Annotated in this window: 32 protein-coding genes (2 of these 32 cut by a window edge); 10 read left to right on the top strand and 22 right to left on the bottom strand. The window is 72.2% G+C overall.

What is annotated here, in order from left to right:
* Both tsf and rpsB read right to left on the bottom strand, forming a co-directional pair.
* Nucleotides 1-490, bottom strand: partial view of a translation elongation factor Ts gene (gene tsf, locus WME95_RS17545; RefSeq protein WP_437909515.1) — the 5' portion only. 461 nt of this gene lie to the left of the window's left edge; only the first 490 of its 951 coding nucleotides appear in the window; its start codon is at nt 488-490; its stop codon lies beyond the left edge, outside the window.
* Between the two features lie 269 nt (nt 491-759).
* Nucleotides 760-1,596, bottom strand: a complete 837-nt coding sequence (gene rpsB, locus WME95_RS17540) for a 30S ribosomal protein S2 (RefSeq protein ID WP_437555413.1) — start codon at nt 1,594-1,596, stop codon at nt 760-762.
* A 519-nt stretch (nt 1,597-2,115) separates the two neighbouring features.
* On the opposite strand from rpsB, the gene WME95_RS17535 reads away from it, so the two are divergent.
* Together WME95_RS17535 and WME95_RS17530 are read left to right on the top strand one after the other, a co-directional pair.
* Complete coding sequence (locus tag WME95_RS17535; RefSeq protein WP_437909514.1) at nt 2,116-4,218, top strand: IPT/TIG domain-containing protein; 2,103 nt, start codon at nt 2,116-2,118, stop codon at nt 4,216-4,218.
* Nucleotides 4,218-6,269: an IgGFc-binding protein gene (locus WME95_RS17530; RefSeq protein ID WP_437909513.1), complete on the top strand. Its 2,052-nt coding sequence runs from the start codon at nt 4,218-4,220 to the stop codon at nt 6,267-6,269. Before WME95_RS17535 ends, WME95_RS17530 begins: the two co-directional genes overlap by 1 nt.
* Nucleotides 6,270-6,279: 10 nt before the next feature.
* Here the strand turns inward: WME95_RS17530 and mutS are convergent, their stop codons facing one another.
* The 3 genes from mutS to WME95_RS17515 all read right to left on the bottom strand — a co-directional run bounded on the left by mutS (nt 6,280) and on the right by WME95_RS17515 (nt 13,844).
* The gene (gene mutS / locus WME95_RS17525; RefSeq protein ID WP_437909512.1) at nt 6,280-9,057 is read right to left on the bottom strand and encodes a DNA mismatch repair protein MutS; all 2,778 of its coding nucleotides are present in this window, start codon (nt 9,055-9,057) and stop codon (nt 6,280-6,282) included.
* A 117-nt stretch (nt 9,058-9,174) separates the two neighbouring features.
* Nucleotides 9,175-12,105, bottom strand: coding sequence for a hypothetical protein (locus WME95_RS17520; protein ID WP_437909511.1), 2,931 nt, complete (start codon nt 12,103-12,105; stop codon nt 9,175-9,177).
* A complete protein-coding gene (locus WME95_RS17515) occupies nt 12,102-13,844 on the bottom strand; it encodes a hypothetical protein (protein WP_437909510.1) in 1,743 nt (580 codons plus the stop codon). Before WME95_RS17515 ends, WME95_RS17520 begins: the two co-directional genes overlap by 4 nt.
* A gap of 464 nt (nt 13,845-14,308) precedes the next feature.
* On the opposite strand from WME95_RS17515, the gene WME95_RS17510 reads away from it, so the two are divergent.
* From WME95_RS17510 to WME95_RS17490, 5 genes are all read left to right on the top strand, one after another.
* Nucleotides 14,309-15,640 (top strand): PP2C family protein-serine/threonine phosphatase, encoded by a 1,332-nt coding sequence (locus tag WME95_RS17510; RefSeq protein ID WP_437909509.1) that lies wholly within the window; start codon nt 14,309-14,311, stop codon nt 15,638-15,640.
* 397 nt (nt 15,641-16,037) lie between these two features.
* Nucleotides 16,038-17,045: a hypothetical protein gene (locus WME95_RS17505; RefSeq protein ID WP_437909508.1), complete on the top strand. Its 1,008-nt coding sequence runs from the start codon at nt 16,038-16,040 to the stop codon at nt 17,043-17,045.
* A 242-nt stretch (nt 17,046-17,287) separates the two neighbouring features.
* Nucleotides 17,288-21,415, top strand: coding sequence for a serine/threonine-protein kinase (locus WME95_RS17500; RefSeq protein WP_437909507.1), 4,128 nt, complete (start codon nt 17,288-17,290; stop codon nt 21,413-21,415).
* Nucleotides 21,416-21,448: 33 nt separating this feature from the next.
* Nucleotides 21,449-22,186, top strand: a complete 738-nt coding sequence (locus tag WME95_RS17495; RefSeq protein ID WP_437909506.1) for an OmpH family outer membrane protein — start codon at nt 21,449-21,451, stop codon at nt 22,184-22,186.
* 121 nt (nt 22,187-22,307) lie between these two features.
* Nucleotides 22,308-23,489 carry a hypothetical protein gene (locus tag WME95_RS17490; protein WP_437909505.1) on the top strand — a complete coding sequence of 394 codons (1,182 nt, stop codon included), beginning with the start codon at nt 22,308-22,310 and terminating at the stop codon, nt 23,487-23,489.
* 30 nt (nt 23,490-23,519) lie between these two features.
* Here WME95_RS17490 and WME95_RS17485 read toward each other — a convergent pair whose 3' ends face one another.
* Both WME95_RS17485 and WME95_RS17480 read right to left on the bottom strand, forming a co-directional pair.
* Nucleotides 23,520-24,614, bottom strand: coding sequence for a hypothetical protein (locus tag WME95_RS17485; protein ID WP_437909504.1), 1,095 nt, complete (start codon nt 24,612-24,614; stop codon nt 23,520-23,522).
* Between the two features lie 69 nt (nt 24,615-24,683).
* Entirely contained in the window at nt 24,684-26,786 is a 2,103-nt protein-coding gene (locus tag WME95_RS17480; protein ID WP_437909503.1) for a hypothetical protein, read from the bottom strand.
* Between the two features lie 64 nt (nt 26,787-26,850).
* Here WME95_RS17480 and WME95_RS17475 point away from each other — a divergent pair, with 64 nt between their 5' ends.
* From WME95_RS17475 to WME95_RS17465, 3 genes are all read left to right on the top strand, one after another.
* On the top strand, nt 26,851-27,303 hold the full coding sequence (locus tag WME95_RS17475) for a hypothetical protein (protein WP_437553003.1): 453 nt from the start codon (nt 26,851-26,853) through the stop codon (nt 27,301-27,303).
* A 67-nt stretch (nt 27,304-27,370) separates the two neighbouring features.
* Nucleotides 27,371-29,068, top strand: a complete 1,698-nt coding sequence (locus WME95_RS17470) for a hypothetical protein (protein ID WP_437909502.1) — start codon at nt 27,371-27,373, stop codon at nt 29,066-29,068.
* Between the two features lie 459 nt (nt 29,069-29,527).
* On the top strand, nt 29,528-31,246 hold the full coding sequence (locus WME95_RS17465; protein ID WP_437909501.1) for a glycoside hydrolase family 43 protein: 1,719 nt from the start codon (nt 29,528-29,530) through the stop codon (nt 31,244-31,246).
* Nucleotides 31,247-31,293: 47 nt separating this feature from the next.
* Here WME95_RS17465 and WME95_RS17460 read toward each other — a convergent pair whose 3' ends face one another.
* The 15 genes from WME95_RS17460 to WME95_RS17390 form a co-directional block, all read right to left on the bottom strand.
* On the bottom strand, nt 31,294-34,272 hold the full coding sequence (locus WME95_RS17460) for a hypothetical protein (RefSeq protein ID WP_437909500.1): 2,979 nt from the start codon (nt 34,270-34,272) through the stop codon (nt 31,294-31,296).
* Between the two features lie 2 nt (nt 34,273-34,274).
* Nucleotides 34,275-38,561, bottom strand: coding sequence for an RHS repeat-associated core domain-containing protein (locus WME95_RS17455; protein ID WP_437909499.1), 4,287 nt, complete (start codon nt 38,559-38,561; stop codon nt 34,275-34,277).
* A 70-nt stretch (nt 38,562-38,631) separates the two neighbouring features.
* Nucleotides 38,632-39,204 (bottom strand): hypothetical protein, encoded by a 573-nt coding sequence (locus WME95_RS17450; RefSeq protein ID WP_437909498.1) that lies wholly within the window; start codon nt 39,202-39,204, stop codon nt 38,632-38,634.
* Nucleotides 39,204-41,975, bottom strand: coding sequence for a type VI secretion system Vgr family protein (locus WME95_RS17445; RefSeq protein ID WP_437909497.1), 2,772 nt, complete (start codon nt 41,973-41,975; stop codon nt 39,204-39,206). Before WME95_RS17445 ends, WME95_RS17450 begins: the two co-directional genes overlap by 1 nt.
* A gap of 13 nt (nt 41,976-41,988) precedes the next feature.
* The gene (locus WME95_RS17440) at nt 41,989-44,262 is read right to left on the bottom strand and encodes a type VI secretion system Vgr family protein (protein WP_437909496.1); all 2,274 of its coding nucleotides are present in this window, start codon (nt 44,260-44,262) and stop codon (nt 41,989-41,991) included.
* Between the two features lie 40 nt (nt 44,263-44,302).
* Complete coding sequence (locus WME95_RS17435; RefSeq protein ID WP_437909495.1) at nt 44,303-46,528, bottom strand: type VI secretion system Vgr family protein; 2,226 nt, start codon at nt 46,526-46,528, stop codon at nt 44,303-44,305.
* A gap of 417 nt (nt 46,529-46,945) precedes the next feature.
* On the bottom strand, nt 46,946-51,823 hold the full coding sequence (locus WME95_RS17430; RefSeq protein ID WP_437909494.1) for an alpha-2-macroglobulin family protein: 4,878 nt from the start codon (nt 51,821-51,823) through the stop codon (nt 46,946-46,948).
* Nucleotides 51,820-52,317 carry a hypothetical protein gene (locus WME95_RS17425; RefSeq protein WP_437909493.1) on the bottom strand — a complete coding sequence of 166 codons (498 nt, stop codon included), beginning with the start codon at nt 52,315-52,317 and terminating at the stop codon, nt 51,820-51,822. Before WME95_RS17425 ends, WME95_RS17430 begins: the two co-directional genes overlap by 4 nt.
* On the bottom strand, nt 52,292-52,987 hold the full coding sequence (locus tag WME95_RS17420; RefSeq protein WP_437909492.1) for a hypothetical protein: 696 nt from the start codon (nt 52,985-52,987) through the stop codon (nt 52,292-52,294). Before WME95_RS17420 ends, WME95_RS17425 begins: the two co-directional genes overlap by 26 nt.
* Nucleotides 52,988-52,990: 3 nt before the next feature.
* Complete coding sequence (locus WME95_RS17415) at nt 52,991-53,848, bottom strand: VOC family protein (protein ID WP_437909491.1); 858 nt, start codon at nt 53,846-53,848, stop codon at nt 52,991-52,993.
* A gap of 5 nt (nt 53,849-53,853) precedes the next feature.
* On the bottom strand, nt 53,854-54,969 hold the full coding sequence (arsB, locus tag WME95_RS17410) for an ACR3 family arsenite efflux transporter (protein WP_437909490.1): 1,116 nt from the start codon (nt 54,967-54,969) through the stop codon (nt 53,854-53,856).
* 6 nt (nt 54,970-54,975) lie between these two features.
* Entirely contained in the window at nt 54,976-55,446 is a 471-nt protein-coding gene (locus tag WME95_RS17405; RefSeq protein WP_437909489.1) for an arsenate reductase ArsC, read from the bottom strand.
* Nucleotides 55,443-57,203: an arsenical pump-driving ATPase gene (gene arsA / locus WME95_RS17400; RefSeq protein ID WP_437909488.1), complete on the bottom strand. Its 1,761-nt coding sequence runs from the start codon at nt 57,201-57,203 to the stop codon at nt 55,443-55,445. Before arsA ends, WME95_RS17405 begins: the two co-directional genes overlap by 4 nt.
* Nucleotides 57,204-57,214: 11 nt before the next feature.
* On the bottom strand, nt 57,215-57,604 hold the full coding sequence (arsD, locus tag WME95_RS17395; RefSeq protein WP_437909487.1) for an arsenite efflux transporter metallochaperone ArsD: 390 nt from the start codon (nt 57,602-57,604) through the stop codon (nt 57,215-57,217).
* A 55-nt stretch (nt 57,605-57,659) separates the two neighbouring features.
* Nucleotides 57,660-57,671 carry the 3' portion of an ArsR/SmtB family transcription factor gene (locus WME95_RS17390; RefSeq protein ID WP_437909486.1) on the bottom strand. The gene runs 336 nt beyond the window's last position, so the window shows 12 of its 348 coding nt (coding positions 337-348); its start codon lies off the right edge, out of view; its stop codon occupies nt 57,660-57,662.

Genomic DNA, 57,671 nt, shown 5'->3' with positions numbered 1-57,671 from the left:
TCTTGCCGCCGAGGTGCACGTACTCGTGCGCCACGCCGTGCTTGCCCGCCGGGATCGACACGCGATCCCAGCGGCGCACCGCGATCTTCTCGCCGATGCGCGCGGTCAGCTCGGTGGCCGTGTCGGCGATCGACTTGCCGCCGATCGAGAGCTGAGCCGCGTCCGCGCCGTCGGGCGCCTTCTCGACCGCCGCGAGCACGTCGCCGACGAACTGGCGGAACGCGTCGTTGCGAGCGGCGAAGTCGGTCTGGATGTTGACCTCGACCATCGTCGCGCTGCGCCGGTCGGCCGCGACCACCGCGCGGACCTCGCCCTCGGTGGCGGACGCGCCGGCCCGCTTGGCGCTCTTCGCGAGACCCTTCTTCAGGATGATCTCGACCGCCTTCTCCATGTCGCCCTCGGCCTCCGTGAGGGCGCTCTTGCAGTCGCTCATCCCCGCCTGGGTACGCTCACGAAGCTCCTTGATCGCCTGCGCATTGATGCCGGCCATGGCTCTTTCTCCTTCAACCTGAACCTAGATAGGAAGAGGCCGCGCCGAGCGGCCCCCGTTCACCACACGTCCGACTGCTGTTGCACGAACGGCCCAGCGAGGGCGGGTCGAACCGCAGAGGCACAGAAGGCGCAGAGGCGTGAAATTTTCATTTCTGTCCCTGCGCCCTCTCTGCTCTCTCGCGGCTGCCACACCGCCCAGACGAGCAGCGACGTCGTCGTCACCGCGCCGCCCGAGCGCTGGGCCGCTCCGTCGCGGCTCGCGCCGCGCTACGACGCCTGCTGCTGGCGCGGACCGCCGCCGCGGCCGCCGCGGCCGCCCTGGTAGACGTTGATCTCGTCGCGCTGGCCGCGACCGCCGCCCGCCGCCTGCTGCCCGCCCTCGCCGTGATCCTTGCGGCGCTGCGCGCCCTCGACGCACGCGTCCGCAACGCGGGCCGTGATCAGCCGGATCGAGCGGATGGCGTCGTCGTTGCCAGGGATCACGAAGTCGACGAGATCCGGGTCGCAGTTCGTGTCCGTGATGGCCACGACCGGGACGTTCAGCTTGCGCGCCTCGCTGATCGCGATGGACTCCTGGTGCGGATCGATCACGAAGATCGCCGCCGGGAGGCCACCCATCCCCTTGAGGCCGCCCAGGTACTTCTCGAGCCGCTCGCGCTCCTTCTCGAGGCGGACGACCTCCTTCTTGAGCAGCTGCTCGTAGGTGCCGTCCTCCTTCATGCGCTCGAGCGTGCGCAGGCGATCGAGGCCCTGCTTGATCGTCCGGAAGTTCGTCAGGGTGCCGCCGAGCCAGCGGTTCGTGACGAAGTACATGCCCGCCCGGCGGGCCTCCTCCTGCACGATGTCCTGCGCCTGGCGCTTCGTGCCGACGAACAGCACGTGGCCGCCGCGGCCGACGGCGTCGGTCAGGAAGTCGTACGCGCGCTTGAAGAGACGCGTCGTCTGGTCGAGGTCGATGATGTGGATGCCGTTGCGCGCGCCGTAGATGAACGGCCGCATCTTCGGGTTCCAGCGCTTCGTCTGGTGGCCGAAGTGCACGCCCGCGTCGAGCAGCGAGCGGAGCGGAAGCGGGAAATCCCCCGGCTGGGGGGCGGCGGCCTGCATGGTGTCGGCCGCGGGGACGGATGCGGAGAAGCTGGTATCAGTCACGGCAGTGCCCTTTCGGTTGGTCCGCCGCTCCCCCTCCCGCGACCAACCCCATGCGCGGACAGGAGCGTCCGTGCTGATGGGGCACCGGGCCGCGGAATGCCGTGGGTGCCAGGAGAGCGTGTGGATTCGGTTCTGCGGCAGCGAAGGCGAGGATTCAGCCTCCGCTGTCCCCCTCGTCACGAGACCGCAAGAAGGGGGCGGTTTGCTACCCCGAGGCGCCTCGCTTGTCAAGCGATGAAGCCGCCACCCCGGCGTGCACGATTTCCGTGTGTTTGCGTGTGTCTCCGCGCGGTTGTCCTCGCAGCCACCCACGCAGTTGTCTTCGTGCAGTTGCCTTCGTGCAGTTACCTTCGTGCAGTTGCCTTCGTTGCGCCAGCTGCGCCGGTGGGACCACGCGGCGCGGAGCACGGGAACGCCGGGCCACGCCCCCTGGCGCGCCGTGGCCCGGCATCCGCGATGGCGTACACTCGCCTCGTGCGAACCGCATCACGAGGCTTTCTTACCGCACGCTTCGCTTCAGTCTGCGCAGGGCTCGCGATCGTCTCTGCGTGCATCGCCTCGGCGCCGGAGGGCATCCGCCGGCAGACCGACGGCGATGGCGGCGATTTCGGCGTGGACCCGCAGACCACGTCGACGTCATCGTCCGCCGGCGCAGGGCTGCCCGGCGGCGATCCGCACGCGCTGCTCGGCGCGGACCCGACGCACGGGCCGTTCAACGGAGGCCAGCGCGTCCTGCTCCACGGCAACGGCTTCAGCTCCCAGGTCCGCGTCTGGTTCGGCGACGTCGAGGTCGATCCGTCCGCGATCGTGCCCATCGATCCCAGCCGGGTCCAGGTGGCGGCGCCGCCGGGCGCGGCGGGCCCGGTGGAGCTCGCCGTGCAGAACGGCGACGACACGTCGACCCGGCGAACGCTGCCGGGCGGCTACGTGTACGACGCGCTCTATGCGTCCCCGTCGAGCGGGCCGATCTCCGGCGGGACGACCATCGAGCTCGTCGGCCAGGGCACGCGCTGGAACGAGAGGACGGTCGCGAAGATCGATCAGAAGCCGTGCACGTCGCTCGCCGTCCAGGAGCCGACGCGGCTCCTGTGCACGGTGCCCCAGGGCACGCCCGGCGCGAAGACGATCTCGGTGACGACCGGCGGCGAGACGATCCTCGTGCTGGACGGCTACACCTACGAGGACAGCGAGAACGGCTACAAGGGCGGGCTCAGCGGCGCGCCGCTCGCCGGACGGCTGAAGGTGCTCGTCTACAACAACTTCACGGGTGATCCGATCCCCGGAGCGAGCGTCGTCGTCGGCACCGACACGACCTCCCCGATCGAGGTCGACGCGTCCGGCGTCGCGGTGATCGAGGACGCGTCGCTCGATTCGCCGCGCACCGTCACCGTGGCCGCGACGTGCCATAGCCCGATCTCGTTCGTCGACGTGGCGGTCGACACGGTGACCGTCTACCTGGATCCGGTGCTCACCCCCGCGTGCGGCGCGTCCGGCGATCCGCCCCCGCCGGTCGGCGGCAAGGTCGGCAGCGCGGGGGCGATCGAGGGCGAGCTCGTCTGGGACACGTCGCTGGACCCCGGGAGCGTTGCGTGGGGCAACATCCCGAGCCCGCGCCGCGAGACCGAGCGAAAGGCGGCGTACCTGTTCACGACGGGCGCCGATCCTCTCGCGACCTTCAAGCTGCCGTCCGAGTTCCAGGCCATCACGCCGGAGACGTCGGGCGAGCTCGGGCACGGGTTCACGATGTACGTCGCGCCCGGCAACCGCACGATCTACGCGCTGGCAGGCCTCGAGGATCGCTCGACGACCCCGCCGCGGTTCACCGCGTACGCCATGGGCGTGGTCCGCGGGATCCCCGTGCTCCCGAACGAGTGGACGAGGGAGGTGTTCGTGCGGATCAATCAGCCGCTCGACCACGCCCTCTCGATGGACGTCAAGGCGCCGGCGAAGGGGCCGAAGGGGCCGGATCGGATCCAGGCGAACGTGTCGCTGATGATCGGCAACGACGGGTTCGCGACGCTCCCGATCGGCGCACAGAGCCCGCTGATCCCGTTCGACGGGGGGCTGACGTTCGTCGGCGTGCCGCCGCTCGCCCGCGACCTGCTCGGCGCGAGCTACCACTCGTCCGCGCGCGCGGTGACCGGCCAGGCCGGGCTCGCGCCGCTGTCCGTCGTCGGGCGGGTCCTCTCGACCAGCACGAGCGAGCCCGTGCGCATCGGCGACTTCGTGGGGGTGCCGACGCTCGAGGCGCCCGCGCAGAACACCGCCTGGGATGGGTCCCACCTCGCGACCTCGTTCGGCGCGGGCGCGCCCGTCGACCTCAGCGTCTACGACATCGCGAGCGGAAACGGCCTCATCCGGTGGACCGTGGCCGTGCCGGCAGGGTCTCACGCCGTCGAGGTGCCGGACCTCCGGCAGCTCGGGCTCGAGCACGGCGCGCTGCCGCCGGGGCCGCTCACGATCGGGGTGTACGGGGCGCGGATCGACGGCTTCGATTACGGCAAGCTCGTCTACCGGCAGCTCAAGCCGGCAGGGATGACGGCCTACTCCCTCGACAGCTTCAACGCACACCTGTGATGAACGCCCCGCCCCACCCGACGCGAGCGCGCAGGCCGACGCGCGCACGGAAGCCAGGACGCCGCGCCCGATCGCGGCACGCTGCAGCCGCCCTCGTCGCCGTCGCCGCGGGGCTCGGGCTCGCGCCGAGCTGCTTCGACAGCGGCACGCGGTGGGGTGAGCGGCCGGAGGAGCCGCCGCTCTGCACGGCCGGCGACGTGCGCTGCGGGGCGGAGCTCGCGCGCTGCGAGGAGACCGGCGCAGGGCTGGCCTGGGTGACGCTCGACGACTGCGCCGCTCGAGGGCTCGTCTGCGCGTCGCTCGAGCTCGGCTGCCGGCCCTGCGTTCCCGCTGCGCGCTCGTGCCGCGAGCAGGACGTCGTCGTCTGCGACGCGGACGGCCGCTTCGGCCGCGTGATCGACACGTGCGACACGGAGGCCGGCGAAGCGTGCCGGAGCGGGAGCTGCCAGCAGCTCTGCGCCGTCGCGGAGCTCGAGCGGAGCAACGTGGGGTGCGAGTACTGGGCGGTCGATCTGGACAACGCGCGGATCGACGCGACAGGAAACGCGGCGGCGCAGCAGTTCGCGGTGGTGGTCTCGAACCCGCAGCCGGACGTGCCGAACGAGATCCACATCTTCCAGGACGACGGCGCGCCCGGCGACGAGCCGGCCCCGGTGGAGATCGCGAGCGCGCTCATCGCGCCGCTCTATCTGCAGGTGTTCAAGCTCGGGCCGCGCGAGGTCGATGGCAGCCCGGAGGGCGAGTACAACACGGGCACGCACACGGCGCTCACGCGGCACGCGTACAAGATCACGTCGAAGTTCCCCATCGTCGCCTACCAGTTCAACCCGCTGGAGAACGCCAACGTGTTCTCCAACGACGCCTCGCTGCTGAAGCCGCGCGAGGCGCTGACGTACAGCCCGGGCGCGATGGCGACGGCGTACGTCGTCACAGGGTGGCCGCAGACCATCGCGGTCACGGACGATCCGGACACGAACTTCGATCCGCAGAACCCGATCGACCTCCGGGCGTTCCTGACCATCGTCGGGACGCGCGAAGGGACGACCGTGCAGGTGACGACGAAGGCGAAGGTCGTCGGGGGCGGGCCCGTCCCGGAGACGCCGGAGGGCGGGTCGATCGAGGTCAAGCTCGGCGCGTTCGACGTGCTCAACCTGGAGAGCGGCGGGTTCAACGCGGACTTCACCGGATCGATCGTGAAGGCCGATCAGCCGATCGCGGTCTTCACCGGGAGCGAGGCCTCGGACGCGCCGCACTTCGAGGTGCTCGCGGATCGCCGCTGCTGCGCCGACCACCTGGAGGATCAGCTCGATCCGACCCGGACCGCCGGCAAGCGGTTCGCGGTGCCGCACACGCCGAGCCGGTCGCTGACCGTCAAGGAGGCCGGCGCGCGGATCGAGGCCGTGCCCGAGCCGGAGTACGTCAGGATCGTGGCGGCCAGCGGCAAGGGCGCCGTGATCGAGACGACCCTGCCGCCGCCGGACGATCGGATCACGCTGTCGGCGCTGGGCGAGTTCCGCGAAGTGACGGCGTGGGGCGACTTCATGATCGAGAGCTCCGAGCCGGTCATCGTGTCGCAGATCATGGCCAGCCAGAACGCGACGGGGGTCAAGCAGGGGCTGCCAGGCGGAGACCCGAGCCTCATCATCCTGCCGCCCATCGAGCAGTTCCGGCCGGACTACGTGTTCCTGACCCCGGACAAGTACGCGTTCGACTTCATCTCGGTGGTCGCTCCGAGGTCGGCCGTCGTGCGGCTCGACGACGCGACGCTCGGGCCGGACGAGTGCGAGATCGCGCCCGCGGACGGGCTCACGGAGGAGCAGCGCGGGGGCGGCGCGCCGTCGTTCGTCGTCTACCGCTGCCAGCTGAGCTTCGCGGCGATCGATCCGGCGCGGCAGGCGCCGGACAACGTGCTGCCCGGGATGCAGCGCGACGGGGTGCACTGGCTCACGGCCTCCGCGCCCGTGGGGCTGCTCGTGACGGGGTTCGACTCGTTCGTGAGCTACGGGTACGCGGGCGGCACCGAGCTCCGCGAGATCGCGCCGCCGGACTGAGCCGCCGCGGTCAGCCGCCGCCGCCGCCGAGGAGCCCCTTCAGCTTGGCCACGAGCCGCAGCGCGTCGAGCGGCGCGAGCCGATCGATGTCCACGGCGCGCAGCGTCTCGATGACGGCCGACTGCTCCGGCGGCACCGCGGCCTGCGCGGGGACGAACAGGTCGAGCTGCGCGGCGCCGCCGCGCGTGCGGCCGCGGAGGGAGGCGTGCTTGCCGCCCGGCAGCGCGGCGCCCGACTCCAGCGTCGCGAGGATCGCGCGGGCGCGCGCGAGCACCCCCTCGGGGACCCCCGCGAGCCGCGCGACCGCCACGCCGTAGCTGCGGCTCGCGGGGCCCGCCTCGAGCTTGTGGAGGAAGATCACGTCGTCGCCGTGCTCGCGCGCGGCGACGGAGTAGTTCGCGATGCCCGGCGCGCGCGCCGAGAGCTCCGTGAGCTCGTGGTAGTGCGTCGCGAACAGGGCGCGGCAGCCGATCGCGTCGAACAGGTGCTCCGCCACGGCCCACGCGATCGCGAGGCCGTCGTACGTGCTCGTGCCGCGGCCGATCTCGTCGAGGATCACGAGCGATCTCCGCGTCGCGTCGCGGAGGATCTCGGCGGTCTCCCGCATCTCCACCATGAACGTGCTCTCGCCGCGCGCGACGTTGTCGCTCGCGCCCACCCGCGAGAGGATCCGATCGACGAGGCCGATCTCCGCCTCGCGCGCCGGGACGTAGCTGCCCATCTGCGCGAGGACCACGATGAGCGCCACCTGGCGCATGAGCGTCGATTTGCCCGCCATGTTGGGGCCCGTGATCAGCCAGAGCCGCTCCCCCGAGAGATCGAGGCGGGTGTCGTTCGGCACGAAGTGCCCCGCGGCCGCGTAGCGCTCGACCACCGGGTGGCGGCCGTCGCGGATCGCGAGCGCCTCGCCCGTCGTGACGTGCGGCCTCACGTAGTCGTTGCGGTGGGCGACGTCGGCGAGGGCGGCGGCGACGTCCCACGCCGCGAGCTTGCGCGCGAGCGCGCGGAGGCGGCCCTCGCTCTTCGCGACGAGGGCCCGCAGCCGGTCGAAGAGCGCTGTCTCCCGCTCCAGCGCGCGCGCCCCGGCGTGCTCGATCTTGTCGGCGAGCTCGTCGAGCTCGTCGCTCGTGTAGCGCTCGCCGGTCGCGACGGTCTGCTTGCGGCGGAAGGTCGCCGGGACCTTGGCGATGTGCGCGCGCGTCACCTCGATGTACCAGCCGAAGACGCGCGTGTACTTGACCCGGAGCGAGGGCGCGCCCGTCTGCGTGCGCAGCTTCGCCTCGAGCGCGAGGATGAGCTCCGTCGCGTTCTTCTCCACGCCGCGCGCGTCGTCGAGCTCCTTGTCGTACCCCTCGCGGAAGATGCCGCCCTCGCGCGTGTTCGGGGGCGGCCGCTCGATCAGCGCGGCGGTGAGCTCGGCGCACACGTCGGCGACGACATCCAGCGACGCCGCCTCGGCGAGGAGCGGCTCGGAGCCCGATCCGGCCGCTGCAGCGTCCTTGCCCCGCGCAGCTGCGCCTTCCTTGCCCCGCGCAGCGGCGCCGTCGTCGCTCCGCGCCGCCGCCTTGCCGAGGTCGGGGATCGACCGGACAGCGGCGATCGCCGCCGGGGCCGCCGTGAGGCCGTCGCGCAGGAGGCCGAGGTCGCGCGGCGTGGCCTCGCCGAGGAGCGCGCGGACGCTGAGGCGCTCGAGGTCGCCGACGCCGCCGAGCGCTTGCCGCAGCTCGCCGCGGGCGCGCGGGTGCGAGACGAAGAGCTCCACCTCGTCGAGGCGCCGGCGGATGCCGGCCAGGTCCGCGAGCGGCGAGAGCAGGCGGCGGCGCAGGAGCCGGGCGCCGCCCGGGGTGACCGTGCAGTCGATGACGTCGAGCAGGGTGCCGCGGCGGCCGCCGTCCGCGGCGCGCACGAGCTCCAGGTGCGCCTGGGCCGTCTCGTCGATGCGCAGCGTGCCCGAGGTGTCGTGCGGGGCGATGCGGCGCACCGGGATGCGCGCGCCGGGGCTGCAGCGGCGCGCGAAGCGCAGCGCCCGGGCCGCGGCGCGCACCGCCGGGAGCGGGTGCTCGGCCAGCGCCGCCGCCGAGATCGGCTCGATCGCGGCGTCGTCGAGGATCGACGCGACCTGCGCGCTGTCGAGCTCCTCGTCGTCGCGCAGCGCCGCGCGGCAGGCGAGCGAGGCGGCCGCCGCGCGGACGTCCGGGAGGTCCCGGGCGATGAGCGCCTCGCGCGGATCCGCCCGGGCGAGCTCCGCGAGCAGCGTCGCGGCGTCCGGGACCGAGGTGGCCGAGAGCTCGCCGGTGGAGAGATCCAGCAGCGAGAGGCCGTAGGGGCCCCCCGCTCCGAGGGCGTCGCCGCGGGGCACGCCGCCGCCGTCGACCGCCGCCAGGTAATGGTTGGCGCGCGCGTCGAGCTGATCGGTCTCGGTGACGAGCCCCGGCGTGACGACGCGCACGACCTGCCGCGGCACGAGCCCCTTGATCTTCGACGGATCCCCGCACTGCTCGCAGATCGCCACCTTGTGGCCGAGCGCCAGCAGCCGCGCGATGTACCCGTGCGCCGCGTGGTGCGGGACGCCGGCCATCGGGGATTCGTCGGGCTCGCCCTTGTTGCGGCTCGTGAGCGTCAGGTTCAGCGCGCGCGACACGAGGACCGCGTCGTCGTTGAACATCTCGTAGAAGTCGCCCATCCGGAAGAAGAGGATGGCGTCGGGGTGGAGCGCCTTCGCATCCTCGTACTGGCGCATCACCGGGGTCAGCTTCTTCCTGGCCGCAGGCTGCTCGGACGGCTGCATCGCCGGCGTCTTAGTCTCGACCGCCGGTGAGGTCTACGCGTGATTCGCGCGTTTGTTCCGCTGTTTTCGTGGAAATATCGGCGCCGAAGCCGCAATGCCGCGGGGCCGGCAGGTGGCTCAGCGGTACCGGCGCGTCACGGCGACGTCGCGTGAGCTCAGCAGGAACAGGCCCTGGACCGAGCCGTCGGTGACGGCGAGCTGGCCCGTGGCCGGAACGAGCTGGATGGACTGCGGCTGGAGCTCCGATGTGTCGCTGATGTCCGCGAGGTCCAGGGCGAGCGGCGTGAACGCCCCCTGGGTGGTGAAGCGGAACTGCATGTCCTGCTCGGGCACGCCGCCCGTGACCGCGAACCGGAACATCGGGTTGAGGAACGCACCCACGTCACCGTCGGTGACGCGCCCGTCGCGCGGCGTATGGGCGACGCGCCCGTTGAACCGCGAGAGGCGCGTGTCGCACGAGTTGCGGCAGTAGCCGCCCGCAGGATCGGCGATCACGTGGTGCAGGAAGCCGGCGCCGTTGCTCCGGACGACCCACTGGCCCCCGGCGCGGATGTCGAGCTGCACCGAGCCGGCGAAGCAGCACGCCGCGAACCCGACCTCGTCCGTCCGCTCGAGCTCGAGGTGGTCCTCGTAGGCCTCGACGATGCGGAGCGCCGGGCGCGACGTGATGACGCTGCCGTACTTCGCGTTGCAGGTGTCGAACGAGCAGACGGCCGAGTCGACGCTCTTCCAGTAGGTGGCGTCTTCGTCCGGGAGCTCGGACGTGATCTGCGCGAAGTCGGCGAGCTGCTCGGCGCGGGTCTCGGCCTCGCCCTCCGGGACGCCCGCGGCCTTCAGCTGCGCCTTCACGCTGGTCAGGCTCTGCACGCCGCGGCGGCAAAAGCGGGCGTCGGTCCCCCTCAGGTCGAGGTCCTCGTCGAAGGCGACGGAGGCCCGGGTGATCGACGTGAGCACCCCCTCGTACGTCACGGCCCACGTCTCGTTGGCGATGTGCACCCGCGGGTCCTCGAGGTTCATCGTCAGCGCGTGCTGCGGCCCGCCGGACCTCAGCACGAGCCCCCGCTCGTCGAGCTCGCTTTCAGCGCTGTCGCTCGACGCGATCACCTCGCGCTGCACCCCCACCGCGAGCGCGAGGTCAGGCGCGGCCCCCTCGGACGGGAACGTGGCGCGCATCTTCGGGCTCTCCCCGGAGAGCGGCACGACCGCGCCGATGCGATCGTAGAGGATCGGCAGGCCCTGCACGCCGGGCTCGATCTGGCCGGAGCCGTCGCTCGCGACGATGTAGGTCTCCGAGCGGACAGCGTGCGGGAGGACGACGTTGCAGGACGCCTCGCCGCTCGTCTCGAGCAGCGGGCTGCTCGGCGAAGCGTCCGCGTCGCAGCCCGCGCGGACGCTCTGGCGCTCGGGTCCGCGGCAGGCCGCGTCGAGGTCGTCGATGTCGACGATCGCGACCTGCCCGTTCGTGAGCGCCATGTACGCGAACGTGCCCCGGAGCTTCAGCGGGCCGGCGCCGGAGTCGCGATCGCTCGACGTGCGGTACAGCGTCTCGAGGTCGCACGACGTGACGCTGCTGTCGCACGTCCTGAGCTCCGGGAGGGGGCTGCACCGGATCCCCCTCGGCACCACGCCCGTCGCCGGGAGGCTCCTCGGGACCTCGCGCTGCACGATCGCGAGATCGCGGACAGGCGCCGGCAGGCGGATGCGGTCGGGCGGCTGGAACGGGTTCCAGTCGGGGTTCTCGCGAGAGAGCGGCGATCGGCTGGACGCGTCTTCGCCGACGTCGTCGCTGATGTCGAAGACCATCACGCTGCCGTCGCCGGCGTCGACCGCGTAGAGGTAGCGGTTGAACTCGGGGGGCGACGCCTGGCTCACCGCGAGGCGCCTCGTCGTGACGACGCGCCCGGGCTCGAGCGTCGACGCGGGCAGCAGCGGGGGCTGCTCGCGCGGCTCGCAGGGCGTCGGGAGGTCGACGACGTGGATCACAGGCGCGTCGAGATCGGCGATGAACAGCCGGTCGCCGGAGAGCGCGAGCCCCGCGGGCCGGGCCTTGTCGGAGGCCTGCTCCGGGCTGGCCGCGACCGCCGGCTGAGCGCACGACACGTCGTCGGGCGGCACGTCGCCGGGCGGCGGCTCGTCGGGCGGCGCGGCCGGCGGGAGCGAGACCTGGAGAGGGACCCACCGCTCCACATCACACGCCGCGAAGCCTCCGTCCTGGTACGCCGTGTCCTCGAGCAGCTTCTGCGCGTCGATCACGACGAAGCCGCCGAGATCCGGCAGGGTCACGAGGAGCTTCTGCCGGCCGCCGCCCTCCATGGCGAGGCTCCCGTTCGACGTGGAGCAGACGTCGTCCACGAACGCGCCGGGGGGGTCGCCAGGCGGGGTTGGCTCGACGTCGTACCCGTCGTCGTTGCACGAGCTCCGCAGCTTGGCGCTGCTCTCCGGGTCCGCGTCCGGGTCCGGCGGGTCGGCGACGAGCAGCATCTCGCCCGGCGCCGAGGGGAGCGAGCAGGCCGGCCAGGAGCTGAGCGACGGGACCGGGCAGCCCTCGCGCGGGAGCACCTTCGCCGACGGGAGCGCGTAGATCCCCGCGCGCCCCGGCTCGGCGACGGCGACGAACGACGCGGTCCCCCCTGGCGTCGCGACGATGTCGACCGGCTGCGCGCCGACCGGGAGGAAGCTCGGGGCCGGCGTGCCCGTGTCCCGATCGACGATCAGCGAGGACTCGGTCGTCAGGTCGACGACCGCGACCTCGCCGCGCGTGGTCTGCGTGACGAGGCCGTAGAGGTGCGGGAGCGTGGCCCTGCCCCCGTCCTTGGCGTCGACCTCGTAGTCGGTGGACGACTCGACGGTGCCGTACGAGCAGTCGGTGATCGGCAGCGAGCGCATCACGCCCGGCTTGTTCGGATCCGGCCGGTCGATGGCGAGGCAGACGAAGGCGCTGCGGCCGGACTGCGCCAGGGCCTCGACAGGGACCGGCGTGGCCTCCGCGGCGCACCCGGCGAGCGCCAGGGCGGAGGTGGAGGCGACGAGCGCGAGGCGCGGCTTCATTGGGACTCCCGGGGCGGGACGGGCGTGCCCACCGTGAGGATCATCGTTCCGAACGTGTTCGTCTTGCGCATGTCGAGGTTGACAACGCCGAGGTACGAGTCGGTGAAATGCGCGATGTACATGAGGGAATAGGGGTCGCAGCCGGCGCTGCCCTGCTCGCGTTCGCAGCGCTTCTTGTCGGCATCGTCGCTGCGCGTGGAGCCCGTGTCGAACGCGAGCGCCTGCGGCCCGCGCCCGGTCTTGATGACGGCGTCGACGCGGCGCGCTTCCGGGTCGTAGGAGAACGCGAGCCCAGAGTCGAACGCGAGCGCGAAGACCCTCCGGCGAGGCACGCCTTCCAGGTCGATCACCTCACCGATCTCGATCCGCGACGGGTAGGCCCCGAGCACGGCGGCGTCGTGGAACCCGATCGAGTAGAACACCGAGGCCCGCTTCGCCGCGGGGACGTCCGAGTCCTTCTTGACCAGCGTCGTCGTCAGCTCGCCGATGAGCAGCGAGTTCGGGCCGCGATGCGCCACGTACACTGGGATCGGGATCTCCACGCACCGCTCGAGGCACGCGACCACGTCTGCGTCATCCGCGCAGCCGTCCTCGCACGCCTTCCGCTCGCTCGCGTCGAACGCGATCCCGCGGGAGTCGGTGCCGCTCGCGAGCGCGGTGATCAGCGTCGGGGTCGACTCGTACAGGCGCGGCGCCCCGCCTGAAGCGGCGTCCTGATAGCGGAGCAGGCCGAGCTCCGGCGCCGCGAGGTACGTGAGCGCGAACGCGGGCTGGTCGTCGATCGCCCACCCGCCCTGCTGCAGCGCCCCGAGCACGCTCGGGCGCGGCACGGCCGCGAGCTCCGTCGGCCCGAAGGCGAGATCCGTGAGGACGTGCGCGAGCTGCGGCCGCTCGTTCGCTTCCCAGGGGTTCACGATGACGCTCGCGGCGCTCTCCGTCTGGTGCGAGACGACGATGCTCGTCCCGCCCGGGCCGGCGGCGATCCCGAACGGCTCCAGCGGCAGCTTGCGCCGGATGAGCTCCTGGCCCGGGTCCTCCCCGATGCGGTGATCTCTGCTGCAGCGCCCGCCCGCCGCGCTCGCGCCGCAGTCCAGCTGGAAGCAGGCGTCGCCGTCGCAGCGCTGCGCGCCGGCGCCGTCGGACCGATCGTCGGCGACGTCGAAGAAGGTCACCGAGGGGTCGCCGCGCACGGGCACGAACAGGCGCGCCTGCCGCTCCGCGCCGGGGTCGGCGCCCTCGCCGCTGAGCGGCCTGTGCACGAGGAGGAGGTTGGACGCGAACGCGCCGATCACGGCCGAGCTCCGGACGACCTCGTCCTCGCCCTCGAGGGCGGAGATGTCGAGCGGCCCGCACGGCCCCGGGTAGAGAGACGACGCGGCGTTTGTCGCCAGCCCCACCTTGTTGCACGCATCGCGCACGCTGGCGCTGGCGTTCGGCCCGCCGGGAGCGAGCGCCGACTGGAGCGTGAGCGCCCGCCTGCGCAGCCGCTGGAGATCCAGCGCCTGGACCGTGCCGCCGTTGAACTGGAGATCGAAGTCCGAGTTCGCGACGTAGAGGACCCGTCCCCCGGGAGACACCGCCAGGCCCGTCGGGTAATAGAGCCCCTCGACGGGCGGCGGGAGGCCCTCGCCCTCGACGAAGCAGCCCACGACCCCGAGCCCGCCCACGCCCACGATCGAGGCCGCGAGGCCCACGCCAACGATGCGAGGTGTCTGGAGAAGTGTGCGGGCGAGCTTCATGCGGGCGCGGAGACTAGTCAGCACCAGGAGCACTGGCAACCCGCTCCGCTCGGTGGGTTCGTTTGCGGCGGACACGCGCCGGGCGCGGCGCTCGCAGCGGGCCTCCTGGCGAACGAGCGGCACACGCCGCTGCGAAGACCCTCGTTTCTCGCGCGCACCTGCCGCAGCGCAGCACGCCCGCACGGCCTGCCCGGGGTGAGCGCGCACAGCCCGCCAGGCGCAGCCTCTTCGTGGCGAGGCGCGCTGCTCCAGGCGAGGCGCCCTGCAGCGGTCGCCCGTCACGGGGTGGCGAGCCCTGCGGCGGGGTAGAGGTGGCGCTCCCCTGCGCCGGGTGGTGCCCAAGGTGCGCCCCTGCAGTGTGGGCTCCGCAGGTCAAGGTCGACCAGGATCGATCGCCGTCGTCCGTCCCCCTGCACGTTGATCTCGGAGACGCGGCGCGCCTTTGCTACGTTGGTCGCCGGGACATGGCCGATCTCGCAGCCGCCCTTGTCATGGGAATCGCCCTTCTTGGGCTGATCTATTGGTATTTTCGCTCGAACAACGGCGACCGGACCCGTCCTCGCGCGGCGACGACGCTGACGCAGGGGGGCCCAGGAGCCCAAGCCCTCGACGAGGGGGAGGGAGATCTCGAAGATTCAACGACCAGGCCAGGCGCAGCAGGGCTGCGGGGCGGCGCGCCCGCGAGCGAGAGCGCCCACGCGAAGACCGCAGGAGGTCACGGCCGCACCGAGCGGGTCTCGAGCGCCGACTGGAAGCGTTCGAACGGCCCATCGCGCCGCGACGACGACGACGCGTTCGACGACGATGACGACGACCTCACGCTGATCACGCTGGCGCCGCCGGAGGTGCTGCAGAACACGATCAAGCGCGCGAGCGTCCCGTCGTACGGCGGCGACGATGACGACGACGATGATGACGATGGGCACGAGCGCGAGGAGCCGTCCGCCGTCCCCATCATCTACGACGACGAGGCCGCCGTCGACGAGCCGACCAGCTCGTCGCCGCTCCTGCTCATCAGCGCCGTCGGCCAGACGGACCCCGGTCAGAAGCGCAAGAAGAACGAGGACTGCTACCTCTGCCTGGACGAGCACTACCTGTTCGCCGTGGCGGACGGCATGGGCGGCCACGCGGGCGGCGACGTCGCCAGCCGCCTCGCGGTCGACACGATCGCGCGCGCGTTCAAGGATCAGTCGTTCGTGGACAGCGACGCGGAGAGCCCCTACCCCGACGTCCCTCGTCGCGGCAGCGAGCTCGCGGTCGCGATCCAGCAAGCGAACCAGGCGATCTACGAGCGGGCCCACGCCGAGCGGAGCCTCACGGGCATGGGCACGACCCTCGTCAGCGCGCGGTTCTCGCCCAACAAGCAGCGCCTCTACATCGGCCACGTGGGCGACAGCCGCTGTTATCGCCTGCGCGACAACGAGCTCACGCAGCTCACCACCGATCACACGATGGGCGCCGCGGGGATCACCGGGCCGATGGCGAACCACCTGAGCCGGGCGATCGGAATCTCCCCCGCAGTCAAGGTCGATCTGATCATCGCCCGGCCCCACCCCGGCGACGTCTACCTCCTCTGCTCCGACGGCCTGTCGAAGATGACGACCCACGAGGCGATCCGCGACATCCTGCTCGCCGAGCCCGATCCCGAGAAGGCGTCGCAGGCGCTCATCGAGAAGGCGAACGCGGGCGGCGGGCGGGACAACATCACGGTCATCCTCGTCCGCGTCAGCGATCCCAAGGACCTGGCGCGGCTCGCCTCGCGCGCTGGCGCCAGCGCCGGCGCCAGCGCTGGCTGATCGCTCGCCGGCCCCCTCCCCCCTCCCCTCCAACGAGATCGACCGCGCACGGCGCTGACCGAGAGGTCCGCGCGGCCGGCGGAGCATGCCCGCCGCGCGCAGGCCATTGCAGACAGCGTGTCTGCATTGCCACGAATCCCGACGGATTCTCATGCTCCGCGCCGGTCAGCTGCCTGCGTGCATACGGGCGAGTGGTCACGCTCGTCACGGATCCGGATCCCGCTCGTGCGCAATCGCGATTTCGCGGCCATTACCATTCACGAGCTTCGATTATCACGTCAATTGACGCCTGCCGGGATCGGCAAGAGAAGCGACGTGAGCTCTTGACGTGCTTTGCCTCGAGAGCGCTTCATGGCGGCCACGGATGGCTCGTCCAGCGGAGCCGCTGACCCGGGATATGGCACGCTCCTTTCTCTGCATGATCGTCTTCGCCTCTCTGCTGCTCAGCGCGCCATCGCGCGCGGCGGAGCCGGCACGCCGCGCGCTGCGGCTGCGCTACAGCGAGGATGCGCAAGCGGCCTCGTGCCCCGGAGAGCGCGCGCTGCGCGAGCGGATCCGGCTGCGCGTCGGGTACGACCCTTTCCGCGAGGACGCGACCGAGGAGGTCGACGTCGCGATCAGGCCTCACGGCGCCCACGTCGTCGCGACGACGACCTACCGGAACGCCGACGGGCGGGTCTCCGGCCGAGGCTTCGACCTCTCGCACGGAGACGGCGCCTGCGAGCAGCTCACCCATACCGTCGCGGTCGCGATCTCCTTCACGCTGACGCCGTTCGCGGGCGACAAGCGAGCGCCCGACGCGCCGCCTCGCCCGGAGATCGCGCCGGCGCGCCCGGAGCCCGCGAGCAGGCCCGACGAGCCGTGGAGCTCGGCGCGGGTCGGCATGGGCGCGATAGCGGGGCTCGGGGTGCCCGAGGGGCTGTTCGGCGGCGCCTCCTTTCTCGTCAGGGTTCGCTGGTCACAGAGCCTCTCCTTCTCGCTGGAGAGCCGGGGCACGTTCGTCGTCTCGAAGCCGAGCGCGCTCGGACACGGCGAGGTGTCGAGTCCGTACGCCCCGAGCCCCGGCGGGAGCACGAAGGCGCGATCGCCGTACCCGCGCACGCACACGAGCGGCGCCTTCGCTCCGTGCCTCCACACGGTCGACCTGCTCGTCACATGCGCTCTCGTCGAGGTGGGCGTTGCGCAGGTCGGCGATCGGACCACCCCCGCCGGCGACGTGTCCCTGCTGTTCATGGCGCTCGGGCTCCGCGGCGGGATCGAGCTCGCGCTCAACGACACGCTCTCGTTCTATACCCACGCCGAGGTCCTCGCCGCGCTCGGGCTCGTCGACCACCCGCTCGCCGGCGCGCTGAGACCTCTGCGTCCGAGCGCTTCCCTCGGCGCCGGGCTACTCGCGGGGTTCTGAGCGCACGGAGGGCCCCGCGCGGGCAGGATGACGGTGCGGACGGCGCGGCGGCGCGGATGCTGGCTGGAATTTTCGAGCGCCGTGCCCCGATCGCGCCGCTCGTGGCGGCGCTACGCTGCGGAGCAGCACGATGACGGCGCGCGATTCGGGCTTCGGCCCAGGTCGCCCGCCGGCGCTGCGCGCCGCGCAAAACGCCTTCTCGCTGGCATGAAGACGCGAGGTTCGCGTAGCCTATCCGGACGGTGCTCCCGGAGTTCACCGACCCGACCGACCGCTTCATGATCGAAGCCCGCAGCCGAAGCGGCGGCATGGGTGATATTTTCAAGGGCACGGATCAGACCACCGGCGCCCCGGTCGCGCTCAAGGTCCTGCGCGCCGCCGCGTCGCACCAGGAGCGCGCCCGCTTCGCGCGCGAGATCTCGATCCTCGCCGATCTGCGGCACCCCAACATCGTCCAGTACGTCGCGCACGGCACCTGGCTCGACGGGCGCCTCTTCTTCGCGATGGAGTGGCTGGACGGCGAGGATCTCGGGCAGCGCCAGCGGCGCGCGCCGCTCGGCCTGCGCGACTCGGTGGAGGTCGTCCGGCGCAGCGCCGCCGCGATGGCCGCCATCCACGCCCGCGGCGTCGTCCACCGCGACCTCAAGCTCTCCAACATCTTCCTCGTCCGCGGCAAGGGCACCGCGATCAAGCTGATCGACTTCGGCGTCGTGAAGCTCGCGGTCCCGGACGACTGCCCCACCGAGCGCGGCACGATCATCGGCACCCCGCATTTCATGGCGCCCGAGCAGGCGCGCGGCGAGGCGGTCGACGCGCGGGCCGACGTGTACTCGCTGGGCGCCGTCCTGTTCCGCCTGGTCACGGGCAGGAACGTGTTCGAGACCGAGAACGCGATCGCCCTGCTCAGCCGCCTCGTGGTCGAGGACCCCCCGCGCTCGCAGCAGATCCGCTTCGACGTGCCCGAGGCCCTCGACGAGGTGCTCGCGCGCGCCATCGCCCGCGATCGCGAGCAGCGGTACGAGAACGGCGGCGAGCTGGCGCGCGCGCTCGCGCGGGTCGGGGAGCTGAGCAACGATCCCCCCGCGACCGACAGGTCCGCCTCGATCGTCCGGCGCGCGGCCGCGCAGGAGATGATGCCGAGGCCCGCCGGGCCGGGCGACGAGCGGCCGCAGGTGCGGCTCGCCAACAGCGAGCGGCGCGTGGTCGCCTGCGCGCTCTTCGAGCTGGGCGCCGGCCCGCTCCGCCCCGCGGTGGACGCCGCGCTCCGCGAGGTCCTCGGCGACGACCCGCGGTTCGAGCCGCTCCCCGACGGGAGGCTCGCCGCGGCGCTCGGGGTGGAGCGCTCGCGGGGCGACGAGGCGGCGCGCGCCGCGCGGGCGGCGCTGACCGTGGCCCGATCGACGCCGGGCGCGCGGGCCTCGGTCGCGGTCGGGCACGCCGTCCGCGGCAGGGCGAGCCTCGCCGGCGAGGCGCTCGATCGCGCCGCGCAGCAGCTGGAGTACGCGGCGCCCGGCGCGGTCCGGATCGACGCCCACGCGACAGCGGCGCTGGAGGGGCGGTTCGTGATCCAGGAGGACGCGCGCGGCGGCGTGCTCGTCCACGAGGACGCCGCCGGCTTCGACGCGCGCAAGCTCGCCGGGCTCCCCACGGCCCCCTTCGGGCGCGAGCACGAGCTCGCCAGGCTCCAGGGCATCTTCAAAGAGATCGCCGAGGGCGGCGCGCCGCGCGCGGCGCTCGTGACCGGCCCCGCCGGCATCGGCAAGAGCCGCGTCCGCGCCGAGCTGATCCAGCACCTCGAGACGGCGCCGCACGCGCCGATCATCCTGCTCTGCCGCGGCGACGCGATGAGCCAGGGCGCGGGCCTCACGGGGCTGGGCCGCGCCCTGCGCGCGCTCATGGGCATCCGCGAGTGCGAGCGCCTCGAGGAGCAGGTGCAGAAGGTGAGCGCCCACGTGGCGATGCGCCTGGCCCGCCCGCTCCGCTTCCTCGCCGGCTTCATCGGGGAGCTCGCCGGCGTGCCCTTCCCCGACGAGGGCAACGAGCCGCTGCGCGCGGCCCGCGAGAGCCCGCAGCTCATGGAATCGCGCACGCGGATGGCGGTGGAGGCGTTCTTCCGCTCGAAGTCCGAGACCACGCCGCAGATCCTGGTCATCGAGGACATGCACTGGGCCGACGGCACCACGGTCGAGCTCGTCGACTGGCTGCTCGGCTGCGCCGATCTCCGCTTCGGGGTCTTCGCCTTCGCGCGGCCCGAGCTCTCCGCCCGGTTCCCGTCGCTGTGGGAGCACCGCGACGTGACCCGCGTGACGCTCCCGCCGCTGGCCCCGGAGGCCGCGGATCGGCTCGTGGCGAGCGCCCTCCCGCAGGCCGACCCGGCCACGCGCGGCGCCATCGTCCAGCGCGCCGGCGGCTACGGGCTCTTCCTGGAGGAGCTCATCCGGTCGGCCGCGGAGGGGCGCGACGGCGTGCCGCTCAGCGTGCAGGCCCTCGTGCAGGCCCGCGTCGATCGCATGTCGAGCGGGGTGCGCGGGGCGCTGCGCGCCGCGTCCGTCTTCGGCCAGGTCTTCTGGACGGCGGGCGTCGCGGCGCTGCTCGAGCGCGCCGTGGGCGCGGAGCTCGCCGAGCTGGAGGCGGGCGAGATGATCGCGCGCCAGCTGGAGCCGCGGGTCCCGGGGCAGGTGCAGTGGACGTTCCGGCAGGCGATCGTGCGCGACGCGGCGTACGCGTCGATCCTCGAGGAGGACCGCGCCGCGCTCCACCTCGCCGCGGCCGCCTGGCTCGAGTCCGCGGGCGTCGATCCAGGGCTGATCGCGCGCCACGCCGAGGCGGGCGGCGACAAGGCGCGGGCGGCGCTGCTCTACGCGCGCGCGACGCGGGACCCGGCGGCGAGCGGCGCGGAGCTCGACGAGGCGCTCGAGCGCGCGACGCGCGGGCTCGCCTGCGGGGCCGAGGGGACCACGCGCGCCGCGCTCCTGGTCCGCCGGGCGGAGATCCTCGAGCTGCTCGGCCGCCTCGGCGAGGCGCTCGACGCCGCGGAGCAGGCGTCGCGCCTCGCGCTGCCCGGCTCGGATCTGTGGGGCGAGGCGCAGGTCGTCGCGGTGACCTGCATGATCGAGGCGGGCCAGGGCGCCGAGGGCGACGCGCGCGCCGCGTCCGCGCTCTCTCCGCAGTTCGCGGCGGCGCTCTCGCCGTCGATCCGCGCGAAGCTCCTCGCGTCGCGCGTCCGCGCCCTGGCGGCGCTGGGCCGGCCCGCCGAGGCGCTCCGCGCCGCGCACGCGGCGATGGAGGCCGCGCGCGGGAGCGGCTCGACCGACGCGCTCCTCCTCGCCAGGGAGGCCCACCTGGCCGCGCTGATGCACGCCGGCGATCTGGCCGCCGCGGCCTCTCTGGGCGCGTCGCTCGTCGCGGACGCCGACGGGGCCGGCGACGCCGTCATCGCGGCAAGGGCCCGCCTGAACACCGGCTCGGCGCTGAACCAGCTCGGCCTGTTCGAGGAGGCGCAGGCGCTGCTCGAGCGCGCGCTGCTCGACGCGCGGAGCCGGAAGCTCCGGGCGATCGAGGGGTTCGCGCTCCACAACCTCGGGATGTCGTACGCGCGGCTCGGCGACATCGAGGAGGGCGTCGCGCTCGAGCGCCAGGCGAGCGCGATCGCCGACGCGTGCCAGATCTCCCGCCTCAGGTTCGCCGGCCGGCTGTACGAGGCGCTCTTCCTCGTCTGGCGCGGCGCCCCCGGCGACCACGCGACCGCCCACGCCGTCGCGCGCTGGCTCTGCGAGGAGGCGGCGCACCACGCTGCCGCGCTGCAGGCGATGGCGAGCTTCGCGATGGCGCGCGTCCAGCTGGCGCGCCGCGAGCTCAGGGCCGCGGTCGACGCGGCGCGCGAGGCCTCGCGCCACCTCGCGGGTGGGCCCATCGAGGAGTGGAGCGACGCGATCCGCGTCACGCTCGTCGAGGCCCTCCTCGCGATCGGGGAGGAGCGCGAGGCGAACGCCGCGCTCGACGCCGCGTTCTCCGCCCTGGCCGCGCGCGTCGAGGCCCTGCGGGATCCCCGCCAGCGCGACGCGTTCCTCCGGGGGAACGACGACGTCGGGCGTCTGATCGCCCTCGCTCGAGAGCGCCTCGGCCGGTCGCTGCCCTCGACGCAGCGGCCGCCGCACGCGGCGGACCCGTCCGCCCAGCGGGCCGCCGGGGCGCCGTCGCGGAGCAAGGTCGCGAAGACCGCCGGCGCCCTGGGACGGAAGGAGCGCGCCGAGGCGCCGAGCAGCAACGATCCGGCGGCGCACCGGAGCGCGAGCCCTGCGCAAAACAAGGACGCGCACCCGGAGGGCGCGGCGGCGGCAGCGCACGAGAAGGGCGCGCCACGTTCTTGACGTTGGGTGGCCGGGTAGCTAAGGCCATCCGCGATGCGAAACAACGCTCCTGAGCGGCTCGTCGCGCGCTGTTCCACGTTCTCCACCCCTGCGCGTCCGGCCGGCGCGAGCCAGGGTGCTGCGCTGGCAGCCCGCCCGACCTCGGGCCGGTGGCTCACGGCGCGCGTCCTGCCGCTGCTCGCGGCCGCGGCGCTCGGCAGCGCGGCGCTGCTGTCGCCCGCGATCGCGTCCGCGCAGTCGAAGATCGCCGTCGTCGACGTGCGCCGCGCCATGCTGGAGACCGAGGAAGGGCTCCGCGTGCAGGCGACGCTCAAGAAGCTGTTCGACAGCCGCCAGGTGGAGCTCGACACGAAGCGCCGCGCGCTCGACGACGAGCGGGACAAGCTCGACAAGGAGGCCCAGGCGGGCAAGACGCCGAAGGACGTCCTCCAGCGCAGGTTCGAGACCTGGCAGCGGCAGGCCGCCGAGTTCCAGGCGACGACGCTCGACGCCCAGCGCGAGATGCAGCGCAAGGAGAGCGAGCTCACGACGCCGATGCTGCAGAAGGTGCTCGGCCTCCTCCGGCGCCTCGCGGCGCAGGAGGGTTACGACCTCATCCTCGACAAGTCGGCCGTGCCCTACTACCGCGCCGATCTCGAGCTCACCGATCGCGCCATCCAGATGTACAACAGCGGGCAAGCCGGCGAGGCGCCGCCCGCGAAGGGCGCGCCGCCGGCAAAGGGCGCGCCGCCCGCCGCCCCGGCGAAGCCGGCCGCGCCCGCCAAGAAGTAGCCGCGCAGCGCACGTCGCTCGCGGGGCGCTCGTGGCTCACGCCGCGCGGCGCGATATCCTCTGGGCGGGGGCACGCAGCGCGAACGGGCGCTGCGGGGCCACCTGGCACGGAGGTGGTTCGGTGGGCTCTTTTCTCGTCGGCCGGGGAGCGCGCCTCACGGCCTGCATCGGGCTCGGCGCCGCAGGCGCCCTGGCCGCTCCCGCCGCCTGCCTGTACCCCGAGTACACCTTCGATGAGCCCGAGCCTTCCGGCGGCGCCGGGGCCATCAGCAGCGCCAGCGGGGACGGGGCGGAGGACTGCACGAACGGCGCCGACGACGACGGCGACGGCCAGATCGACTGCGCGGATCCCGCGTGCGGCGACTTCGTGTGCACGGCGGCCGTGCCGGAGGGCTGGAGCGGCTACTTCGCGCTGTTCGACGGTGAGCCCGCGATGGACCCGGGCTGCCCACCCGAGTTCGCCGCGGGGCCGCCGTTCGTCGGAAACCGCGGCCTGTCCGCGCCGCCGGCGAGCTGCGCGTGCTCGTGCGGTCCCGCGGAGGGGCAAGCCTGCGGCCCTGTGGACGCGATCACGATCACCGTCGCCGACGCGCCTTGCGGCTCGGAGCCGCACTGCCTCTTCCCGCTCGCGACGCCCGGCTGGGCGGCCCAGGTGTGCAGGGGCCCCGATGGAGTCTTCAGCGACAGGCTGACCTGCGGCCCGAGCAGCGACGCGGAGTGTTCGGCGACCACCGGCGCGCCGTGCGCCGTGTCGGTCAGCGTGAGCCCGCTCGCGGCCTCCGGCGGCGCATGCGCGCCGAGCGCCGCGCAGGTGCAGAGGCCGGACCCGAGGTGGACGCGCCTCGGCCGCGCGTGCGCCGCGGCCGAGCCGCTCGGCAGCGGCTGCAACCTCGGCCAGGTCTGCGCGCCGAAGCCGGCCGCGCCGTTCGAGGGCGGCCTCTGCATCGCCAGGGACGGCGACGCCGCCTGCCCGCCGGGCCCCTACACGGAGCGGCGCGTCTTCTTCACCGACATCGAGGACAGCCGCGGCTGCGACGACGACTGCGCGTGCGGCGCGCCGTCGGGCGGGACGTGCCCGGCGACCGTCGCCCTCTACTCCGACGCGCAGCTGCACACCTGCTCGATGCAGGTGACGGAGCTGCCCGCGGGAAGCTGCGTGGACCTCGAGGACAACCCTTCCGTCGTGGGCCGCAAGGTGACGTCGCTCGGCGCGCCCACCGGCGGCGCGTGCCGGCCGAGCGGCGGCACGCCCAGCGGAGAGGCCCGCGGCGCGAGCCCGCGGACGTTCTGCTGCCGCACCTGATGCGCCCGCCGGCCCGGACGGCGCCCGGCCTCAGAAGCTGCCGGCGACGCTGAGGCCCGCGAGGTCGGCGCCAGGCGCCTGCGGCAGGACCTCCGCGCGGCGGACGCCCGCGCGGGCGCGCCGCCCGGCCGCGGCAGCGGCTGCGCGGGCGCTCGCGTCCGGCTCGGCCGCGGCCGCGCTGCCGCTCATCACGAGCAGCGTGATCCCCGCGGCGACGCCGACGACACCGAGCCCGATCGCCGCCTCGGCGACGCCCGTGTAGAGCCGGCCCCGATCGGCGACGGGCCTGGCGGAAGGAGGGCAGCTCCTGTCGCCGCCGCACAGCGCGTCGAGATCGCTCAGCGTGCCGGCGCGGAGGCCGAGGAAGACCCCACCCACGGCGCCGCTCGCGATCCCCGCGCCGAGCACGGCGAGGCCCGGCACCTTCGACGGACGCGTCGCCGGCAGGCGCGCCAGCGCGGCCCTCGGCGGCACGTCCGCGGGCGCGCCTCCCGGCGACGCGCTCGCCGGCCGCGGCGCCGCCGGCGGCTCGGCGATCGCGATCTCCACGGTCTTCGCGTCCCGCTCCGCGAGCGTGACGGTCTCCCGCGCCGCCTCGCGATCGCCGACCCAGGCCGAGACCACGTGGGGCCCTGGATCGACCGGGATGTCGGCGCTGATCTCCGAGGCGCCGAGCGCGGCGCCGTCGAGCAGGATCGTGGCGGTGAGCGCCCCCGCGCCCCGGCGGATCGCGAGCCTCGGGATGCGCGCCTCGAGGTCCTCGATCCGCGCGCCGACGTTCGCGCTGACGTCGTTCGCCCGGGGGTCGCCGTCGGCCGCGGCCGCGGCGATGCGGTAGTTGCCGAGCGCCGAGACGAGCTTGCCGAGCCGCGCCTCGCACTCCGCGATGTTGAACAGCACCTGCGGCGTCCGCCGCACGCTCGCGACCGCGTGGAACTTCGCGAGCGCCGCGGCGCAGTGGTTCGCCGCGCTCAGCGCGACCCCCTCCTGGAAGAGCGCCCGCGCCTCCGCGAGCTCCTCCTTGGACTGGGCCCGCGCCGAGGGCGACGCGATCAGCGCGGCGCCGAGCGCCGAGGCCGAGATGACCCGCCGCCAGCTGCTCGTCCGAAGTCCGCGTCGCTCCATGCGTCCCCCCTTGCCGGGCACCGCGCCCCTCTTCGCGCTCGGCTCGGCTCGCCGACGTCCGCGCGCCGTTTACCCTACGCGCCGGCGGGGCCGCGTCCAGCGGCCCGGGGCGCCGGAGGCGCGCGCCGCGATCGGCCGCCAGGCCTGGATCGCCTCCTCCTGCGCCACCACGAAGTCGTGCGGATCGAAGCGCACGAAGTGCCCGGTGCGGAGGATCAGCTCGCGCTGGAGCAGCCGGCGCTCGCCCGGGGTGACCCGCCCCGTATCCAGCTCGTCGAGCACGACGTCGGGTGTGTAAGGGCGCCCGCGGCGGTAGCGCGCGCTCATGTCCCAGCCCTGGCAGCGCTCGCGCCAGAAGGCCCGCCAGCGCGCGGCGTCCACCGTGGGCTGCTCCGCCATCTCCGGCGCCGGCGCCTCGGGCAGGTCGTTGGGATCGCTGACCAGCTGCGCGAGCTTGAGCTCGCGAGGCTCGCCCACGTCGGGCTCGGGCGGATCGGCGACGAAGATCTCCTCGTCCTCCACCGCGACCTCCTCCCACATCCCCGCGCCGGTGATCCGCTCCAGCGCGTAGGCCGCGGCGAGCTTCACTTCCCCGTCCACGTCGCGCTCGAGCAGGTCGATGAGCAGCGGCACCGCGGCGGCCGCGCCGGCCCACCCCACGGCGAAGATCAGGCCGCGGCGCGGCGCCTCGGCGGTGCGCGAGGCGAGCAGCCGCGCGTCGGCGTCGTCGCCCGCGAGCGCGAGCAGGAGCGCCGCGGCGTCCGCGCCGTCGGCCTCGTCCAGCGCGCCGCGCAGCGCGAGCGAGGCGTGCGGGTGATCCGAGAGCGCCATGGCCGTCCAGGCGGCCTCGCGCAGGGCCTGGTCCGGCGCCGCGAGCGCCCGCTGGATCAGCTCGGGCAAGCGGGGGCCCGGCGTGCAGCCGAGGTGGTGGAGCGCGCACGCCGCCACGGGGGCCTCGTCGTCCGACGCCGCCGCGACGAGCTCGTCCTCGGTCGCGAAGCCGCGGTAGGCGAGGACGTCGATCGCCATCGCGCGGACCAGCGGCTCGCGCTCGCGGAGCAGGCTGCGGAGCGCGAGCGGCAGGAGCTCGTGCGGGACCAGCTTCAGGGCAGCGCCGAGCGCGTCGATGAACGCCCTGTCCTTGCCGCTCCGGAGCAGCGCGAGCTCGGCCGCGGCGAGCGCGTCGCGGCCGGCGAAGCAGCCGAGCACCATCGCGCTCGCGAACGCGACGCTCGCGTCCTTCACGGGCGCGTCGGCCACGAGCCGCGGCACGTGCTCGAGCGCCGGCGCCCCGATCGCCGCGATCACGTCGATGGCCGCGAGCATGCGCCGCTCGAGGATCAGCGCCCCGCGGAAGGGATCGCCGAGCAGCGGCGCCCGCTGCATGCCGACCATCGCGACCTCCTCGAAGCACTCGCGGGCGCGGGCGCGGAGGAAGGCGAGATCGTCGATCGCGTCGCCGATCTCGGGCGCGAAGCCCGGCGGCACGGGGCGCGCAGCTCCCTCGTCCGGGCGCGCCGCGGGCGGCCGCACCTCCGCCGCCGCGGGGAGCGCGCCGGGCGCGGGCGCCTGCTGCTTCAGCGCCTCGACGGCGGCCTTGAGCTCCTCGAACGTCCGCGGCGGCGGGATCGGCGGCGGGGGCTTCGCGACGAGCTCGGCCGGGGGCGGCTCCGGGACCTTGAGGAGCGGCGCGAGCGACGCCCGCTGGACCGCGTGCAGCCGCGGCCGGTCGCGGCTCGCCAGGATCGGCGGCAGGTCGAGCGGCGGCGCCGGCGGCACGAGGGCGAGCCGCGCCGCCGCTTGCTCGAGCCAGCCGCGCGCGCTCCGGAGCAGCTCGTCCACCGCGGCGAAACCCGCGTCGAGCCCGATCGCCTGCTCGATCCGAGCGGCGATGTTGTCGGTTTCCGCCAGGGCGGCACGCACGGCGCCGAGGGGTTCGGCGCGGCCGTCGAAGGCGTCGTAGATCGCGGCGAGGGCCCGCTCCAGGGCGCGCGCCGGCCCGGTCAGGTCGGTCACCGGCTCGACGTCGTGCTCGAGCGACAGCGCTGCGCGGCGGAGCGCGGCGTGCGCGTTCTCGAGCTTGTCGTGGGCGAGCACGTCCGTGCCGGCGGGCGCGGAGGGCTGCCCCTCCTGACCGCCGGGCGCGACGAAGGGCAGGTATGAGAAGGACACGCGCCATGAATACACCTGCGCGAAGGAGGCCCCAAGACGCGCGCTGAGGTAGCCTGCCCGGACGATGAAGGATCCTCCGCAGAGCGCGCAGAACGTCGACGACGTCGAGGCGTACGCGACGCTGGCCGCCCAGCTCGCGGACCCGAGCGCCGACCGCGCGGCGCTCCTCGCGGCGCACGGGCTAGACGAGGCCGGCTGGGAGGCGCTCGACGACGCGTGGCAGGCGCGGCTCTCCGAGGCGGACGACGACGACGGCGAGGAGGTGGGCGTTCCGCCGCTCGTCGTCGCCTACGCCGAGACGTTCGCGAGGGTGCAGCGCGCCCGAGCGAAGAGCGAGCTGTCGTTCGAGCGCTTCCTCGAGGCCGCGCGCGGGTTGAAGCGGGGCACCGACATGGCGACGGTGCTGAGCCGCCTGGACCTGACGCTCGAGGACTACCTGAGCGCGCAGCAGCGATGGACCGCGGCGATGCTCGAGGACGAAGCGCTCATGGCGCGGTTTCAGCGGGCGATGAGGTAACCGGGACGGCCGCGGGGCGACATCGGCCGGGCCGCGGCAGCGCGCCGCCCGACGGCGACGAGGGGGTATGTTCGTGGACATGGTGGAGGGCGACGAGGAGGTCCGATCGATCCGGCTCGAGGAGCTCGCCGCCGTGGCCGGGGCCCTCGAGGCGGGCCTGCCGCGCGACGAGGTGCTCGCGGACGCGGGGCTCTCGGCCGCGGCGTGGGAGGCGGAGCGGGAGCGGTGGATGTCCAGGCTCGCCGCGCAGGCCGCGCGCGGGCAGCTGCGATCGAGCCGCCGGTACCTGGAGCTCGTCGCCGCGCAGAAGCGCCGCGCCGAGGAGAAGGCGCGGGGCGCGCGCAGGAAGCTGGAAGGGCCGATGCCGGTCGCGCCCGCAGCGCGCATCGCCCCGCTCCAGGGGGCGCCTCGGGATGGGACGACGCCGCCGCCTGCCGCAGGCGTGAGCGACGAGGGGGCTGCGCGATCTCCCTGGGCCAGGCTGAGCGCCGCCCCGCCGCCGCCCGGGGTCGTGCAGCCTTCGCCGTTGCCGCCGGCCATGCCGTCGCCGTTGCCGCCGGCCGTGCCGTCGCTGCTCTCGGCGGTGCCGTCGTCACTGCCCATGCCGAGCCTGGAGCGGCCGTCCACGGCACCGCGAGCCCGCATGACGCTCCTCGGCACGACGTCTCTCCCGAGCCGGGATGCGCTGCCGTTCCGTCAAGACGTGTCGGGCGCGCCCGCGGTCGAGGGTACAGCGACGTCACCGGCAGGCAGCCCGGAGATGGAGGCGACGAGCATCGGCACGGTCGGCGCGCTGGCGGCCGACAGAGCCTTGCCCTTCTCCGGCACGGCCCCTGTGCCCCCGCTCGATGCCGCTCTGCCGTTCTCCGGCACGGCCCCCGTGCCCCCGCTCGATGCCGCTCGGCCCTTCTCCGGCACGGCCCCTGTGCCCCCGCTCGATGCCGCTCTGCCGTTCTCCGGCACGGCCCCCGTGCCCCCGCTCGATGCCGCTCTGCCCTTCTCTCGCCCGGCCCCTGCGCCTCCGGCCGACAGAGCCTTGCCCTTCTCTCGCCCGGCCCCTGCGCCTCCGGCCGACAATGCCTTGCCCTTCTCTCGCCCGGTCCCTGCGCCTCCGGCCGACAGAGCCTTGCCCTTCTCTCGCCCGGCCTCCTCGCCGCCGGCCGCCAACCCCTTGCCTTTCTCTCAACCGGTCTCCTCGCCGCCAGCCACCGATCCCCTGCCCTTCTCACGGCCGGCCTCCTCGCCGCCCGCCGGCAACCCCCTACCCTTCTCGCGACCGGCCTCTTCGCCGCCGCCCGATAACGTCCTGCCGTTCTCGCGACCGACCCCCTCGCCGCCGGCAGACAACGCCCTGCCCTTCGCTCGTCCGGGCCAATCGCCCGCGCCACCGCGGCCTGCCAGGGGAGAGATCGCGCCGCAGCCGCCCCAGATCCCGACGGGGAGCTGGGCCCTGCCCTTCCTTCAGCCAAGCGCCGTCGAGCCGTCCACGAGCCCCTCGCCCGCGGAGCCCACCGCGCAAGCGCACGCAGGCGCGGAGGACGACGAGATGATGCGCCGCGTGGAGCGGATCTCCCTCGCGCGGTACGCGAGCCTGTGCGCCGACATGCGCGACCATCCGAATCACATCCCGCAGATCCAGAGCCACTATGGGTTGACCCCACAGAGCTGGATCGCGCTCCACAGGAGTTGGCACGAGCGCCTCGAGTCCGATCCGGCGCTCAAGGCGCAGTGGCAGGCGCTCATCGACCAGAGCGCGCGGAGCTGAGGACACCAGCGCTCGAGTCGGGCGCCGTTCAGCGCTGGCGTCGAGAGGTGTCGAGGCTCACCTCGCGCGGGTCCATTTCGATTGACATCGACCATGTGAACGTTCACAGTGCGGTCCCGGGGCATCCTTTTGCTTCGCCCTGGACAGCCTGCGCTCGTGACCTCGCCTTCTGCACTTCGGGCGCGAAGCGGCGCCATGGTCGGAGCCTCTTCCGATCCCTCGACGGGAGCGGGATTCGCGGACGGCGGAGCGGCGGCAGACGGCGCCGCCACCACCGATGGAGACGGCGGCGACGTCTACCCCTCGATCGACACAGCGAACCGCGACGCGAGAGGGACGGTCTCCAGCGCGCCCGGCTCGACCATGAAGGAATCGGCCTCGGCCGCCCGAGCGGCCGTGATCAACGGCTCTGGACCAACAGATAAGGTGAACATGCGTCGCTCACGTACATTGGCGAGAATGGCTTGTTGCGGGGTTGCGCTCGCCTCGGTCGGGCTCGTCGCGAGCCCCTCCGCGCTGGCCGATTACCCCATCGCCTCGCACCGCTACCTCGCCGACCCGGCCTCGCTGGTGCACGACGGGCGCGTCTATCTCTACGGCTCGAACGACGACGACAACGTCAAGGCGGACGGCTCGGACGACGGCTACAAGATGGCCTCGTTCGTGGCCATCTCGAGCAGCGACATGAAGAACTGGACCGACCACGGGGAAGTGATCCGCGTGCCCCGCGACGCCTCCTGGGCGGCCAACACGTGGGCCCCCTCGCTCGTGGAGCGCAACGGCAACATCTACATGTACTTCGCCAACAACGGATCAGGTATCGGCGTCGCCAAGAGCGACAGCCCGACCGGACCGTTCAGAGACGCGAAGGGCAGCGCCCTGATCACCTCGAGCACCCCCGGCGCCTCGGGCCAGAACATCTGGCTCTTCGATCCGGGGGTCTTCATCGATGACGACGGCCAGGCGTACCTCTACTTCGGCGGCAACGGCGAGCAGAACGCGCGCGTCATCAAGCTGAACAACGACATGGTGAGCGTCTCGGGCTCGGCCTCCACGATCACGATCCCGTACTTCTTCGAGGCCTCGTGGATGCACAAGCGGAACGGCGTTTACTATCTGTCGTACTCGACGAACCCCGCGAACGGCATGCGGATCGACTACCTCACGAGCTCGAGCCCCACCTCCGGCTTCACCCACCGCGGCACGGTGGGGCCCCAGCCGCCGAAGAACAACAACAACAACAACCACGCGGCAATCTTCGAGTTCGGCGGCTCCTGGTACCACGCCTACCACAATCGCTCCGTCGCCAACGACGCCGGCGAGCCCCCGGGCTATCGCCGGAACCTCGGGATCGAGTCGTTCACCTACAAGGAGGACGGGTCGATCGTGCCAGTGACCTACACGACGGACGGGCTCAAGCAGGTCAAGAACCTCGACCCCTACGCGCGCGTCGAAGCCGAGACCTTCAACGCGCAGCGCGGCATCGAGACCGAGCCCTGCGAGGAGGGGGGGATGAACCTCTCCAACATCGAGGACGGAGACTGGGTGCGTCTCCGCGGGGTCGACTTCGGCGAAGGGGCGGAGAGCTTCAGCGCGCGCGTCGCGAGCGCCGGGCAGGGGGGCAGCATCGAGCTCCACCTGGAGACGCCCGACGGCACGCTCGTGGGAACCTGCGCGGTCGCGGCGACCGGGGACTGGCAGACGTGGGGCGACACGTCGTGTGCGGTCGACGGCGCCACCGGCGTTCACGACCTGTACCTGGTCTTCACCGGCGGCGATTCGTACCTCTTCAACGTGAACTCCTGGCAGTTCTCGCCCATCGGGGGCGAGGGCGCCGGCGAAGGTGCCACGGTTGGAAGCACGAGCGGCGGTGGCGACGGCAGCGTCAGTGGCGTCGGGGGCGGCGTCGGCTCCGGCTCCAGCTCCAGCGCCGGCTCCGGAGGAGCGGCCTCGACGGGTACGGCCACGGGTGGAGGGTCCCCCAGCTCAACGTCAGCCGCCCAGGCGTCGTCGGGGGGCACCTCCGGCGGGGAGTCGGGCGATCCGGCTGGTTGTAGCTGTCGCGCGGCGAGCCGCGCGCCGTCCGGAGGTGCCCTCGCGCTGACAGCGCTGCTCGCGGCGTCCCTGGGGCTCCGGCAGCGCGGCCGGAGGGGGCGTCGTCCGGGAGTGACGAGCTGAACCGGTAACCCCGGCGGCGATGGCCACATCGCCGCCAGCGCGTGGGGTCAGCCCTCTTCGGGTCCGGGCCCGATCTCCGAAAACCAGTCGTCGAGGCCGGCGAGCGTCCTGGCCCAGGCCACGAGCGCGGCTTCGCCCCCCAGGCGCAGGAGGAGCGTGTCCAGGCACGCGCCGTTGTCATACCTCCGATCGTACGTGAAGAGAGGCGTGATCTCGGCGACCGTGGGGCGCCACGCCTCGGGTGAGGCGCGCTCCCGCCACACGTCGCACAGGCTCTCTTCCGGCATCCAAGGAAACATGCTGCAGAGCGTGTCGTCCGACTCCTCGGGGGGCTCGCGGAGCACCTCCTTCACCGTGTCGGCGACGGCGGCCGACAACCTCTCCCTCGCTTCCGGGGAGAGCGACGGGAACACGGTCGCCCACGCGGACAGCCTGTTCGACGCTCGGGCAGCGCCACGCACGAGCTCCGCGAAACGCTCCGCGTGCTCCTCGCCCTTCAGCGCCTTCCCTACCATCTCGAGCATTCCAGACGCTTCCTCGTCGTCCAGGTCCGGGCGCACGAGGCGCTCCACGTCGGAAAACGGGCCCAGCGCGAGCGCGATCTCCAGCTCGGCCTGATGTCGGTCGTCGTCCCCTTCCATCGCGGCGCAAAAGCTGGTCGCAAGGTCTCTGTCACCGAGCTCCACCGCGCGGAGAGAGAGCGCCGCGAGGGCATCGTCAATCTGAGAGCCCATGCACGGCAACACCTTCTGGTGAATGTAACGCAGCTCCTCCAGCGTCGCCGATTCCGCCCAGTTCTCGATGGCGCGGCCCTCGCCGCGAAAGGCTTCTGGAGGCACCGAGAAGAACATGCGTGCCAGCTCCGCTCGGACGTCCACCGTGACCAAGGAGACGAGCTCGGAGGCGACGAAGTTACGGTCGGAGACGTCCGTTCGCTCTTTCACCTCCGCGAGGGGAGCATCCTGCACCTCGGCCACGAGCCACGGAGGCAGCTGCCCGCAGCGGAGCGGCCCGAGCGAATCCGCGGATCCTCGCGATTCGCCTTGCCAGCGACGGACGAGCGCTCGGGCCTCCTCGGGAACGAGCCGGTTCCATTCACTCTCGGGAACATGAAAGAGAAAGCGCTGCGCTGTGAGCGGAAACCGTTCGGAGGACAGCAGCCATCCCATCGCTCGTTGAACGATCGCGCTCGCTCCCGCCGAGCTCCCCAGGAGCCGCTCCGTCAAGACTTCAAGGCGATCTCCGAGCTCCGGCAAGGCGGAGCTCTGCGCATCCACGTCTTCGAGTCGCTCGGCGCGGCGCTCCTCGGGGTAGAGCGGCGCCAGCAGAGCAGCCCAGGACGCACGGCGCTCTGGATGGAGCCCAGCAAGGCGCCTGGCCGCCAGCAGCAGAACCTCCTCCCGCGCGGGGGAGCGCAGCCGCTCGGCCATACGCCGGAGCGCGCCGATCACGAGCGCCTTCACGACACGACGTGATTTCAGCCCGCCCAGTACGAAGCGTCTGCGGTCTAGCTGGTATGCCGACGGGGGCTCGGTCGCGCCGGCGGCTTCGAGCCCTCCGACGGCGCGGTCTGCTTCGTGCAGCAATGGCGTTGGCCATGCTACATCCGCCTCGGACACGGCGGGTCGAACCGCCCGCCACAGCCGAAGCCTGTCTTTCTCGTTCAGCGGCTTGGCGAGCTCGATGCCTGCGTCCGGCCGAAAAATCCCCTCGTGGATGGCACCGGCAACCACGTCCGGGAGCGCATGCACGAGCAAACTGATGATCTGCTCGAAGATCGTGCGCAACCGCAGCGCCTGCACCATGCAAGGGCCACGCGAGGCTTCCGACGTCGCTTCGCAGAACGCCGCGTGGCTTCGACGCCATGCGGCGACGACGAGCGCACGAAAGCCGAACGCACCGCCGTCCAGGGGTTCCCAGGCGGCGCGCATCGGCTCGGAGATCACGCGATCGAGCTCTTCCGCCGTGGCATCGTGTCGCAAGAAATGCATCGCCCCGTATCGAATGACGTATTCCGATCGAGTGACAGGGGCGATGCTCCCTTCGGAGTAGCTATCGAGAGTCGCTTGGACATGTGCGGTCAAGAGCGCCTGACCACGGGCATCACCCAGATGGCTCAAGCGCAGAGCGAGAGTTTTCCCGAGACTTCGATGCAGGAATGCGGCGCCATGGGTTGTGTGACAGAGCCAAGGCTCGAGCTTCCGCAACGTGGCAGACACTCGTGCCTCGGCCCGATCTCCTCCCACGATCTGGGCCAGCTCTGCCTCGGAGATCGGCCCGCTGGCAGCGCTCAAGACACACACGGTATCCGCGTCGACGTCACCGGGCAACGCGGTGGCGGAGCGCTCCGACGGCATCTCCAGGACGAGGTCAGACCAATCGTTCAACCAATGAAGGGCCTCACCCCATCGGGCGGCCGTGACACCGGGGTCATTGTCCGCAGACACCCACATGCGGACGTTCCCGGGCAGCCCGGCTGACCATCCGATGCGCGACCATACCGTCGGATCATCGTTCTCGTGGGCACGGTCGAGCACGATCAGCAGCGGCGTCTCGGGGTTCTCGTCACCGTCGAGGATCGGTCGGATGTCATCGGCCACGCGCGGAGCGAGCGCGCGCTCGGATGCCTTCCTGGAAGTCAACGCTCCGAGCCGCGCATGCAGCGCGGCGACCCATATCGAGGGATCCGCCATGCCGCCGTGGACCGAGATCGGGATGAATGCCACGCGGGCCAGCCCTCGCCGCGTGAGATGAAGACAGAACGCACCGAACAAAGAGCTCGCGCCAGAGCCCGCAGGAGCTCTGATCAAGGCCCTGTCGCCTGGGCGGGAGCTCGCCCAGAGCGCTTCCAGCGCTGACCACGGGCGCTGCTCGGGCGAGTCGGGAGCACGCGGCTCGCCGTGACGCCAGGCCGCCACCGCCGGAGAGGCGAGGAGGGCCCGCGTGGCCTGCCAGACCCCGTCCGGCGCGCGCTCCAGCCCGCCGAGCAAGCCCGAAATCGCAGCCTCTTCGCCGATGTCTGCCATCTCTACTTCCCGGTCGGGTCGGTGTTGTCGTCCTCGGGCGGCACGAACTTCGGCTCCGGCGGCGGCGGCGGCTTGTCCGGTCGCCTGTAATTGCCTTGCTCGTCCTGGAATGCGTTCGGATCGCGCGAGTTTTTCTGCTGCGAACCGTCCGGGTTCAGCTTGGGAACGACGTTGGTCGCGGAGGGATTCTCCCGCGCCACGTTCTTCCCCGGATCATTCCTGTCCGGATCGTAGACGCCGTCGGTCTTGTGATCCCATTTCTTCCCATTGTACATGACGCCGCCCTTGGCGTCACCCGTGGTGAGCCCAGCTCTCTTCTTGGCCTCGTCGGACACATCCTTGTTCGGATCAGCATTGATATTGTCCGGATGGATGCCCAGCTCGCGGAAGACCTGCGCGCAGAACGGGCAAGGCTTCTCCGAGGAATTCTTGGGTTTCCCTTTCTTCGAGTGCGCCTCGATCTTCGCGCCCCGACGGTACTCCTCGCGCAGCTCGTTCCGGACTCGGGCGTTCCGCTCGGCCTCGGACATCTTCGCCCACTTCTCGCAGTCCTTGCCGTTCGCATCCTTGCTAAGGCGCTGCCGGATGTCCTTGGCCTGCTGGTTCAACCCGTCGATCTCGGCGCACCTGCCCGCCTTGCTGGACGCGTTCGGCTTGACCTTGTTGTCGGCGTCCAGGTTTCGAGGATCGCTGTCGGGCTTGTTGGGGTCCTTGAATTTCTCGCGAGAGTTCGATACCGCGTCCCTCAGCGCCGGGTCGAGGTCGTCGTCGCTCTGGACGGTCGAACTCTTCCCCTGGATGTCCGGCAGCGGATTGCCATTCGCGTCCTTCCGCCCCGTGGTGGTCGAGAACATCAACCCCATCGGGTCCACCATCTTCGTGGGCCGATTCCCCGCATAGGAGAACCCGTTCTGCCCGCCGAGCAGCCCGACCGGATCGACGCTGATGTACCGTCCTACCGCGGGGTCGTAGTAGCGATAACGGTTGTACGCGAGGCCCGTCTCGTCATCGTAGTACTGCCCGAGGAACCGCAGCGGCGTCTCCGTGCGCGCGCCTTCCCGCGGGCGCGCGGCGCCCCACACCGTGCGGTCGAGCTCGCAGGCGACATTCCCGGCGGCGTCGAGCAGGCGTTCCGGTCGGCCGACAGGGTCGTTCAGGTAATAGTACCACTCGGCCGACACCGCATCGCCGCCGCTCCTGGCGTCCTTCTGCGCCCACGGCGCCGACGTCTCCTCGTCGGTGCAGTACGTCCTCTCCTGGGTGACCCGATCACCCTCCGGGCCCCACTCTCGCTTGATCTCATGAACGAGCGTGTCCCCGTCCCAGATGAACCGCGTCGTGGATAGCGTGTCCATCCGCCCGCCTTCGTCTCGCCTGAGCACGCGCTTCTCGAGGCGCCGGGCAAAGGGATCGTAGACATGCTCGATCCGGACGCCGTCGGGGCGCACCACCGCGCTCAGGAGACCCGCGCCGTTCCATTCGTAGCTCGTCGTGGCTTCCTGACCGCTCGGCATGACCACGCGGCGCTTGATCAGCCTCCCGTCGCCATCCCACACGTACGACACGGGGCCGCGCCGGAGCAGCACGTTGCCGCGCCCGTACTCGCGCTCCGGCGCGCCGGCGCCGAGCTCGCGCACGTTCCCCTCCGCGTCATACCGGAAGTGCTCGCCCTGCCCGTGGACGTCGGTGCGCGCCAGCACCTGCCCGCGCGGGTCGTGCTCCCATCGCTCGGCGCCCGAGCGATCGTCGTCGATCGCGGCCACATCGCCCTGCGGCGTGTAGTGAACCGCTTGCCGGAGGGTGAGGTCATGGGGGAGCGCCCCGATCCAGTCGGGCTGCCCTGCAGCCACCACGGGGCCTGCGACCCCGCGAGACACGGTGCGCTGGACCATGCGGTCGAGCCCGTCATAGACGACATCCACACGCCCGCCGCCGGGCAGATAGCGAGCGGTCTCTCGCCCGAGCGCGTCGCGGACGACGCCGAGCTCCTCGTTGCCGTCGAGCGTCACCCGCAGCGCGCGGCCGGCGACGTCGCGCACCCAGGTCTGGCGGTGTCCGCGGGAGGTCTTTCGCTCGACGGCATTGCCCATCAGGTCATGTTTCGTCTCCACCGAGAACGTCTCGCCGCCGCTCACCTGCCGCTCGCACGTCACCCAGCCCAGGAGATTGCGCTCGAAAAAGATGTCTCCTGTGGGGCCGTGCGCGGCGATGATGTAGTCCAGCTCGTCGTACTCGAACGTCTCGACGCCGCCGTCGGGATACTGGTGCTCCACGACGCGACCGACGAGATCGTACACGTACCCCGTCTTCTCGCCGAGGCCGTTCTCGAACTGCACGACGCGCCCCATGGCGTCGTAACGATAGCGAAGGGTGCGGCCGTCGAAGGTGACCTCCTCCGAGACGAGCCTGGCGGCGTTCAGCCGGATGCGGTGCACCTCTCCATGGCTGTTGTGCACCTCGACCAGGCGCCCTTCGCGGTTGTATCGATATTTGCCGATCCGCCCGTCGGGCTCCCGCGTCTCGACGATCCGGTTGTACCCCGCATAGCGGTGCGTGGTGGTGTGGCCGTTCGGGTGCCAGATCGACGTGCAGTTTCCGGACGGGTCGTACTCGTAGCGCGTGACGCCGCCGTCCGGCGTTCGCTCGGATCGGAGACGGCCGGCGTCGTCGTGGGCGTACGTGACCATCGCCCCCGACGCGTCGCGCATGCTCTGGCGGCGGCCCCAGTAGTCGTACGTGTACTGCGTCACCGCGCCCGTGGGGTCGGTCCGCTCGATGAGGTTCCCGTGATCGTCGTACCGGTACAGCGTCTGCCCGCCGTTCGGCGCGACGGTCCGCGTGGTGAGCCCGCGGCGATCGAAGTGCACCTCGAAGGTGGCGCCGATGGCGTCGCGCCACACGAGCCCGCCCGTGAGGCGCCCCGTCTCGATGACACCCCCTGCAGGATCGACCGCCCTCCGGATGTGTCCGTCGGCGTCCCGCTCGAACGTGGTCACCCGGCCGAGAGCATCCGTGATCCGGAGCTCCCGTCCGCGAGCGTCCCGCTCCCAGCGGGTCGTCGCTCCCGTCGCGTCGGTGAACGACAGCAGGTTTCCCCACGCGTCGTACGTGCGGCAGAAGACGCCGGCGGCCGTGACCGCCTTGTCGATGCTCCCGAAGTCGTTGCCGAAGAAGCGCTCGACCGAGATCGAGTCGGCCGCCTCCACGTAGTTGTCAGGCCCGTACTCGAGCTTCGTGTGAAAGATGCCCTTCGCGGCCGTGGTCCCGTCGGCGAGCACCGCCGGGACGTCGGCCGCGAGGCTCTCGTCCTCGCGCCCCGGGTACGCACCCCAGGTCTCGACGCACCGCCCTGCCCCGTCATAGACGAAATAGAAGCAAAGGCCGGTCGGGTGCTCTTGGCACGTCAGGAGATGATCCGTATAGGTGTACCTGGTCGCCGCGCCCATCGCGTCCTCGGCGAGCACCAGGTCCCCCGCGTCGTCGTAACGATACCGCGCGAACGGGACCAGCTGGCCCCGGTGCGCCGCGTTCTTCACCTCGAACGACGCGATGCGCCCCTCCCTCGTGGAGCGGACCTCGACCCTGCGACCGACCGAGTCGACGATCTGCGCCAGGACACCTTCCTTGTAGAAGAACGAGATGCGGTTGTCGTGAGAGTCGGTCTCCGCCGACAGGAGGTACCGGTCTTGCCAGGCGTGCTCGAAGACGAGCCACCGGCCGTCGCCCCGATCGAGCACGAAGCCTGTCTGGCCGCGGACGAGCAGCCACCCGGAGGGGCCCACCGCCGACTCGCCGACGCGCATGGGCGTGAAGTCGACGTACATGCCGTTGCCGGTCCAGAGCCTCGTCCGGCCGCGATGCACCTCCACCTCCCACGCGTACGAGTGGTACCAGCCGCGCCCAAGCCCGACGTCGCGGTCGCGCGCGGCGCTCGTGTAGCTGCGGGTCAGCGTCAGCGGCAGCGGCCCCGGCAAGTGCACGTCGGTGACGGGGATCGTGAAGACACGGCCTGTCACGATGTCGACAGGGTCTCCCTTGGAGCCTTTGCCGCTCCCCTTCTTCCCATGATGGTTGGGGCACGCCCCGCCGTTCTGGCCGGAGCCGCAGGCGCCTTTGCCGCCCCCCGACGCGCTGTCGCCCCCGTTCTTGCCGTTCGCGCCTTGCTTGTCCTTGCCCGCGCCGCCTCCGCGGCCGCCAGCCCCGCCGCCGTCACCGCCGCCGCCGAGAACGAAGACTCCGGGGTTCATCCCCGGGATGGCCGGGATGTTGGGGACAGGTGCCGTTCGCATTGCTGTTTCGACGCTCCCTGAGTGAAAGCTATGACAGCCGAGCCTTCCAGCGGACACGCGGCGCGTGCCGTCAATTCAACCGCAAGAGCCTCCCGACGATCCGGAACAGCCCCCGCGACGCGGCGCTGATGCGGCTGCCCACGACCTCGATGTCGCCGTCCTGGCGAATGCGGACCGCGCCGCGGCCGGAGCGGAGCAGCAGCTCCTGCTCTGCCTCGATGGCGACGGTGGTCGCCTTGAGGTGGAGCGTCTGCGGCCGCTGCGTCGTCAGGGCCGCGACGATCAGCGGGGGCTCGCCCTCGCAGAGCTCGACGAGCACGGCGTCGCCGCGGGCGCGGGCGTCGGCGATCACCTCGGGATCGACATCGGGCGCGATCTGGGCGTCGACGGGCCCCTCGGCGCCACGAACATGGATCGACGCCTTCCGCCCCGCGATCGAGGCGACGCGCGCGGTCCGCATGGCCGCGCCGAGCGGCTGCGCCTTCCGCGCCGGGAGCGGCGCCGCAGCAGGCTCGGCGAGCACGTCGTCCAGGGTCACGCGCGGCGACCCGGACGCCTCCTCGGCCGGGGCCCCGGCGTCCGGCTCCTCGAGCGAGAGCGACGCGCCGGCCTCCCGCGAGCCACCGTCGAACTGAGTCGCCATCAGACCTCCGAGACCTTCTTCGGCAGCTGGATCTTCGGCGCCAGGATGGTCACGAGCGGGGACGTGATGGTGACGCCGGCGCCGTCGATCACCACCTCGCTGGCGCCGCACTTGAAGACGATGGCGCCCTTCGCCTCCACCTTGTGGAAGGCCCCGATGAACGTCGCGGGCCCGACGGCCTGCACCACGTGAGACCCCTTGAGCTTGTCGACCACCGCGCCGCCCACCATCGCGGTGCGCGAGCCGGTGACCGTCTCGCTCTCGCCCCCGTTGCTGAGGACGACCAGGCCCGTCGCCCTCTCGCTCTTCGAGCCCGTGACGCTCTCCGCGTAGCTGCCGAACGCCACCTGCACCGTGGCGGCGCCGACGTCGATCGTCTTCTTGCCTGTCACGTTGTTGTCGATGTCCTGGATCGCGCCCAGGACCTTCATCGAGCCCACGTCCTCCTTGTGGGTGCCCGTGACCTTGGCGGTCGTGTGCCCGGGGCCCTTCTCGCGGTCGGTGGCGTCGATGCCATCGACGGCGCCGTCCGGCCCGCCGACGTTGGCCGTCGACCCACCGCCGCCACCGCCCCCGTCCATGCCGAGGGCCGAGGCGAGCGCCTCCGGCTTCACGAAGACCTTCCCGGCGAGGCTGCTCTGCGCCACGTTCGACGCGATCGAGGCGAGCATGTTGGGCGGGCCGGCCGCGCCCGGCGCGCCGCCGGCAGCGCCGCCCCCGCCTCCGCCGCCGCCCATCGAGGCCGCGAGCTGGCTCGCGCCGGGGATGCCCGACGCGCCCGCGATCATGCCGGGCATGCGGCTCATGTCCCCGCCGGCGACGGCCTTCATCGCCCCTGAGACCCCCGCCGCCTTCTGGGTCAGCCCGTTGATCGGCGCCATCACCTGGTTGATGGCGCCGTCGACCTGCCCCTGGACCGCCGCGATCGCGTTGTTGGCCATCACGCTCGCGAACTGCACAGCCGCCTGCGCCGCGAGCGCGAGCATCGCCTCCAGGGGGTTGCCGTCCATCTCGAACTGGTTGCCGCCCACGGTGGTCGTCGCGTTGCCCTTCGCCGTCAGCGCCGACACCGCGTTCACCTCGACGTTGCGGTTGCCTCCGACGCTGATCGTCTGGTTCGCGCCCACCGTGTTCTGCGAGCCCTTCGTGATCTTCGTCGTCTGGTTGCCGCCGACCTCGAGCGACGCGTTGTTCCCGACGACCGACGTCTCGTTGTTGCCGATGTTCCGCTTGGCGTTGTTCGCCGCGACCGTCTTCATGTCGCGCTGGGCGTGCACCATGATCTCCTCGGAGCCCGCCTTGTCCTCGAAGCGGATCTCGTTGGCTCCGCCGCCGCCCGGCGTGCTCGAGGTCTGGATCGCCGTGCGAGTCTTGCCCTCCGGCAGCGCGTACGGCGGCATGTAGACGCCGTTGTAGAGGCGCCCGGTGACGATCGGCCGATCCGGGTTCCCCTCGAGGAACTCGACGATCACCTCCCAGCCGATGCGCGGGAGCATCATCGAGCCGGAGGTCTGGAGCTGCACGACCCGCATCCAGCACGACGCCTTGTCGTCGATCACGTCGCTGCGATCCCAGTGGAACTTCACCTTGCAGCGGCCGAGCTCATCGGTGTGGATCGCCTCGGTCTGGGAGCCGGCGGGCGCCACCACCGTCGCGGTCTGCGGCCCCTCGATGAGCGGGATCGGCGTGATGCGCCGCGGCCTGTACTTCACGGAAGCCGGCACGAGGCGCGCCCGCGCCCTGGAGCGCGGCGTCGCGCGCTCGCTGCCGCCGTGCGCGTCGTCGTCCTCGTGGACGTAGGTGTGCTTCACCGCGAAGAGGAAGTACTCGCCGTCGAGCTCGCCGGCGTCCGTGATCGTGAGCTTCTGGCCGACCGCGAGGCGCGAGCAGACGGTGTCGATCTCGATCGTGTGCCGCTCGACCTGCTCCTCCTCCAGCCGGATCTGCGCGAGCCGCTGCCCCTCGCTCGGCTCGAAGTAGCCGCCCGGGTAGTCGTAGCGCTCCAGCGCGTCGTTCTCGCCCGACGTCGCGGTCGCCGTGAGGTCGAGCTTCGGCCGCTTGAAGTCGAAATCGCGGAGGACGAACTTGCCGGAGCGCACCCGCTCGAGCTCGCGGATCGCGTAGATCGCGTCGCGCTCGTCGGCCGCGCTGAGCCCGGTGCGCCGGCGGAACGGCAGCGCGGGGTCGCCCTGGATCGGCCCGGCGACGGTGCTGTCGTCGTCGAAGACGAGGAGCTCGCCGTCGGCGTCCACCTCGACGAAGCTGTAGATGCCCTCGTGCTCCATGAGCCGCGAGATGAACGCGAGCGCGCTCTCCTGGTACTGCACGCAGTACTCGCGCTTCGGACAGTCGCCGCTCAGCCGCCACGCGACCTTGGTGATCCCGTGATCCTCGAGCACCTTCGCCACGATCTCCTTGGCGCTCATGTCCTGGAAGATCCGCGAGTCGACGCTGCGCGCGAGGAGCGCGAGCGAGGAGACGACGCGGACGGCGTAGCGGACGCCCAGCAGCCCCTCGACGCCGAGCTCGGTGGTGCCGATCGAGGTCGCGGCCTCCACCGTGCCCGCGATGACGCGCGGCACCTCCCCGGGCACGCCGAAGGAGAGCGCCGCGGGCTTGCCGATCATCGCCTCGAGCTCCTGGTACGTGTGGAGGTACACCTCGACGTCGAGGACGAGCGGCCTGCCGGCCTCGTGGGTCGACTCGAAGCGGAGCACCCGGGCCGCGGGGACCTCGTCGATCGTGAAGTGCGCAATCATCTCGCGTGCCACGTTCACCTCCTCCTCAGTTGTCGAGCACCAGCGCGGCGGTGTCGGAGACGTCGCCGTCGAGCTTCGCGGAGACGCCGATGATCGCGACGCTCGCGGGCGTCAGCGAGAGGATCGACGCCCCCATGACCAGCGTGAGCGCGCCGGTCGCCTCGAAGACGGCGTTGTTCGCCTTGACGATCTGCGCGCCCCCGGCGAGCTCGGTGTACGTGCCGAGCGAGCTCTCCACGCGGTTCCCGTTCGCCACGTTGACGATCGCGCCGCCGACCTTCACGTTCATCGATCCGCCGACCTGGACGCCGCGGCCGGACTTGACCGCGATCACCTTCGCGCCGGTGGCCGTCTCGCTCCGGTCGCCCTGGACCGTCACGGAGCGGTGCCCCAGCGCGAGCTCGACGAGCGCCGCGCCGACCTCGTGGTTGAAGCCGGCCAGGGTCTGATCCGTGACCGAGCCGACCACCAGATCGATCTGGTTGCCGGACACCGTGAGCGAGCTGTTGCCGGTGACGTCGCGCTTGTGATCCCCGCCGATCTTCATGTCGCGGTTCCCGCCGATCGAGAGCGAGTGATCGCCGCCCATGTCGTCGACGTGGAAGGTCTCGATCTTCATCGACTGGTTGCCGGAGACCGAGAGCGTCTGGTTCGACCCGATGCTGGTCGTCATGCTGTCCGTGACGTTCGTCGTCTGGTCCGCGCCGATCTTCTTCTTGTGGTTGTTGCCGATCGACTCGGTCGCGTTGTTCTTCACCTCGGTGGACATGTCCTTCGAGGCGTTGATGAACATCTCCTCGCCGCCCTTCGTGTCCGACATCCGGAGCTCGTTGGTGCTGCCCCCGCCCGGCGTCGTCGCGGTCTGGAGGGAGCTCTTCCCCGCCTCCTTCGGGAGCGCGTAGGGCGGCGGCGTGAGCGCGTTGTACATGCGGCCCATCACGAACGGCCGGTCCGCGTCGCCCTCGACGTGGCGCACGGTGACCTCCCACCCGACGCGCGGCAGCAGCATCGATCCGCCCGTGGGCACCTGGCTCGTGCGGATCCAGCGGCTCGAGGTGTCGTCCTTCTTTCCGGAGCGATCCCAGTGGAAGGAGACCTTCACCTGCCCGCTCGCGTCGGTGTGGATCTCCTGCCCCGAGGGCCCGGTGGTCATCGCGGTCTGCGTGCCCGGGATCACCTGCTCGCGGGCGCGCCGCGGGGGCCGGTAGCGCGTGGTCCCGGTCGGCACGCCCCAGAACTCGCAGCTCGACCGGAGGTCGCGCGCGCCGTCTTCCGCGCCCGCGCGGCCGGAGAGCTCGAAGTTCCGCGGCCGGCTGCCGGCGATGCGCGCGCGCACGACGAGGTACTCCTGGTTGAGCGGGTCGTAGGGGTGGCCGTCGACCGAGAAGCGCCGGCCCGGGAGCAGCGCGAGCGAGCCGGTCTCGCCGTGCACGACGTCGCGCTCCGCCTGCACCGAGTCGAGCAGCACCTTGGCGAGCCGCTCCGCGACGCTCGCGTCGGCGGTGCGCGCCGGGTGCTCGTAGATCTCGAGCACGTGCTCCCCGGGATCGCTCCCCTCGGCCAACGCCTCCGGCTTCGTCGAGGGCTTCTCCGGGTCGTAGTCGCGGACGAACACCTTGTCGCTCCGCACGGAGACCTCCCGCGAGAGGCGGACGACGCGATCCCCGAAGCCCTCGACGCCGAAGTCCTGGAAGAACGGCAGCGACGTCGCGCCCTCGATGTCCTCGAGGCCGGTCGGCGAGTCGCCGAAGACGAGGACGTCCTCGTCGTCCTTCATGTGGATCGCGAAGTAGATCCCCTCCTCGGCGAGGAGGCGGTGCACGAAATCGAGGTCCCGCTCGCGGTACTGGACCGTGTAGACCCGCGTCGGGTGGGGCTCGGTCACGCGCCAGTCCTGCTGGCCCGCGGGCACGCCCGCGCCCTCGAGGACCTCCTTCACGATGTCGACAGCGCTCTTGTCCTGGAAGATCCGGCAGTCGGAGCGCTGCCCGAGGTTCCAGAGCGCCGGCGCGACCTCGATCCGCAGCGTGGGCACGTCGTCCGGATCGGGCACGAGCTCGGCGAGGACGATGGTCCCGGCGAAAGTGCGCGTCTGCGTGTCGTCGCTGCGCGACAGCGTGAAGACGGCGCGCTTGCCGAGGACCTCCTTCGGCCTCGGCAGCGCCGCCTCGTCGTCGAGCAGCTCGCACTCGAGGCGGGTGAGCTCCGAGAGCTGCTCCGTGAGCTCGAAGCGCAGCACCCGGTAGATCTTGCCCTCCACGCTGAGGGAGGGGATCGCGAGGACATGATGATCAGCCACTCTTCACCTCTCTCTTCACGTCACTAGCGCTCATGAGCCCTCACGATCCGAGCTTCATCGACGCGCCCATCTTGACGACGAGCGCGCCCTTGACCGCGATCTTCGACCCCTTGATCACGACGGGCCCGCCGCCGAGCTTGAGCTCGCTGCCGCCGCCCTTGAAGGCGCCGACGGCGCCGAGGAGGGTGATGAGCGGCGCCTGCACCACGAGATCGCCGTCCAGCTTCTGGTAATGGAGGCCGCCGACCATGTTGGTGACGCCGAGCGCCACGTGGGAGAGGGAGCCCTTCGTGAGGTGGAGCTCCGCCGCCAGCGAGGTCTGGTCCTTGTTGGCCGTGATCTGCTCTCCGTGGCTGCCGTTGATGATCTGCGCCTTCACGGCGCCCACCGTCTCCGTCATCCCGCCGAGGACGTTGTCGTTGATCGAGCCCAGGCTGCCGGAGAGCTGCAGCGCGCCGACCTTGCGGCTCATGTCCCCGGTGATGGAGTGTCTGACGCCGTTCGAGATCGTGATCTGGTTGCCGCTCACCGTGTAGGAGCGGTTGCCGGTGACCTTCTCGACGTAGTTGCTGATCGCGTTGGTCGTGTCGTTGCCGCCTATCGAGATGCTCTGATTGCCGGTGATCTTGTGCGAGAGCACCGCGCCGACGTCGAGCGACTGGTTGCCGGCGACGGAGGTCGAGTCGTCGACCTTCACCGAGCGGGAGCCGTTCACGCTGATGTGCTGCTCCTCGTTGACCGTGACCTCCTCGACCTTGTCGTTCTTGATGGTGACGTTGAGGTCCTTCTGGGCGTGGATGCCGAACCCCTGGCTCCCCGCGGTGTCGGACATGCCGATCTGGTTGTGGCCGCCTGCGCCGGGCGACGACATGCTCTTCAGCGTGCCGGACGCCTTGGCGGCGGGGAGCGCATCCGGCGGCGTCTTCTCCGCGTTGTACGTGCGCCCGAGCACGAGCGGCCGGTCCGGGTCGCCGTCGAGGAACGCGACCGAGACCTCCCAGCCGACGCGGGGGAGGATCATCGAGCCGCCCATCGCGATCTGCGAGACGCGCAGCCAGCAGCTCGATGTGTGGTCCTGCTGGCCCTGCCGGTCCCAGAAGAAGCGGACCTTGATGCGGCCGTACTTGTCGACGTGGAGCGCCTGCTCCTGGGTGCTCGACCCCGTGACGACCGCCGTCTGGATGCCGCGGATGCGCGGCCGCCGCGCGCGACGCTCGGCCGCGAAGGGCGCGCCCTTGGGGACGCCGCGGAAGTGGTTCTCGACGTCGTAGTTCGTCGCGCCGCCGGTGAGCGTCTGGTTGCCGCGCGAGACGAGGCGGGTGACAACGAACTCGCCGTTCAGGCACGGCTCCGCGGCGCCCTCGACGACGAACGGCTCGCCCACCTTGAGCCCGGCCGCGCGGCTCTCGCCCTCGCACACGTCGGCGTCGGCGGAGAGCTCGCGCATGCGGGCCTCGGCGAGGCGGCCGCCCACGCTCCCCTTCGTGAAGCCGGCGGGGTACTCGAAGTAGGGCGCCGCGATGGCCTCCTTGCGGGGCAGCGCGGACTCCGGCTTCACGTCGGGCTTCTCGAAATCGTGGTCCCGGAGGTGGACGAGGCTCGTGCGCAGCGCGCGCGTCCTCGTGAGCTTGGAGAGCGGCAGGCTCCCGGGCAGGCCGCCCTGCGCCATGCGGAAGCTCACCGGCATCCCCTCCTCCACCTCGAAGGCGGCGGGGTCGTCGGTGATGATCATCGTGTGCCCGGCGGCCTCGTGCCGGAAGTAGTAGAAGAGGCCGTTGTCCTCGAGGAGCCGCGAGACGAAGTTGAGGTGCGACTCGCGGTACTGGACGATGAACTCGCGCGGCTCGTACTCCTTCGCGATCCGCCACTCGACCTTGTCGCCGAAGCCGGCGTCCTCGAAGACCGACTGCGCGACCTGGACGATGGTCTTCTCCTGGAAGATGCGGCACCCCTCGCGGTGCGCGAGCGCGGCCAGCGCGGGCCGCAGGCGGACGTCGAACTGGCGGCTCTCGCCCACGATGTGCGCGAAACCGGCGCGGTCCACGATGCCGTCGTACAGCCGCTCCTGGCCCGACGTGTCGACGACGCGCAGGCAGAGGCGGCTGCGCAGGCAGTCCTCGACCCGGAACGAGGCGTCCAGCGTCGCGAAGCGCACCTCGACCGTGTAGGGCGTGGAGATCGCCTCGACGGCCTCGAAGCGGGTCACGGAGACGTCCGCGGGGAGCTTGTCGCCCTCCAGGGAGAAGGTGGCGAAGGTAGCGGCCATTGGGGGCATGGTAGGCGATCGGCGGACGGCGCCAAGCCCTGGCGCTGGAACCCGACGCGGCGCCGACGCGGTGGGAGCGGTATGGGGGGCCGGATCGTGCGGAGATCCGCGCGGTTGGTGGTGGGGTATTGATCCCACGCTGGCAGAATGATCGAGCCACCAACACGCCCTGAGACGCCAAGATTCGTGTGTTCATTGGCGTCCTTGGCGGCTTGGCGATTCAAAAGACCCCACCTACGGCCGAAGGGTGGTGGTCAACTTTGCCCGAGAAAGATCACATGTAGACGGTGGAATTTACTAAGTTTCCGCCCCCGCCTCCCCGTCTCCCTGTCTCCCTGTTCAAATTGGACCAGTACCGGCCAAAGCCCCAATCACCCCGACGCGGGCGGAGAATGAACCGGTATCCAGGAGCGCCGATCACTCGATCACGATCGGCCGCGCCGGGACCACCGCGCGCGGCAGCTCCTCCTGCGCGACCCGCGCCTGCGCCTCGGGCGCCGTCACCTTCCCGGCGAGCGCGAAGCGCACCGGGATCTCCACCAGCGTCGCGAGCCGGCTCGCCTCCAGGGAAGCCCGCAGCGCGAGGACGCCGTTCACCTGCCGCACGCCGCCGAGCGGCTCGGCCAGCGTCACCCCTGGCGGAAGCGGAATGCGCACGTCGACCTCGACCGGGCGGCCCAGCGTGTGGCGCAGCGAGACCGCGAGCTTGCCCGTCGTTCCCGCGCGCGGGCGCTTCGGCCAGGAGATCTCCGCCTGCACGGGGCTCGCCGCCGCGGCGGGCGGCCGGCTCCAGCGGCGGAGCGCCGGGCGCTCCAGGCGCGCCACGACCGCGGGCCCCGCTACCTCGACCGACGCCTCCGTCGCGCCCGCGTCGAGCGGCACCACGAGCCGCCCCGACGGCCCGACCTCCACGTCGCGGCGCACGCCGCCCGACGTGACCGTGACCCGTGCCGCCCCTCGGCCCTCGCCCCCGTGGGCCAGGAGCGCGCGCACCACCGCGCGCGTGCTGGCCGGCGCGCCGTAGCCGCCGCGCACGTCCCGCTGCACACCCACCCAGCCGAGGAGCTTCGCGGGCGGCGCCGCGCTCCGGCCGAGCCCGGCGGCGCGGAGGAGCGCCGCGTAGACCACGGCGCGCGCGCTCCGATCCTCGGCCTGACCCGGCGGCAAGGTGATGCCGCCGGTCGGGAGCAGCGCCACCCAGGCGCGCAGCCGGTCCGCCACGTTCGCGGCCAGCGCCGCCCGGTGCGGCCGCTCCGCGAGCGCGAGCAGGACCCGGGCGAGCGCCACGCGATCGCCGCTCCGGATCACCTCGTCCAGCGTCGTCGTGACGAACGCGTCCCAGCACGCGTTCACCGCGCCCCCCGCCGGCGAGGGCTCGACATCGAGCGCGTCGAGCGCCGCCGCGGGCTGCAGGGGCTCGGGCGGGCAGCGCGCGTCGATCTTCGGCAGCTCCTCCGCCACGGACGCGGGCGCGAAGGTGCGCGCCCGGAGCGCCGGAGGCCAGAAGACCAGGTCCTTCTTGCTGCCCTTGTACGCGAGCAGCCGGCCCACGGCGCGGCGGCCGATGTCCTCCGCGCGCGCGGCGAGCGGCGCGCCCTCGCCCCCGCGCGCGGCGGCCCAGCGGCGCACGAGCGCCGCGACCTCCACCGCGTCCGCCATCGCCCCGGCAGACGGGAGCCGATCGGGATCCATCGCCTCGAGCGCCGCGGTGAGCGCGCCCGCGAGGCCGCGCTCGACGACGAGCCGCGGGCGGCCGGTGGGCTGGTAGCGCTGCGCGTCCGCCGCGACGCTCAGCGTGGCCGTGGCGCCGCCCTCGACGATCTGGGCGATGTTCAGGTCGGTGGGCTCGCCCGCGGGGCGCACCTCCCACGTGTGCACGAGCGTGTCGCCCGCAATTCCCTGCGCCTTCACGGCGACCGCGAGCTCCGCCCGCCCCGCGCGCAGCGCCCGCACCCGCGCGCGCACCGGCGCCGCGCCCCCCGCGGGCACGTCGACCGCCACCGCCCGGCGCCGCGGGTCGGCGAGGGCGGCCACGCCGCGCGCCGTGAGCTCCACGAGCGCGCGGAGCGGCCTCGGCGAGCGGTTCCGGACCGAGACCTCCACGTCGACCTCGTCGCCCTCGACCCACGCGGCGCCCGCCTCCACGCGCGCCGAGAGCGGCTGCGCGGTGGGCACGTCGAGCGTGGCCGTGGCCGGCGTGGCGCCGTCCGGCACGCCGACGAAGACGAGCCGGAAGGTCGTCTCGACGTCGCCGAGCGGGACGCGCATCCGCAGCCGGCCGTCCTTGTCGGTGCGCTGGGGCGGCGACCAGAAGAACACGCCCCGCGGCGCGCCGTACGAGGTGCGGTGGGATCCGCCCAGCTTGCCGTGGCCTGCACCAAACCCGCCGCCGGAGCCCGTGCCCACGCCGGAGAGGCCGAGGCCGCCCAGGCCGATCCCCTCGCCCAGCGACGTGCCCGTGAACTCCTCCAGGAGGCTCTCCCACGCCGACACCGTGGCGTCGCCGACCTCCATGTCGAACTTCGCGTCGACGAGGCGATCCTCGCCGACCGCCCTGGCGTACGGCGTGCCCGAGCGCAGCACGCGCTCGAACGGATCGCGCACGTCGTCGCCCGTGCCGATCCGGCCGTCCGGCCCCGGCGCGTGCAGGGCGAAGCCGCGCCGCACCGTGAGGAACGGCGCGGGCGGCGCGGTCGTCGGGGTGAACTGGATCGTGCCGCCCCAGGGATCGAGCAGGAGCGACTCCTCGAGCTGCGCGTCGCGCACCAGGCGGCGGAGCAGCGCGTTCGGATCGCGGAGCGCCGGCTCGTCGGGGTCGAGCAGCCGCTCGCGCCGGAACGCGCGCGCCGCGGCGAGGATGCGGAAGAGCTTGAGGCGGGTGACGCGGCGAGCGACGTGATCGAACGTGACCTGCGGGTCCACCGCCAGGAGGTCCGCGAGCGAGAGCGGCTCGCCGCCGGGCGTCTCGGGGGGCGCATTCATGGCGGCCGTGACCAGGGTCATCAGCTCGGGGTTCCATGCGTAGGCGCCGCCCGGCCCGCGGCGGCGCACGTCGCGCAGCCGCTCCGGGTCGCTTGTGGCCTCGAAGACCGCCCCCTCGAGCGAGCGAAGCACCTGGCCGAACGCCTCGTCGAGCGCCGCCCGCGCGGAGCCGGCCGGATCGTTCGCCGGCGCGATCGCCTCGCGCGCCCGCGCGCCGAGCTCCGCGCGCCGGAGCGGATCGAGCGCGGGATCGCCCTGCAGGAAGGCGCCGCAGCGCTCGGGCTCGACCAGGCCCAGGCAGAGCCGCGCGCGCGTGTCGAGCGCCGCGAGGCCACCGACGCTGCCCCCGCCGTGCAGATCCACGACGACGGCCGCGACGGTCCCGGGCAGGCCGCGGCTGCCCCCGTCGGTGAGCGCGAGGTCCACGTCGACGGCGCCCCGCGGGGCCGCACGGCCGCCCGTGATGCGGGCCTCGAGCCGAGGGAGGACGCGCGGCGTGACGAGCACCGCGCCGCCCGCCTGCCGCGCGGCGGCGCCCGGCCGAGGAGCGGCGGCGCTGAGCGTCCAGACGCCGGCAGCGCCCTCGGGCAGGCCGAGCGCGCCGCCCTCCGGGCCGCCGGCGATCCAGGCGCTCGCCGCGCGGGCCGAGTTGCCGGCCTGGACGATCACGCTCCAGCCCGCGCCGTCCGCCGCGCCGCCGCCCTCCGGCCGCCGGCCGGCGCGCGGGCCCGCGCCGCCGGCTTCGCTCACGCGGAGCGCGAGCGCGTCGCCGGCGCGGGCGAGGAGCCGCTCCGGCCGGAGCAGCGCCGAGGCGTCGCGATCGACGGAGACGCACAGCGCGAACGGCTCGCGCCGCGACGCGAGGGCCGGGAGCTCGCCTGCTGGCCGCACGCGCACCGCCGCGGCGACACCGCCGGCGCACGGCCCGACGTTGCGAAAGGCCCCGAGCTCGACGGGCGCGTCCCAGGTCACCTCGGCCTCGCCGTACGCGTCGGTGGTCACGGCGGCCTGGAGCCCGTCGCCCTCGACCGTGAACGGGCCCTGCACCGGCTTCCGCCGCGCATCGCGGACGCGCAGGAGCATGCGCTGAGCGACGCCGGGAACGATCGCGCCCGCCTCCGGGAGCAGCGTCGCCTCCGAGGTGGGGCTCTCCACGGAGACGGTGGCCTCGCGCTCGAGCTCGTGCCCCTCGAACGTCGCGCGTGCGACGACGCGCAGCGTGGTCCCCGCGCCCTGCACCACGGTGGTGGGCGCCACGGCCGCGCCGCGGACCTCGCCGGCCGCGTCGGTGCGCGCGGGCGTGGTGAGCTTCTCCCACGCGGCCCTGTCCTCGGGCGGGCTCGTGCCCTTCGGCCCGGTCCAGGTCCGCACCGGCAGCCCGGCCACGGGCTGGCCGGCGCCGTCGCGGATCCGGATCACGTAGCTTGCGCGATCCCCGGCGCGCAGGTCCTGCTCGGACCACTCGGCCAGCATCTGCGGGGCGCCGGGCGTCTCTTCGCGCGGCGAGAGGGAGATCTCCGCGGCGTTCGACGAGGCCCCCGCCGCGCTCCGCGCGCGGGCGCGGAGGATCCAGCGCCAGCCGGGCTCGTCGATCCAGGGGACGGGCACGCGTATCATGGCGACGCCGGCCGCGTCGGTCGTGACCACGGCCGTGTGCCGGGCGACGCCGCCCTCGAGCAGGCTGACCTCCACGGGGACCCGCGGGGCCGGCTGCCCCGAGGCCTGGCTCTGCACCGTGATCCACGCCGACATCGCGCTGCCCGGCACCACGCGCGTGTCAGGGACGTGCAGGTCGACCTGGAGCGGCGCCAGTCGGTGCACGGTGAGCGTCCGCGTCCGCTGCCGGTCGCCGGCGCGCACGCCGAGCAGCAGCCGGAGCTCGCGCTCGGGCCCTTCCGGGATCGGGACGTCGAGGTGAGCGCGCCCCTTCGCGTCGGTGGTGACCCGCACGGGCGGCGGGACGGCGCTGACCTTGCCGAGGTGCTCGGGATCCCAGGTCGCCTCCACGGTGACCGCCTCGAGCGGCCGGAGCGTGATCGCCGTGGGGAAGCCGAGCGCGAGGACCTGGACCGGCAGGGTGGCGCCGGGCGCGCCGCGGTCGGGCGCGTGAACGAAGAGGTCGAGGCCGCGGGCGACCGCGTCGCGGTCGTCCGTGGCCGCGTCGGAGGTCGTGGCGGCACCTAGGGCGGCGACGAGGAGGAGGCCGGCGAGCGGAAGGGAAGGCCTGGGCATGGTGCCTTTCGACACCGCCAAGGGGAGCAGGTTCCTGCGCTGCAGGCGGGCTTGGGTCTCGGTCGGCGTCAGATCGGTCATGACGCCGAGTCCTTCTTCAACACGTCGTAGGTGGAGAGCGAATGCGGCGTGACGACGAGCTCGGCGTGCCGGCCGCGGGTAACGGGGATTGAGACCGGAGGCGGCAGGCAGCGTTCGGAGCGGTGCCGGTCGAGCACCTGGCGGACGGCACCGACGTGGATGGTGTCGCGCTCGAGCACTTCGACGAGGACCTCTTCAAGGTCGGCGGCGCCGACGGCGTCGAGCAGTCTCGAAAGCCGGGCGCTCGCGCTGCCGACGTTGCCTCCACGCTCGGCGACGATGCGGAGGAAGGCCTGGCTGCTGCGGGCGGCGCGAGCGAGGCGATCGAGGCCGCGGTGCTCGCGGACGCGGCGCTTCTCGTCGGCGAGGCGCTGGAGGTGCTCGGCCTGCTCGATCTGTTGGCCGCGGTCCCACGAGCGGACATGGGTCGCGACGATCTCGTTGCCGTCGGCGCCCTGAGCTGGGAGGTCATCGCCGTAGCCCGTGCGGGACAAACAGAAGGCAGCTCGCCGCCTCCCGAGCCCGCGGGAAGAGAAACCGTGCGACGACCACGGCGAGGCCGGCACCGAGCACCGCGCCGCCGAGCGCGGATAGCAGGCCCCCTGTGTCGTGCTCGCCGCGCACCACGAAGACCGAGAGAACCAGGAGCGGATTGCCCACGGTCGCGTGGCCGGTCATCCAGAAGCTCGCCGTCGCGAAGGCGTCGAGGGCCAGCGGAACCTTGACATCGCGACGCTGTGCCACGCCGAGCGCGACGAGCACGAAGCCGAAGCTCGCCATCGCCTCGCCGAGGCCGCGCGCGCCGGCCACGGTCGCGTTCCCGGCAGCCCAGAGCGGCGCGAGCTGTGACGCGACTGACGTCGCCGCCCCGGCCCCACAGAGCTGCGCGAGTACCCGTGCTCCCGCGCTTCTCCAAGGCTGCCCGCCCATCGCGGATGCGATGAGCGTGATGAGCGGGTTGGTCTGGGCGCCTGAGAGCCCGCCGAACGACCAGAGCACCAACCCGTAGCCGAGGCCCAGCGCGATGGAGCCCAGCAATGCGCCAGCCATCGTTCCGGCTCCCAGCTGCCCCCGGACCGCGCCCGACCCGAACATGACGGCGACGAGGAGCGCGCTGCCCAGCAGCTCTCCGATCACCGGTCGGAGCCAGGCGGGGCCGCGCATGTGCTACGCCAACGCCGTAGGTTCGAGGTTCTCCGGCTTCTCGGCGAGCTCGTCCGGCGTGAGCCGGGCGTAGATCTCGACGAGGTTGCCGTCAGGGTCCTCGAGCCACAGCTCGTGGAGCGGCGTGCCACGCCAAGTCGTGCGCGGCGGCTTGCTCACCGTCAACCCGGCGGCCGTCGCCAGCTCGTAGGACCGAACGACCGCGGCCTTGCCGGTGACGGCAATACCGAGGTGGTAGAGCGTGTCTCGGTGCAGCTCCTTGCCGTCGGAGACGACGAGCACGAAGTTCGTGTGCAGCTCCGGCCGAACGAAGGTCGAGTAGCGATGCGTCCACTCCTTCGGCTCGGTGCCGAGGAGCCAGGCGTAGAAACGCGTGCTCTTCGCGAGATCCTTCACGCGCACGCTGGCGTGGAACTCCTGCGCCTGTGGCCCCTCGGGGAGGTCGAGCAGCGCGTCGAGCACCTCGAGCCTCGCCAGGATCTGGTCCCGCGCGGTCCGGAACCGCGTCAGCATCTCCTCGCGTGGGATCGACGGATCCTTGCTCGCCGGATCCTGAATGGGCCAGTGCAGCCGCCGCGCCTTGCCGAGGAAGACCGGGCAGACCTCCTCGGCGCAGAGCGTGATGACCGTGCCCACCGTGGCGGCGTCGATCGTCTGCACAGACTTGGAGTGGTGCGTCGTCAGGTCGACCCCGACCTCGCGCATCACCTCGATCGCGTACGGGTTCACCTTCGACGGCTCACTCCCCGCGCTCTGCACGGCGATGCGCGAGCCGAAGAGCTTGCGAGCAAGGCCCTCGGCCATCTGGCTGCGCGCCGAGTTGGCGACGCAAAGAAAAAGGATCGTCTTGCCGGTGTTCATCGTGGTCAGGCCTTGCTCTCGGGAGTGCTCGGGCCGGCGCATGCGGGCGGCGCGACATCGAGCGGGGTGTTGGGGAAGAAGCGCCTCTGCGCCCACAGGGCGACGTTCACGAGGCCGATGAGGACGGGCACCTCGACGAGAGGACCGATGACCGCCGCGAACGCCGCGCCACTGTGAATGCCGAAGCTCGCGATCGCGACAGCGATGGCCAGCTCGAAGTTGTTCGACGCAGCCGTGAACGAGAGCGTCGCCGACTGCTTGTAGTCCGCGCCGACGCGCTTGCTCATGAAGAACGACACCGCGAACATCAGCACGAAGTAGATGAGCAGCGGCACCGCGATGCGAAGAACGTCGAGCGGCAGCTGCACGATGGTCTCGCCCTTCAGCGAGAACATCACCACGATGGTGAACAGCAGGGAGACGAGCGTGATGGGGCCGATGCGAGGCACGAACGCCTTCTCGTACCAGTCACGCCCCTTCGTGCGCACGAGCACCCGTCGCGTGAGGAACCCGGCGGCGAAGGGCACACCGAGGTAGATGGCCACGCTCGTCGCGATCTCGCCGATGGTGATGTTCACGACGGCTCCCTCGAGTCCGAGCCAGGTCGGCAGGAGCGTGGCGAAGAAGTACGCGTAGACCGAGAAGAACAGGACCTGGAAGATCGAGTTGAAGGCCACGAGCCCGGCGCAGTACTCGGTGTCGCCCTTGGCGAGATCGTTCCAGACGATGACCATCGCGATGCAGCGCGCGAGCCCGATGAGGATGAGGCCGAGCATGTACTCTGGCTTGTCGCGCAGGAACACCACCGCGAGCCCGAACATCAGCAGCGGACCGATGATCCAGTTCTGGACCAGCGACAGAGTGAGCACCCGCTTGTTGCGGAAGACCTTGCCGAGCTCCTCGTAGCGGACCTTGGCGAGCGGCGGGTACATCATCAGGATCAGCCCGGCCGCGATAGGGATCGACGTCGTGCCGACGCTCATGTCGTTGAGCGCAGTCGTGAACCCGGGCGCGAGGAAGCCGAGGGCGACGCCCAGGCCCATCGCGAGGAAGATCCAGAGCGTCAGGTAGCGGTCGAGGAAGGAGAGATTGCCGAGCAGGCCGGCTCTTGCGTTGGTCATGCGGGTTCAGTTCCTTGTGGTCGTGCGAGGCGTCGTGTCCGTGCCTGGAAGCGACGCGAGCCACGACTCGATGCGAGCCCGGAGGCGCTCGCGCACCTCGATGACGCGCGCGAGCTTCTCCTCGTGCGAGCCGGTGAACGTGGCCGGATCGGGGAAGCTCCAGTACAGGCGCTGTGTGACGCCGGGGAACAGCGGGCACTTCTGACCGTGATCCTCGTCGCAGACGCCGATGACGTAGTTGAAGCGGCGGCCGGCCTTGAACAGCTCGAAGACCGACGGCTGCGTCGCGGTCGACGGCAGGGAGAGGCCGATGCCGGCCAGTGCCTCGACGACGAGCGGGTTCACCTCGCGCGGCTCGAAGCCGGCGCTGGTGACCTCGAAGCGAGGTCCGCCGAGCTGGCGCAGGAGGGCCTCGGCCATGCGGCTGCGCGCGGCGTTGTGCACGCAGACGAAGAGCACGCGCACGTCTGCTTTCATGTTGCCCCTCGGGGCGCGGCGAAGAGATCGAGCCGGGCATGCGCGGACTTCGGTGCAGCCCACGGCACCACAGCCACACGCGAAGCGAGGTCACGAACCTCAGCGTGGAAGCGCCCCTCGTTCGCGCGTCGACGGACGAGCACCGGATCGGTGACGCTGAGAAGCACGAGGCTCTGGTTGATGACCCACGCGAAGGGGCGGATCTGCGCGCGCTCCAAGTCGCGCTGCAGGGCTGCCGCTTCGTGTACGGGCGTGGCCTCGGGGAGCGTGACGAGGAGGATCTTCGTGAACTCCGCGTCCCGCAGGCGTGGCAACAGCCGGCGCACCTCCTCGGGTGCAGACCCGGACGTGCGCAGCACCTCTCGGTGGTACGACTCGGCGGCGTCGAGCAGGAGCAGGGTGTGGCCGGTGGGCGCGGTGTCGATGACGACGAAGCCGTGTTCGCCTTCATCGACGATGCGTGCGAAGGCTCGGAAGACTGCGATCTCCTCGGTGCACGGGCTCCGGAGATCCTCCTCGAGCAGCGCGCGCCCCGCGGCGTCCAGGCTGGCTCCCGCCGTGCGCATGATTTCGTCGGCGTAGGCGCGCGTCTCGAGGACGGGGTCGATGCGGCTCACCCGGATCCCGTCGACCGCTGCCCCGAGCGCCTCTGCGACGTGTGCGGCGGGGTCCGTCGTCGTCAGGTGAACCTTGTGTCCACGGCGGGCGAGCTCGACGGCGATATTCACCGCCACGGTCGTCTTGCCGACGCCCCCCTTGCCCATCGTCATGATGACGCCGCGCCCACCTGCTTCGAGCGACGGCACGAGCTGGGCGAGTGGAGGAATCGACACCGCGGGCACGAGAACGACAGCCGATTCGACTGCGCTCGGCGTTCGCTCACCGAACAACGTCCGCAACGCGGCCATGCCGACGAGCCCGAACGGGAGCAGCGGCAGCTCGGTGCGCGCCAGCTCACGGAGGCCCGCAGGCATCCCGGCGAGCACCTCCTCGCCTCGACGCTGCATGCCCACGGCGACGGCGTCCCGGGTGTCCTGCGCACGGAAGAGGCCGTTGATGACCAGCTCCTGTCGCTCGATGCCGAGGGCCGCGAGCTCGCGGCGCGTGCGCTCGGCCTCGCTGAGCGAAGGCCGCTCGGCGCGTGAGACGAGCACGAGCGCGGTGCGCGTCCCATCGACGAGGGCCCTGCGCGACCCGGCGTAGAGCGCCTGCTGCGCCTTCAGACCCGCGAGCGGTCCGAGGCAGGACGTGCCGCCCACGTTCGACTCGAGGAACCCAGTCCACGCCGCCGGCAGCTCGAGGAGCCGCAACGTGTGCCCGGTGGGAGCGGTGTCGAACACGACGTGGTCGAAGTCGGCGGTCGCGCGCTCGTCGCCGAGCAGCTTCGAGAACTCGTCGAACGCAGCGATCTCGACGGTGCACGCGCCCGAGAGCTGCTCCTCGATGCTGCGAACGGCGGCGTCGGGGAGCACCCCGCGGTAGGGCCCGACCATGCGCTCGCGGTACGCGTGCGCCGCCGCCTCCGGATCGATGTTGAGCGCGAACAGCCCCGGCGCGCCGGCGATGGGACGAGGCTCGGCGCCGAGCTTCGTCTCGAGCACCTCGTCGAGGTTCGAGGCCGGATCGGTGCTGACGAGCAGCACCCGCCGCCCGCGCGCCGCGAGCTCCACCGCGGTCGCGCACGCGACGCTCGTCTTGCCGACACCGCCCTTGCCTGTGAAGAAGAGGTTTCGCGGAGCGCGATCGAGGAAGTGCATCGCGGACTCCGTCAGCAGCAGCTGGTCTTCGACTTGGCGGAGGTGGCCGGTCCGCAGCAGCCGCTCGACGCGGCGGGCGCCGTCTCCAGCTTCTTCACGACGACGCCGGCGAGCGCGGCAAGCGTCTCCCGCGACGGGTACGCCCCCTCGACGGCGATGCGATCACCGACCAGCACGAGCGGGAGCACCTCGGTCCCGCGCGCGAGCGCCTCCTTCACGGCAGGCGTCCCGGCGAACGCGGACGGCTGCTGAGACAGGTTGTAGCGCTCGACGGTGACACCCTGCTTCTGGAGCCAGTCGACGTCGGCGGCGAAGCGGGCCAGCTCGGGATCGACGCTCGGTCCGCAAACGCCGGTGGAACAGCACATGGCGGGGTCGAACACGCGGATGGTCGTGGACATGGGAACTTCCTTTCGGTAATCGTCGATATACGATGACATGGACGTGCGACGGCCATCAGAGCCCCCC

The organism is Sorangium sp. So ce327 (genome assembly GCF_051530205.1).
In the GTDB taxonomy this organism is placed as follows: domain Bacteria; phylum Myxococcota_A; class Polyangia; order Polyangiales; family Polyangiaceae; genus Sorangium; species Sorangium cellulosum_B.
This window is presented reverse-complemented; position numbering and strand designations above follow the sequence as displayed.

What these genes read in the sequence shown, in the direction of transcription:
- rpsB (WP_437555413.1), bottom strand. Translation starts at nt 1,596, where the DNA reads ATGCAGGCCGCCGCCCCCCAGCCGGGGGATTTCCCGCTTCCGCTCCGC.
- WME95_RS17530 (WP_437909513.1), top strand. Translation starts at nt 4,218, where the DNA reads ATGAACGCCCCGCCCCACCCGACGCGAGCGCGCAGGCCGACGCGCGCA.
- mutS (WP_437909512.1), bottom strand. Translation starts at nt 9,057, where the DNA reads ATGCAGCCGTCCGAGCAGCCTGCGGCCAGGAAGAAGCTGACCCCGGTG.
- WME95_RS17520 (WP_437909511.1), bottom strand. Translation starts at nt 12,105, where the DNA reads ATGAAGCCGCGCCTCGCGCTCGTCGCCTCCACCTCCGCCCTGGCGCTC.
- WME95_RS17515 (WP_437909510.1), bottom strand. Translation starts at nt 13,844, where the DNA reads ATGAAGCTCGCCCGCACACTTCTCCAGACACCTCGCATCGTTGGCGTG.
- WME95_RS17510 (WP_437909509.1), top strand. Translation starts at nt 14,309, where the DNA reads ATGGCCGATCTCGCAGCCGCCCTTGTCATGGGAATCGCCCTTCTTGGG.
- WME95_RS17505 (WP_437909508.1), top strand. Translation starts at nt 16,038, where the DNA reads ATGGCACGCTCCTTTCTCTGCATGATCGTCTTCGCCTCTCTGCTGCTC.
- WME95_RS17495 (WP_437909506.1), top strand. Translation starts at nt 21,449, where the DNA reads ATGCGAAACAACGCTCCTGAGCGGCTCGTCGCGCGCTGTTCCACGTTC.
- WME95_RS17485 (WP_437909504.1), bottom strand. Translation starts at nt 24,614, where the DNA reads ATGGAGCGACGCGGACTTCGGACGAGCAGCTGGCGGCGGGTCATCTCG.
- WME95_RS17475 (WP_437553003.1), top strand. Translation starts at nt 26,851, where the DNA reads ATGAAGGATCCTCCGCAGAGCGCGCAGAACGTCGACGACGTCGAGGCG.
- WME95_RS17470 (WP_437909502.1), top strand. Translation starts at nt 27,371, where the DNA reads ATGTTCGTGGACATGGTGGAGGGCGACGAGGAGGTCCGATCGATCCGG.
- WME95_RS17465 (WP_437909501.1), top strand. Translation starts at nt 29,528, where the DNA reads ATGGCTTGTTGCGGGGTTGCGCTCGCCTCGGTCGGGCTCGTCGCGAGC.
- WME95_RS17460 (WP_437909500.1), bottom strand. Translation starts at nt 34,272, where the DNA reads ATGGCAGACATCGGCGAAGAGGCTGCGATTTCGGGCTTGCTCGGCGGG.
- WME95_RS17455 (WP_437909499.1), bottom strand. Translation starts at nt 38,561, where the DNA reads ATGCGAACGGCACCTGTCCCCAACATCCCGGCCATCCCGGGGATGAAC.
- WME95_RS17450 (WP_437909498.1), bottom strand. Translation starts at nt 39,204, where the DNA reads ATGGCGACTCAGTTCGACGGTGGCTCGCGGGAGGCCGGCGCGTCGCTC.
- WME95_RS17435 (WP_437909495.1), bottom strand. Translation starts at nt 46,528, where the DNA reads ATGGCCGCTACCTTCGCCACCTTCTCCCTGGAGGGCGACAAGCTCCCC.
- WME95_RS17430 (WP_437909494.1), bottom strand. Translation starts at nt 51,823, where the DNA reads ATGACCGATCTGACGCCGACCGAGACCCAAGCCCGCCTGCAGCGCAGG.
- WME95_RS17420 (WP_437909492.1), bottom strand. Translation starts at nt 52,987, where the DNA reads ATGCGCGGCCCCGCCTGGCTCCGACCGGTGATCGGAGAGCTGCTGGGC.
- WME95_RS17415 (WP_437909491.1), bottom strand. Translation starts at nt 53,848, where the DNA reads ATGAACACCGGCAAGACGATCCTTTTTCTTTGCGTCGCCAACTCGGCG.
- arsB (WP_437909490.1), bottom strand. Translation starts at nt 54,969, where the DNA reads ATGACCAACGCAAGAGCCGGCCTGCTCGGCAATCTCTCCTTCCTCGAC.
- WME95_RS17405 (WP_437909489.1), bottom strand. Translation starts at nt 55,446, where the DNA reads ATGAAAGCAGACGTGCGCGTGCTCTTCGTCTGCGTGCACAACGCCGCG.
- arsA (WP_437909488.1), bottom strand. Translation starts at nt 57,203, where the DNA reads ATGCACTTCCTCGATCGCGCTCCGCGAAACCTCTTCTTCACAGGCAAG.
- arsD (WP_437909487.1), bottom strand. Translation starts at nt 57,604, where the DNA reads ATGTCCACGACCATCCGCGTGTTCGACCCCGCCATGTGCTGTTCCACC.